Origin of the sequence: Clostridium tertium (assembly GCF_902652255.1) — a bacterium.
GTDB lineage: Bacteria > Bacillota > Clostridia > Clostridiales > Clostridiaceae > Clostridium > Clostridium tertium_A.
In genome coordinates this window covers 1-57,671 of record NZ_CACRTO010000037.1, presented here as the reverse complement: position 1 = coordinate 57,671, position 57,671 = coordinate 1, and the positions used below count along the sequence as shown (strand labels likewise).

Annotated in this window: 54 protein-coding genes and 1 riboswitch (1 of these 55 running past the window's edge); of the genes, 9 read left to right on the top strand and 45 right to left on the bottom strand. The window is 27.8% G+C overall.

What is annotated here, in order from left to right; all coding sequences use genetic code 11:
• The 8 genes from GPX08_RS12425 to GPX08_RS12390 form a co-directional block, all read right to left on the bottom strand.
• Positions 1-581 carry the beginning of an AAA family ATPase gene (locus GPX08_RS12425; protein WP_156627125.1) on the bottom strand. 2,551 nt of this gene lie to the left of the window's left edge, so only the first 581 of its 3,132 coding nucleotides appear in the window; its start codon is at positions 579-581; its stop codon lies beyond the left edge, outside the window.
• A 1-nt stretch (position 582) separates the two neighbouring features.
• Entirely contained in the window at positions 583-1,752 is a 1,170-nt protein-coding gene (gene sbcD / locus GPX08_RS12420; RefSeq protein ID WP_156627124.1) for an exonuclease subunit SbcD, read from the bottom strand.
• Positions 1,753-1,922: 170 nt separating this feature from the next.
• A complete protein-coding gene (locus tag GPX08_RS12415) occupies positions 1,923-2,774 on the bottom strand; it encodes a patatin family protein (RefSeq protein ID WP_156627123.1) in 852 nt (283 codons plus the stop codon).
• A gap of 248 nt (positions 2,775-3,022) precedes the next feature.
• The gene (gene glpK / locus GPX08_RS12410) at positions 3,023-4,522 is read right to left on the bottom strand and encodes a glycerol kinase GlpK (protein WP_156627122.1); all 1,500 of its coding nucleotides are present in this window, start codon (positions 4,520-4,522) and stop codon (positions 3,023-3,025) included.
• Between the two features lie 21 nt (positions 4,523-4,543).
• Positions 4,544-5,101 carry a glycerol-3-phosphate responsive antiterminator gene (locus tag GPX08_RS12405; protein ID WP_156627121.1) on the bottom strand — a complete coding sequence of 186 codons (558 nt, stop codon included), beginning with the start codon at positions 5,099-5,101 and terminating at the stop codon, positions 4,544-4,546.
• A 323-nt stretch (positions 5,102-5,424) separates the two neighbouring features.
• Positions 5,425-5,946, bottom strand: coding sequence for an ECF transporter S component (locus tag GPX08_RS12400; protein ID WP_156627120.1), 522 nt, complete (start codon positions 5,944-5,946; stop codon positions 5,425-5,427).
• Positions 5,947-6,028: 82 nt separating this feature from the next.
• Positions 6,029-7,042, bottom strand: coding sequence for an acyltransferase family protein (locus GPX08_RS12395; RefSeq protein WP_156627119.1), 1,014 nt, complete (start codon positions 7,040-7,042; stop codon positions 6,029-6,031).
• The gene (locus tag GPX08_RS12390; RefSeq protein ID WP_156627118.1) at positions 7,030-7,842 is read right to left on the bottom strand and encodes an alpha/beta hydrolase fold domain-containing protein; all 813 of its coding nucleotides are present in this window, start codon (positions 7,840-7,842) and stop codon (positions 7,030-7,032) included. The genes GPX08_RS12395 and GPX08_RS12390 overlap by 13 nt, the downstream gene beginning before the upstream one ends.
• Before the next feature lie 130 nt (positions 7,843-7,972).
• Here GPX08_RS12390 and zupT point away from each other — a divergent pair, with 130 nt between their 5' ends.
• Entirely contained in the window at positions 7,973-8,749 is a 777-nt protein-coding gene (zupT, locus tag GPX08_RS12385) for a zinc transporter ZupT (protein WP_156627117.1), read from the top strand.
• Between the two features lie 197 nt (positions 8,750-8,946).
• On the opposite strand, the gene GPX08_RS12380 is transcribed toward zupT, so the two are convergent.
• Together GPX08_RS12380 and GPX08_RS12375 are read right to left on the bottom strand one after the other, a co-directional pair.
• The gene (locus GPX08_RS12380) at positions 8,947-9,564 is read right to left on the bottom strand and encodes a DUF4397 domain-containing protein (RefSeq protein ID WP_156627116.1); all 618 of its coding nucleotides are present in this window, start codon (positions 9,562-9,564) and stop codon (positions 8,947-8,949) included.
• Between the two features lie 2 nt (positions 9,565-9,566).
• A complete protein-coding gene (locus GPX08_RS12375; protein ID WP_156627115.1) occupies positions 9,567-10,865 on the bottom strand; it encodes a hypothetical protein in 1,299 nt (432 codons plus the stop codon).
• 137 nt (positions 10,866-11,002) lie between these two features.
• Here GPX08_RS12375 and GPX08_RS12370 point away from each other — a divergent pair, with 137 nt between their 5' ends.
• Positions 11,003-12,289 carry an aminotransferase class V-fold PLP-dependent enzyme gene (locus GPX08_RS12370; protein ID WP_156627114.1) on the top strand — a complete coding sequence of 429 codons (1,287 nt, stop codon included), beginning with the start codon at positions 11,003-11,005 and terminating at the stop codon, positions 12,287-12,289.
• A gap of 99 nt (positions 12,290-12,388) precedes the next feature.
• Here GPX08_RS12370 and trmB read toward each other — a convergent pair whose 3' ends face one another.
• The 3 genes from trmB to GPX08_RS12355 all read right to left on the bottom strand — a co-directional run bounded on the left by trmB (position 12,389) and on the right by GPX08_RS12355 (position 14,593).
• On the bottom strand, positions 12,389-13,042 hold the full coding sequence (trmB, locus tag GPX08_RS12365) for a tRNA (guanosine(46)-N7)-methyltransferase TrmB (protein WP_156627113.1): 654 nt from the start codon (positions 13,040-13,042) through the stop codon (positions 12,389-12,391).
• Positions 13,043-13,167: 125 nt separating this feature from the next.
• The gene (locus GPX08_RS12360; protein ID WP_156627112.1) at positions 13,168-13,815 is read right to left on the bottom strand and encodes a hypothetical protein; all 648 of its coding nucleotides are present in this window, start codon (positions 13,813-13,815) and stop codon (positions 13,168-13,170) included.
• Positions 13,816-13,906: 91 nt separating this feature from the next.
• A complete protein-coding gene (locus GPX08_RS12355; RefSeq protein WP_156627111.1) occupies positions 13,907-14,593 on the bottom strand; it encodes a cyclic nucleotide-binding domain-containing protein in 687 nt (228 codons plus the stop codon).
• A gap of 116 nt (positions 14,594-14,709) precedes the next feature.
• Here GPX08_RS12355 and GPX08_RS12350 point away from each other — a divergent pair, with 116 nt between their 5' ends.
• Both GPX08_RS12350 and GPX08_RS12345 read left to right on the top strand, forming a co-directional pair.
• Positions 14,710-15,132, top strand: coding sequence for an EamA-like transporter family protein (locus GPX08_RS12350; RefSeq protein WP_156627110.1), 423 nt, complete (start codon positions 14,710-14,712; stop codon positions 15,130-15,132).
• A gap of 11 nt (positions 15,133-15,143) precedes the next feature.
• Positions 15,144-15,617, top strand: a complete 474-nt coding sequence (locus tag GPX08_RS12345; RefSeq protein ID WP_156627109.1) for an EamA-like transporter family protein — start codon at positions 15,144-15,146, stop codon at positions 15,615-15,617.
• A gap of 65 nt (positions 15,618-15,682) precedes the next feature.
• On the opposite strand, the gene GPX08_RS12340 is transcribed toward GPX08_RS12345, so the two are convergent.
• The 17 genes from GPX08_RS12340 to GPX08_RS12260 form a co-directional block, all read right to left on the bottom strand.
• Positions 15,683-16,231 (bottom strand): NADH peroxidase, encoded by a 549-nt coding sequence (locus tag GPX08_RS12340; protein WP_156627108.1) that lies wholly within the window; start codon positions 16,229-16,231, stop codon positions 15,683-15,685.
• A gap of 209 nt (positions 16,232-16,440) precedes the next feature.
• Positions 16,441-17,148: a phosphatase PAP2 family protein gene (locus GPX08_RS12335; RefSeq protein ID WP_156627107.1), complete on the bottom strand. Its 708-nt coding sequence runs from the start codon at positions 17,146-17,148 to the stop codon at positions 16,441-16,443.
• A 114-nt stretch (positions 17,149-17,262) separates the two neighbouring features.
• Positions 17,263-18,756, bottom strand: coding sequence for a cobyric acid synthase (locus GPX08_RS12330; protein ID WP_156627106.1), 1,494 nt, complete (start codon positions 18,754-18,756; stop codon positions 17,263-17,265).
• Positions 18,749-19,414: a diphthine--ammonia ligase gene (locus GPX08_RS12325; RefSeq protein WP_156627105.1), complete on the bottom strand. Its 666-nt coding sequence runs from the start codon at positions 19,412-19,414 to the stop codon at positions 18,749-18,751. The genes GPX08_RS12330 and GPX08_RS12325 overlap by 8 nt, the downstream gene beginning before the upstream one ends.
• 15 nt (positions 19,415-19,429) lie before the next feature.
• Positions 19,430-20,185 (bottom strand): ATP-binding cassette domain-containing protein, encoded by a 756-nt coding sequence (locus GPX08_RS12320; RefSeq protein WP_156627104.1) that lies wholly within the window; start codon positions 20,183-20,185, stop codon positions 19,430-19,432.
• A gap of 8 nt (positions 20,186-20,193) precedes the next feature.
• Positions 20,194-21,228, bottom strand: coding sequence for an iron chelate uptake ABC transporter family permease subunit (locus GPX08_RS12315; protein WP_156627103.1), 1,035 nt, complete (start codon positions 21,226-21,228; stop codon positions 20,194-20,196).
• Complete coding sequence (locus GPX08_RS12310) at positions 21,215-22,132, bottom strand: ABC transporter substrate-binding protein (protein ID WP_156627102.1); 918 nt, start codon at positions 22,130-22,132, stop codon at positions 21,215-21,217. Before GPX08_RS12310 ends, GPX08_RS12315 begins: the two co-directional genes overlap by 14 nt.
• A 176-nt stretch (positions 22,133-22,308) precedes the next feature.
• Positions 22,309-22,485: riboswitch (cobalamin riboswitch) on the bottom strand.
• Positions 22,486-22,535: 50 nt separating this feature from the next.
• Positions 22,536-23,612, bottom strand: a complete 1,077-nt coding sequence (locus tag GPX08_RS12305; RefSeq protein WP_156627101.1) for a threonine-phosphate decarboxylase — start codon at positions 23,610-23,612, stop codon at positions 22,536-22,538.
• Positions 23,612-24,556 carry a cobalamin biosynthesis protein gene (locus GPX08_RS12300; protein WP_156627100.1) on the bottom strand — a complete coding sequence of 315 codons (945 nt, stop codon included), beginning with the start codon at positions 24,554-24,556 and terminating at the stop codon, positions 23,612-23,614. Before GPX08_RS12300 ends, GPX08_RS12305 begins: the two co-directional genes overlap by 1 nt.
• A gap of 50 nt (positions 24,557-24,606) precedes the next feature.
• Positions 24,607-25,203, bottom strand: a complete 597-nt coding sequence (locus GPX08_RS12295) for a histidine phosphatase family protein (RefSeq protein WP_156627099.1) — start codon at positions 25,201-25,203, stop codon at positions 24,607-24,609.
• Positions 25,200-25,589: a cobalamin biosynthesis protein CobU gene (locus GPX08_RS12290; protein WP_156627098.1), complete on the bottom strand. Its 390-nt coding sequence runs from the start codon at positions 25,587-25,589 to the stop codon at positions 25,200-25,202. Before GPX08_RS12290 ends, GPX08_RS12295 begins: the two co-directional genes overlap by 4 nt.
• A 15-nt stretch (positions 25,590-25,604) precedes the next feature.
• The gene (locus tag GPX08_RS12285; RefSeq protein ID WP_156627097.1) at positions 25,605-26,360 is read right to left on the bottom strand and encodes an adenosylcobinamide-GDP ribazoletransferase; all 756 of its coding nucleotides are present in this window, start codon (positions 26,358-26,360) and stop codon (positions 25,605-25,607) included.
• On the bottom strand, positions 26,344-26,907 hold the full coding sequence (locus tag GPX08_RS12280) for an adenosylcobinamide kinase/adenosylcobinamide-phosphate guanylyltransferase (RefSeq protein ID WP_156627096.1): 564 nt from the start codon (positions 26,905-26,907) through the stop codon (positions 26,344-26,346). The genes GPX08_RS12285 and GPX08_RS12280 overlap by 17 nt, the downstream gene beginning before the upstream one ends.
• A gap of 10 nt (positions 26,908-26,917) precedes the next feature.
• Entirely contained in the window at positions 26,918-28,030 is a 1,113-nt protein-coding gene (gene cobT / locus GPX08_RS12275) for a nicotinate-nucleotide--dimethylbenzimidazole phosphoribosyltransferase (RefSeq protein ID WP_156627095.1), read from the bottom strand.
• Between the two features lie 116 nt (positions 28,031-28,146).
• The gene (locus GPX08_RS12270; protein ID WP_156627094.1) at positions 28,147-28,575 is read right to left on the bottom strand and encodes a hypothetical protein; all 429 of its coding nucleotides are present in this window, start codon (positions 28,573-28,575) and stop codon (positions 28,147-28,149) included.
• 341 nt (positions 28,576-28,916) lie between these two features.
• Positions 28,917-29,702, bottom strand: a complete 786-nt coding sequence (locus tag GPX08_RS12265; protein ID WP_156627093.1) for a Cof-type HAD-IIB family hydrolase — start codon at positions 29,700-29,702, stop codon at positions 28,917-28,919.
• 183 nt (positions 29,703-29,885) lie between these two features.
• Entirely contained in the window at positions 29,886-30,767 is an 882-nt protein-coding gene (locus GPX08_RS12260) for a CPBP family intramembrane metalloprotease (protein WP_156627092.1), read from the bottom strand.
• Positions 30,768-31,017: 250 nt separating this feature from the next.
• Between GPX08_RS12260 and GPX08_RS12255 the strand changes: the two genes are divergently transcribed.
• Together GPX08_RS12255 and GPX08_RS12250 are read left to right on the top strand one after the other, a co-directional pair.
• Positions 31,018-32,682: a glutamine--tRNA ligase/YqeY domain fusion protein gene (locus tag GPX08_RS12255; protein WP_156627091.1), complete on the top strand. Its 1,665-nt coding sequence runs from the start codon at positions 31,018-31,020 to the stop codon at positions 32,680-32,682.
• 307 nt (positions 32,683-32,989) lie between these two features.
• Complete coding sequence (locus GPX08_RS12250; RefSeq protein ID WP_156627090.1) at positions 32,990-33,592, top strand: DUF445 family protein; 603 nt, start codon at positions 32,990-32,992, stop codon at positions 33,590-33,592.
• A gap of 112 nt (positions 33,593-33,704) precedes the next feature.
• Here the strand turns inward: GPX08_RS12250 and GPX08_RS12245 are convergent, their stop codons facing one another.
• The 5 genes from GPX08_RS12245 to GPX08_RS12225 all read right to left on the bottom strand — a co-directional run bounded on the left by GPX08_RS12245 (position 33,705) and on the right by GPX08_RS12225 (position 37,891).
• A complete protein-coding gene (locus GPX08_RS12245) occupies positions 33,705-35,156 on the bottom strand; it encodes a DUF4179 domain-containing protein (protein WP_156627089.1) in 1,452 nt (483 codons plus the stop codon).
• A 2-nt stretch (positions 35,157-35,158) separates the two neighbouring features.
• Complete coding sequence (locus GPX08_RS12240) at positions 35,159-35,719, bottom strand: sigma-70 family RNA polymerase sigma factor (RefSeq protein ID WP_156627088.1); 561 nt, start codon at positions 35,717-35,719, stop codon at positions 35,159-35,161.
• Positions 35,720-35,861: 142 nt separating this feature from the next.
• On the bottom strand, positions 35,862-36,320 hold the full coding sequence (locus GPX08_RS12235; RefSeq protein ID WP_156627087.1) for a GNAT family N-acetyltransferase: 459 nt from the start codon (positions 36,318-36,320) through the stop codon (positions 35,862-35,864).
• 1 nt (position 36,321) lies between these two features.
• The gene (gene rsgA, locus GPX08_RS12230; RefSeq protein WP_156627086.1) at positions 36,322-37,356 is read right to left on the bottom strand and encodes a ribosome small subunit-dependent GTPase A; all 1,035 of its coding nucleotides are present in this window, start codon (positions 37,354-37,356) and stop codon (positions 36,322-36,324) included.
• A 352-nt stretch (positions 37,357-37,708) separates the two neighbouring features.
• Entirely contained in the window at positions 37,709-37,891 is a 183-nt protein-coding gene (locus tag GPX08_RS12225; RefSeq protein ID WP_136006385.1) for a MarR family transcriptional regulator, read from the bottom strand.
• A 247-nt stretch (positions 37,892-38,138) separates the two neighbouring features.
• On the opposite strand from GPX08_RS12225, the gene GPX08_RS12220 reads away from it, so the two are divergent.
• Positions 38,139-38,471 (top strand): DUF3784 domain-containing protein, encoded by a 333-nt coding sequence (locus GPX08_RS12220; RefSeq protein WP_156627085.1) that lies wholly within the window; start codon positions 38,139-38,141, stop codon positions 38,469-38,471.
• A gap of 281 nt (positions 38,472-38,752) precedes the next feature.
• Here the strand turns inward: GPX08_RS12220 and GPX08_RS12215 are convergent, their stop codons facing one another.
• On the bottom strand, positions 38,753-40,414 hold the full coding sequence (locus tag GPX08_RS12215; RefSeq protein ID WP_156627084.1) for a glutamate--tRNA ligase: 1,662 nt from the start codon (positions 40,412-40,414) through the stop codon (positions 38,753-38,755).
• 838 nt (positions 40,415-41,252) lie between these two features.
• Positions 41,253-44,879, bottom strand: coding sequence for a DUF5011 domain-containing protein (locus GPX08_RS12210; RefSeq protein WP_156627083.1), 3,627 nt, complete (start codon positions 44,877-44,879; stop codon positions 41,253-41,255).
• A 369-nt stretch (positions 44,880-45,248) separates the two neighbouring features.
• Here GPX08_RS12210 and GPX08_RS12205 point away from each other — a divergent pair, with 369 nt between their 5' ends.
• Positions 45,249-46,439 carry a beta-hexosaminidase gene (locus GPX08_RS12205; RefSeq protein WP_156627082.1) on the top strand — a complete coding sequence of 397 codons (1,191 nt, stop codon included), beginning with the start codon at positions 45,249-45,251 and terminating at the stop codon, positions 46,437-46,439.
• 224 nt (positions 46,440-46,663) lie between these two features.
• On the opposite strand, the gene GPX08_RS12200 is transcribed toward GPX08_RS12205, so the two are convergent.
• The 7 genes from GPX08_RS12200 to GPX08_RS12170 form a co-directional block, all read right to left on the bottom strand.
• The gene (locus GPX08_RS12200) at positions 46,664-48,514 is read right to left on the bottom strand and encodes a DUF4173 domain-containing protein (protein WP_156627081.1); all 1,851 of its coding nucleotides are present in this window, start codon (positions 48,512-48,514) and stop codon (positions 46,664-46,666) included.
• A gap of 12 nt (positions 48,515-48,526) precedes the next feature.
• Positions 48,527-48,733, bottom strand: coding sequence for a helix-turn-helix domain-containing protein (locus GPX08_RS12195; RefSeq protein WP_156627080.1), 207 nt, complete (start codon positions 48,731-48,733; stop codon positions 48,527-48,529).
• A gap of 13 nt (positions 48,734-48,746) precedes the next feature.
• Complete coding sequence (locus tag GPX08_RS12190; protein WP_156627079.1) at positions 48,747-49,241, bottom strand: DUF2975 domain-containing protein; 495 nt, start codon at positions 49,239-49,241, stop codon at positions 48,747-48,749.
• 213 nt (positions 49,242-49,454) lie between these two features.
• Entirely contained in the window at positions 49,455-50,231 is a 777-nt protein-coding gene (locus GPX08_RS12185) for an ATP-binding cassette domain-containing protein (RefSeq protein ID WP_156627078.1), read from the bottom strand.
• A 9-nt stretch (positions 50,232-50,240) separates the two neighbouring features.
• Positions 50,241-51,779, bottom strand: coding sequence for an ABC transporter permease subunit (locus tag GPX08_RS12180; RefSeq protein WP_156627077.1), 1,539 nt, complete (start codon positions 51,777-51,779; stop codon positions 50,241-50,243).
• A 627-nt stretch (positions 51,780-52,406) separates the two neighbouring features.
• Positions 52,407-53,591, bottom strand: a complete 1,185-nt coding sequence (locus tag GPX08_RS12175) for a pentapeptide repeat-containing protein (protein WP_156627076.1) — start codon at positions 53,589-53,591, stop codon at positions 52,407-52,409.
• Between the two features lie 51 nt (positions 53,592-53,642).
• Complete coding sequence (locus GPX08_RS12170) at positions 53,643-55,037, bottom strand: aminotransferase class I/II-fold pyridoxal phosphate-dependent enzyme (RefSeq protein ID WP_156627075.1); 1,395 nt, start codon at positions 55,035-55,037, stop codon at positions 53,643-53,645.
• 120 nt (positions 55,038-55,157) lie between these two features.
• Here GPX08_RS12170 and alr point away from each other — a divergent pair, with 120 nt between their 5' ends.
• Positions 55,158-56,315, top strand: coding sequence for an alanine racemase (alr, locus tag GPX08_RS12165; protein ID WP_156627074.1), 1,158 nt, complete (start codon positions 55,158-55,160; stop codon positions 56,313-56,315).
• Positions 56,316-56,485: 170 nt separating this feature from the next.
• Here the strand turns inward: alr and GPX08_RS12160 are convergent, their stop codons facing one another.
• A complete protein-coding gene (locus tag GPX08_RS12160; protein WP_156627073.1) occupies positions 56,486-57,349 on the bottom strand; it encodes a hypothetical protein in 864 nt (287 codons plus the stop codon).
• Between the last annotated feature and the right edge of the window lie 322 nt (positions 57,350-57,671).

The following is a 57,671-nucleotide window of genomic DNA, read 5'->3' as shown; positions in this document are numbered from 1 at the left end:
TTATTAGCTTCAATTTTTATATTCTGTTGGATATCAGAAAAAATCTTAGTTCCAAAAATCTTTCTAAATATTTCTTCCTTCTTATCACTATCTGCATTTAGAAGTTTCTTAAACTCACCTTGTGGAATCATAACTAGCTGTTTGAATTGGTCACAAGTTATTCCAAGTATATCTTCAACTAACCTTGTAACTTCTTTAGCCCCTGTTATGGTTTTATCCTCAAATTTAATCTCCGCTCCTGCCTTTTGTTCAGTAAATCCCTCACCTCTTTGTTTTGCCCTAGAATAATTTGGATTTCTTTTTATATAATATTCTTTTCCCTTTAAAGAAAACCAAAGTTCTACTTCAGTATCAGTTGCTTTATCTGCAAAGTCACTTCTAAAAGCCTTACCATCTCTATCACTACCACTTGCTTCTCCATATAATGCAAAATTAATTGCATCAAAAATAGTAGTCTTGCCAGCGCCAGTATTACCTGTAATAACAAACATATTTTTGTTATTCAAATTTTCATCAAAATCTAAATCAACCTCTTTAGCGTAAGGCCCAAAAGCACAAAATTTTAATCTTCTTATCTTCACCTTACTCACCTACCTTTTCAGCAGCTTCAATTATTGATTCCATAATCATTATTTCTTCTTCAGAACACTCATCTTCCAATATATCCTCATAGAAGTTTTTAAATAAAATTATCTTTGATTTTTCTTTAACATTTAAAGCAACATTCCTATTATTATTTCTCAATGCCTTTTCTTCTCTAATTAATTCCATAACATTAGGATATAAAGCTCTAAGCTTAGCCATTGGATCTAATATCTCACCCTTATCCTTTAATGTTACTTTTATATAATCTTCATTATCTAAAGCATCTTTATCAAAAGCTTTAATTATTTCACTTAGTTCTCCTTTTATTTCCCTAAAATCTCTTTTAGGCTTTAAAGGATAAAAATCTACTTTTACTCCACCTTTTTCATCAATATCAACTATAGTAATTCCCTTCTTCTGCTTTACTTCAGAAAAAGAGTATTTCATTAAAGATCCTGAATATCTTATTTTGTCACTACCTACTTTTTGTGGTCCATGTAAATGCCCTAAGGCTGTATAATTAAATATATCAAAATGCTTAGAACTTATATATTCTGTTCCTCCTATAGATAGAGGTTTTTCTGAATCACTAACCTCTAATTCTTCATAGCTATCTTCACTAACCTTAGTTACATATCCATGTGCAATAGCAATATTTCTTTCTTCCTTGTTTATTTCCTTGGAAATATTAGAAACTACTCTTTCCATTGCAATATCATAATTTTTTATTTCTTCATCTTCAAATAAATCTCTTACATATGGCACATCAGCATAAGGTATAGGATAGAAATTCACTTTTCCAAACTCATCTTCTAAAGTTATTTTTTCAATCTTCTCTTTAAGATTTCCACTTATGTAAAGTCCAGAGGAAGATAAAAGAGAACTAGCAAATTCTATTCTCTCATTACTATCATGATTTCCAGCTATGGCAATAACTTTAGTATTTAAATCCTTAACTATCTTCATAAGTGCATTATTTAAAAGCTCTACTGCTGGCACTGGAGGTATTGATCTATCATATAGATCACCAGCAATTATTAATACATCTGGCTCTTTTTCTTCAATTGCCCTATATAATTGATTTATAATATATTCTTGATCTTCTGTCATATAAAATCCATTTACAAGCTTCCCGATATGCCAGTCACCCATATGAAATATCCTCATTTTTTAAAAACACCTCTTTTTGAATTAAAAATTAATAATGAAAAATGAAGAATTGTTGATGTAATTCTTTCGGAATTACTAAAATAAAAATTCTTATTTCAAAAACTCCTTTGGAGTTTTGTCCTTCATTCTACATTCTTCATTATACATTCTAAATATGTTTAACACATTTATTTTTCTAAAAACTTAACTAACTCTTCTGCTTTTTCTTTTGCGTCTTTATAGCCTTGATTATAAATAGCATCTAACTTTTCTCTATCCTTTTCAAATCTACTTACTTCTAAAGGACTACTTGGTCTTATTACAAAGCATTTTCCTTCTGCTTCTAATTCATCTAATAAATCTAAAGTTTCATTATAAACCTTATATCTATTCTCCATTGCATTTATTAAACCTTGATGCTCCTTATAAGCTCTTTTTATTAAAGGCATCATTTTAGTCTTACTTTTTCTATATCCCTTATGTTGAGTTAAAATAACTACATGTTTTTCTATTCCATCATCAATAGCCTTTTTAATTGGAATAGGTGCAGCTATCCCCCCATCTAAAAGGTTTTTATTATCATAATTAATAACTTTTGCAACTAATGGTAAGGATATTGAAGCCTTAAGAGCATCATATCCATCAGTATTAAAATCTTTTATATTATAAAATTCAGGTAATCCAGTCTCACAATTTGTAGTTCCTACATAAAATTTTGTATCTGATTCTATAAATGCTTTATGATCAAAAGGCTCTAATTCATTTGGTATTAGATTAAACAACATATCCATCCCAAAAGCAGAACCTGTTTTAATTAAATTACTAAAACTTAAATATCTTTTATCTTTAATATAATTAGTGTTAACTCTATAATTTCTCTTTTTTTGCTTAGAAATATACGAAACACAGTTACATGCACCTGCAGATACACCAACACAATATTTTATATCAATATTCTTATCTAATAATAAATCTAAAACTCCTGCTGAATATACTCCTCTCATTCCTCCGCCTTCTAAAATCAGTGATGTATTTTCCATATCTCTCCTCCAAACTTACTTTCACATTATAATTTTTTCCATTAATAAGAAATTATATCACTTTCTATTGAAAATAACTAGTTTCACCCCTTCTCATATCCTATATAAAATTGTTATAAAATAAACTCTTTACAGATATAAGTTCAAGATCTAATCTTAATAATTAAGTTCAAACTATAACTTTAAAAATAAAAAACTCAGCCATAGCTGAGTTTTTACCTTAATCCTTCATTATTCATTTTTCATTCTTAATTATTTTCCCATCCCTTTACTCTCTCAACAGCCTTTTTCCATCCCTTGTATAGCTTATCTCTTTCTTCTGCATTAATTCTAGGCTCATATTCTTCACTTATATAAAAACTACTTTCAATTTCCTCTTTATTTTTCCAAAAACCAACTGCAAGTCCTGCTAAAAATGCAGCTCCTAAAGCTGTAGTTTCTGTAATAATAGGTCTTATTACATTAGCTCCTATTATATCTGATTGAAATTGCATAAGTAATCCATTCCTACTTGCCCCACCATCTACTTTTAAAGCTTTTATCTTACATCTAGCCTCTTCTTCCATAACATCTAAAACATCTTTAGATTGATAAGCTATAGCTTCTAATGCAGCTCTAATTATATGATTTCTATTTGAACCTCTAGTTAAACCAAAGATAGCTCCTCTTGCATACATATCCCAATAAGGTGCTCCAAGACCAGTAAAAGCAGGTACTATATAAACTCCACCATTATCATTAACTTTCTTTGCGAAGTATTCTGTATCCTGAGCATCATTAATCAATCTTAGTTCATCTCTAATCCATTGAATAATTGCTCCACCCATAAATACTGATCCTTCAAGAGCATACTGAACCTTATTATCTATCCCTATAGCAATAGTTGTAATTAATCCATTATTACTCTTAACTCTTTCTTCACCTGTATTCATAAGTAAAAAGCAACCTGTTCCATAGGTATTCTTAGAGTCTCCCTTATTAAAGCATCCTTGTCCGAATAAAGCAGCTTGTTGATCTCCTGCTATTCCTGCTATAGGAACCAATTCTCCATTCTTACCACCTATATCAGCATATCCATATACCTCTGAAGAATTTTTAACTTCAGGTAAAATACTAACTGGAATCTTTAACTTCTCTAAAATCTTAGTATCCCATTTTAATTCTTTTATATTGTAAAGCATTGTTCTAGAAGCATTTGTATAATCTGTAACATGTACTTTTCCTTCTGTTAACCTCCAAAGAAGCCAAGTATCAACAGTACCAAATAGTATTTCTCCTCTATCAGCCTTATCTCTTGCCCCTTCTACATTATCTAATATCCATTTTATCTTTGTTGCTGAAAAATATGCATCCATAACAAGTCCAGTATTTTCTCTTACATATTCAACAAAATCATTATCTTCTTTAAGTTTCTCACATATCTCTGCTGTTCTTCTACATTGCCATACTATTGCATTATAAATAGGCTCACCAGTAACCTTATCCCAAAGAATAGTCGTTTCTCTTTGATTAGTTATACCAATAGCTGATATTTCAGAAACTTTTATATTAGCCTTTGCTATAGCTTCTTGCAAAACTCCATATTGAGAAGCCCATATTTCCATAGGATTATGCTCAACCCACCCCTTTTTCGGATAGATCTGATTTATTTCCTTTTGACTAACTCCTAATATGTTTTGCTCCTTATCAAATATAATAGCACGAGAACTTGTTGTCCCTTGATCTAAGGCAACTATATATTTAGACATAAAAACACCCCTTTATTTATATTAAACTTCCCATATTTCTCTCTTTGTAGTAGATACGCAAGTAGCTCCTGAATTAAGGGCCACTATAACTTCTTCCTTAGTTTCAATTAAACCACCAACAATTATTTCTTTATTTAAAGAACCTTTAATTTTTCTAACAACCTTAGGTATAACTCCAGGTAAGATTTCAACTGCATCACATTCTTTAACCAAATGATTGTTTATATTATTTAAAGATAATGTATCAAAGACAAACATCCTTTGAATAGCTATTAATCCCAAGGACTTTGCCCCTCTTATTATCTGTGGCTTAGTCGATATAATTCCTTTGAAAGAAGTTCTTTCTTTTAAATATTTAATTGATATATCTCTTGATGCAAGTCCATCTATTAAATCTATATGTACTATACAAAGCTTATTAGTATTACTAATTTTCTCTTCAATATCTTTCATGCTAATTAAGTCACCAAATAAAATAAAAACAATTCCTACACTGCTTTCTAATGCAATATCAAGCTCTTCAATGTTTTTAACTGCTGCTATAACTGGATTATCACAAAGCATTTCTTTAATATCCATAACTCCCCCATGTAATCATTTACTTTATTGTTATTATATCATATAAAAAAATATCCTTACACCAGCAAGTAAAAATCACTATTGCAACTATTATCTATAAAGAAGTAGATAATATTTATAAATACTACTAATTAATACTCCATTCCCCAAACATTAATTTTCCTAATCTTATAAAGTTATTTGCATATTTGAACCTAAGATATCGTCATAAATAAAAAAACTCAGTCTAAGCTGAGTTTCCTACTTAATTCAAGTAATTTCGAAGAAATTACCTCCTTAATTCTTCATTATACATTTTTCATTCTTAATTGTGCGCTAGCACTCTAAGCTGCTTCATTAGAGAAAACTTCATAAACTTCAGTTTTTCTAGCTTTTGCTAAAGATGTAGCTAAAGCATAGGAAATAGTTCCATCTACAAAATGATGTAAAATAGTGCCTAAAGCAACAACTATAATAATTTGATAAAATGAAAATCCAAAAGGAATAACTATAAGTCCTTCTAAGATTCCATGAATAGGTGCTGTTATTAATGTTGCTTTTTTAAAGTTCTTATCTTTAACAATTATTTTTGCCCCAACATAACCTACCACTATATGCATTGCCGCTCTTGCTGCTACTACTGCTGGAGTTGTAAGGAAAAATCCAAAAGCTGATCCTACTCCTACAATAACTGCTACAGATGGTGATATTAACATTGCTAAAAACATTGGTACATGTGATGCTATTGTTGCAGTAAATGGTCCAATTGTTACCTTTAAAAATCCAAATTGTACAGGTATTATTATTGCTATTGCTGTTAATACTGCTGCAAATACCATCTTTCTAATTCTTTCTCTACTTTCCATTATTAATCCCCCTTAATATTATACTGCTGTATATACACCAGTATAATATTAAGGTTGATATTTGTAAAGTATTTCTTTTTGATTATTTTTTTCTAAACCATTTATAGGATCTTTTCCCTGTATCTATTCCTTTATTTACAGGGTAGAAAATACCTTCATAAACCTTATTCACTCTTTTCCTAGATAAAATATAAATAATTAAAAATGGACTAATTAATATTAGAATATTTTGAATAATACTCATGTTCCATTTAGGTATAAAGAAATAAACTAGCATCACTAAATAAATATGGAAAACATAAACATTCATAGTTGCCTTACCTATATTGCTATATCCTTGTTTAACATTTGGAAGTAACCTTATTACGCAAGCACCAAATACAATTGATGAAATATATAAAATACTTCTAAATAATAATCCTTTAAATAATCCAACATCTAAATCACTAAAGGAATAAGAGTTATATAAAAATTTATAATCAACTAAATTATAATGAACTACAATAATAGCTATAAACAAGAATATTATTATTCCTATAAATGCATATATCTTATTGATATTTCTTATCTTTTCAAAATGCTCTTCTTTAGTGTAATATCCTAAAAGGAAAAATGGTAAAAATACTATAGTCCTTGATATAGATAAATATCCATTTACTAGAGGAATACCTCCTACTATAACACCTATAATAAAGCTTATAATTAATATATGTTTTATTTTAACTACATATTTTAAAATAATTCTCCAGAAGAAGAGACTTAATAAATACCATAAAGTCCAACCTGGATAAAGCACTGTAAACATAGCTCTTTTAGTCCCTATATAAACAGCTGTGTACCATATCATATTAAAAATAATATAAGGAATTAGAAGATTTTTAACAGCCTTTCTTTTCATCTTATAAAAATTCTTAGAAAGGTATCCAGAAATAAAAATAAATAATGGCATATGAAAGATATAAATAAAAATATATGTTGTCATTAATATTTTTGAATCCTTAATGTAATATTCTATTACATGTCCAAAGACCACTAAAAATATTAAAAAAACTTTTAAATTGTCTAATAAATAATTTCTTTCTTTTAATTTTTGCATATATTTTCTATAAAATCTAAAACTATCTTAGATTCCTTTTCTCCTTTATTAATAAATAAAGACATAATATCAGAGTGATGTCTTCCTTTTATAGTTAAAAGCTTAGCATTATCCCCATATTCATTAACCTTTTTTACGAATGCAATAGAATTATCTATATCTATTAATGGATCTTTAGTTCCATGAATACACATAACCTTTGCATTAACTTCAGAATTAACTAAATCTATTGGATTAGAATAATTCTTATTATCCCCAATGTAGTTTTCTATTAATGTTCTTGACCTCTTAGTTATACACTTAGTAAAATCAAGAACTCCTGCAAAGGTAATTAATCCTTTAAATAAATCCTTATTAATCCCATACTCTAATTGCTTTTTTAGATTAAATACTAAATTACAAGCAAGTTCCCCTCCCGCTGAAAATCCAATAACAACAATATCCCTTGTGCCATTTTCATTATTCAGAAAAAGCTTTAAAGCTTCAAAAACATCATTTATTTGAGTTGGATATTTATATAAAGGGACAAGTCTATATCCTATAATTAGAACGTTATATCCAAGCTTATTAAAAAAACTTCCTATATAACTTGAGGTTTTTGGACTTCCATGCCACCAACCCCCACCATGTACAAAAACTATCGTAGCTTTATTCTCTTCTCCCTTAAAAAATCTATAATACTGTTTTATACTATCTCCATATTTTACAGTATCAAAATTTTTATTCTTAGAATTAATCATCGTTCCCTTTATAATTAAAGGAATCATATTATACTTTTCTTCTATTTTGTAACTCAGCATATTACTCCCCCATCTAATATAAATTCTTCTTCTAATAATATTAAATTTCCTCTTTTTTGCATAGTATTTTTTGAAAACAATATATTTATTAATAGTTAAAATAAATTAAAGAGAGGAAAAAACGCTAGTTATGAGATCATTAATACCATTAACTTTATCATTTCTTGCTGGATTATCTACAGTAATAGGTGCTTTTATCTTATTCCTATCTAAAGAAAAAAATAATAGATTAATAACTTTTTCGCTTGCTTATTCTGCTGGAGTTATGATTACAGTATCTTTTACTGATTTATTTATATCGGCTGAAGAAGTATTAACTAAAGCTACAGGAAATTTAAAAGGAATTATTTTATCTTGCTTATTTTTATTAATTGGAAGCTTCATTGCTTATTTAATAGATGAATTTATTCCTGATGATCCTAGAGGTTCAATTAATAACTATACAAATTCTAAAGAAAAGCTTTATCGAGTTGGTTTTGTATCAATGATAGCCTTAATAATACATAACTTTCCTGAAGGAGTAGCCACTTTTATATCTGGATATCAAAATACTTCACTAGGCATCTATGTAACATTAGCAATAGCTCTTCATAATATTCCTGAAGGTATATCAATTGCTATGCCTATATATTATTCAACAAAAAGTAAGAAGAAAGCTTTTAAATATACTCTATACTCCGGTCTTGCAGAACCAATAGGAGCATTAATAGCATTTCTATTTTTAAGACCTTACATTAACGAAGTAATTTTAGCAATCACCTTTGCATTAGTAGCTGGAATAATGCTCTATATAGCCTTTGCAGAACTAATTCCAACTGCAAGGATATATAAACATAACAAAGTTTATCTATTTTCAATTTTTTTAGGAATTTTGACAATAGCAATTAGCCATATGTATTCTCATTAACTAAAAAAAATATAAACTTTATAAATTAGGACTCTCTACTAGGCATATTTTGTTAAATATTTAGTTAATCTAACAAAATAAAGCTTCCAATAATATAAGTTCACTTGGTATAATTCTTCACCAAGTACATTAACTTATATTATTGAAAGCTATTAAAATCCACAATCTTCTATTTTTCTTAGGAACACATATTTTTTCTAGGTTCGTCCATCTTCTACCAATAAATATCCAACAGTTGGCGTACTATTTAATAAGCCAATTATATATATTGTATAAAACTTTCCATTTTCTAACTTCTTATCACTTATATATTTAAATAATCCACTTGCAGAAGAAAAGAGTACCTTAAAATTATATATGGCTGGTGATAAAGGATAGTATCCTGTTGTCTCTAAATACTCTACATTTCCAAATAGAGTTACATCATTTGGTAAAGCTAAAGATATAAGAGGGGAATTAGGAGACAAATGAATAAACCTTAAGAAACAGCTTAATAGATTTCCTTGTACGTTTGCATCATTTAGTACAAATATATCCATTTTCCCACTTAACGAAACTATATTTACTGTAGAATTTGTATTAGGCAATATATTAATTTGTTGTGTAAACAAAGGGTTATCATATGTTCCAGAGTTATATATTTGAAGCTTAAAATCTCCAGTCTCTATCCCTTCATAACAACTTATATCAGCGAATCTTAAGTTCTTACCATATAATTGGCCATTTAAATATACATCTACTGCTTGCGTAATAGGAATAGCATGAAGAAATCTTATTTTACTCTGTAAATTAGGCAAGTTTTGACGAAACAGCATATTTACTCACCTCTCTTATAAGTAGTATTTTCTAGAGTTCTTTTTATTATTTTATTGATAACTAAATTATAAATTGGCTCTGGCATATTATAGGATTTGAAAATATTTATTATATCTTCATCTTTACTTATTATGCTAAAAATTTCATCCATCTCTTCAAGTAAATTATATCCTTCGCCTCTAAAGAAACTTGAATAGCTAGTCTCTTCATTAAGTTCTCTTAAAAGCTCAATATGAACTAAATCTATTTCAAACTCTTCATAGTTAATATCTAGATTGTCATCTTCTTTAATATCTAAGTTATCATTTCCTTTAATATCTAAACTATCATTCCCATAAATAATATCATTAGTATTAATTATAGATTCTTGCTTATTGTTAATTAATATATTTTCTCTTTTTGTCTCCTTACTTTTGCATCCATCAACATTATTATAAGAATGGAGTTCTTCTCCTAAAGATTCTGATGGGTATTCCAAATCAAAACTAGCATCATTACTTAATTGCTGTTGTTGTAAGTTCATCGGGTTAGTATTAGGCATATTGCTTACATTATTAGGATTCATACTTCCCGGTGTCATACTGCCTTGATTCATATTACCTTGGTTCATACTTCCTGGAGTCATTCCATTTGGATTCATACTTCCTGGACTCATACTGCTTGGGTTCATTCCATTTGGATTCATACTCCCAGGGCTCATGCTGCTTGGATTCATACCACTTGGATTCATACTTCCTGGACTCATGCTACCTGGGTTCATTCCACTTGGATTCATACTTCCTGGACTCATGCTGCCTGGGTTCATTCCACTTGGATTCATACTTCCTGGACTCATGCTACCTGGGTTCATTCCACTTGGATTCATACTTCCTGGACTCATGTTGCCTGGGTTCATTCCACTTGGATTCATACCGCCTGGGTTCATGCTGGCTGGATTCATACTATTAATATTATTGTTAGGATTATTTAAATTTTTCTTAGCATTATTCATTTGTAGCTCTAGCATTTGATTATTATTAAATTGATTATCAAGAACCTGCTTCATCGGGTTTTCTAAGTTCATTTCATTTCTTGGCAAGTAATCTAACGTTCTAAATGATCTTGCTTCTAGATTTGAATTATCTACAGGAACAGATAAGCCCATAATGAAACTATTAGATATGTTACTTAAAGTCGGCAAACTTGTATCTATTTCTGGATACCAACTAGAATCCTTATTCCTAAATGGTTCTCTTATATTTAAAGGTATAAATTTTAAATCATTATCGTCTTGTTGACCATTTGAATTTTCTAAATACATCTATTTCCTCCCAAAAATATTTCACTATAAGTATATGTTATATATTTATATATGTTCTCTTAAATCTCAATATAACTATGGTTTATTCGCTCACCATATTTATAAACCTTGAATACTATATCTAGGGAGGTTTTTTAATGGAGGATTTAAAGAATATAGATTATAAAAATTTATTTATAGGCCTTGATAAAAAGGTTCCTATTTTATGTAATAAGGATATTATTCCAATTAATTTTGACAATGCTGCTACTACTCCAGTCTTTAAAAGTGTATTAGCTGAAATAACTAAAGCCTGTGAATTATATGGCGCCATCGGACGTGGACTTGGACAGAAATCTGAATACTCAACTAAATTATATCTAGACTCAAGAAATTATATTTTAAAATTTTTCAATGGATCTTGTGAAAAATATACCGTAATTTTTGTAAGTAATACTACTGAAGGTATAAATAGGTTATCAAATATATTAATTGAAAATACTAAAGATATAGTAATAACAACTAGGATGGAGCATCACTCTAATGATTTACCTTGGAGAGAAAAATGTAATCTAAAATATATAGAAGTAGATAGCCTTGGTAGACTTAAATTAGATGAATTAGAAGACTTACTTGAAAGATATAATGGTTTAGTTAAATATGTTTCTCTTACAGCAGCTTCAAATGTAACAGGATATATTAATGATATAGATTATATATGCAATCTAGTTCATAAATATAATGCTAAATTAATTGTAGATGGTGCTCAAATAGTGGCTCATAAGAAAGTAGATTTATCTATAACTCCTATAGATTATTTAGTTTTTTCTGCTCATAAAATTTATGCTCCTTTCGGAAGTGGGGCAATAGTAGGCTTAAAAGAAGAGTTTGAAAGATTGAATTCAGATTTTAAGGGAGGGGGAACTGTAGAAGCTGTATTCGATAGCTCACAAGTATATTTATTACCTCCTGAGAAAGATGAAGCAGGAAGTCCAAATTTTTTTGGAGCTATTGCTTTAGTTCAGTCTCTTAAGGAACTAGAAAAAATCGGATTTGATACAATAGAAAAAAATGAACAAATTCTATTAAATCATGCTATAAGTGGATTAAAATCAATCAATAATATTATATCTTATGGTGATAATAATAATTTTTCTGATAGACTTGGAATTGCTGTATTTAATATAAAAGATATATATCATGCAGAAGTTGCAAGACTTCTAGCAAGCCTTAGAGCAATAGCAGTAAGGCAAGGTGCCTTTTGTGCACATCCATATGTAAAAAGACTTTTAGGTTTATCAGAAGATGAAGCAAGCCGCTATTTAGTTGATTCTACTTGCACTATGCCTGGAATGGTTAGAATTAGCTTTGGTTTATATAATTCAATTGATGAAATAGATATTTTTCTAAATACCTTAGAGCTAATATGTAAATTAAGATATTAAATTAAATATATAAATAAATCTTTATAATGAAAATTGATGATGTCTCTACTACAATAGTAGGCTATCATCATCAATCTTCATTTTTTATTTTATTTTATTTTATTTTCTTGCAATTAAGAACTTAATTTTTATTCCTTGTTCACTAAACATATTTTCATGTTCAGTTCTAACATTTCCTTTAACATCACTATTATGTAAATCATAAGTAATATATTCTATGTTAAATCCAGCTTCTTTAAAATACTCTAATGATTCTTCAAATAAATTATCATCATCTGTCTTAAAATATATTTCTCCATTTTCAACTAAGAAAGTTTTATACTTTTCTAATTGCTTAGTAAAAGTTAACCTTCTTTTTTTATGTCTTTCCTTTGGCCATGGATTACAGAAATTAATATAAATTCTGTTAACTATATCATCTTTGCTAAAAACATCTTCAATAAGTGATATTTCCTGTGCCATAAGCTTTAAGTTGTTAACTTCTCTATCTTTTTCATTATAAGCTTTTTCTATATTTCTTTTAGCTAGTACTAAGACTTCGTCTTTTATATCTATAGCTATGTAATTAATATCTTCATTTTCAGAACCATGAACAGCTATAAATGTACCCTTTCCACAGCCTAACTCTAGGTATATTGGGTTATTATTATTAAATGATTCTCTCCATTTACCTTTATTTTCACTTGGGTTTATAATAAAGAAATTACAGGCCTCTAATTCTGGTCTAGCCCATGGCTTTTTTCTTAGTCTCATATTCTTCACTCCATTTATTTAAATTCATAACAATTATACAAATTAATAATAAATATATCAAATCTTAAATTAAAAAATAAAGGAATATAGTAATTTTTTATATTTCCTACATTCCCTTTATATTACTATTTTTTAGTTACATTAATTTTGATAATTGTAGCTTCCTTATATTTAGATACCTCATCTTTATATGTATCTAAATTAATTGCTGCCTTTTCACTATCATCTTCATTGAACTTAACAAAAGCTACTAAAGCTTGATCTTCATCTAAAGAATTTCCAGATTGTGTTACTGAAGTCTTTGAATCAAAATCTATAGCCTCTTCATTAAATTTGCTTATCTTGTATGATGGATTCTTATTATCTGTAGTATTTTCTCTATCTATTTCTGCAATAGACATTATAGATTTATCTGCTTCGCCATCATTTAATTTAGCTGCATTAATTATAATATGCATTATTGAATCCTTAGCTATAGTTTCCGTAGTATATTTCGTTATTTCTTTATTCTCTACTAATTCACCCATTGAATATTTTTCTTTATATAGAGTAACCTCATATTGAGAGTCTATTGGTAAAACTACTGAAGCTACTGTACTCTTATCTCCACCATAGTTAGATGATTTTAATAATAGATCAACTGTCCCTTGTAAGTCTTGATTTACTATTTTAACATCACCCTCTGGAAGCTTTGCCGATACCCCTGTACATCCAACTAGTCCTATAGTTAAAGCCATAGCTGTAATAAGTGTTAAAATTCTCTTTTTCTTCATATGTTATACCTCACTTTTTAAAAGATATGATAATTATATCATATACTAAATTTCTATATATATAAATTATGTAAATTCTATATGAATTAAATTACCTATAGATATCGGCAGATAGTTTTTTTAATTTTTCATAATCTAAAACTATATACAAATCCTTCTCTCTAGATAATATTTTTTTATCAACTAATTTATTCAATGTCCTTAATAAATGCCTGTAGCTTGTCCCTAATAATTCAGATATAATAGTCAATGTTTCATCGAACTTAAAATATTTACTATCTTCTTTTACTCCTATAGAAATAATATAGCTTGCTACTCTATTTTCTAATGGGTATAGTAAATTAATACTTGAGTTTTTAGAAGATCTCTTCAACTTTTCTCCTAGCGAATTGCATAAAAAGTTTAGTAGATTAATATCTTTATTGTAATTATTCTTCAGGAACTTTATTGGAATCCCTATACAAACACAAGGTTCTATTGCCTCGACATTACAACTAGATATATCATTAGTCACCAATTCTAAATCACCTAATGTATCTAACTCTTTATAGAAATCTAATAAAAGTAATTTCCCATTTTTAAGTGTCATATAAACTTTTGCCTTTCCTTCAACAAAAAACATTAAATGAGTAATCTCCTCCCCCTCTTTAAATATTAATTCTCTTTTGTCAAAGAAAAGAAGTTCTATATTTTCCTTAATATATGGGCTAAATAAATTGCTTATATTATGTATTTTTATATATTTCTCAATTAATATTAAATCTTTTACTTTATTCATATTAACTCCTTATTTTAAGTATTAATTTAAATATTATATATTCATTATGACATATGTCATAATGAAATTTAATTCCTATATGCTATATTATTTTAAAAAGCTTATGGAGGAATAACATGTATAACTTTTTATCTCTTTTTACCGGAATATTAATCACTATAATGATTAGTTTGAATGGTATTCTATCAACTCATTTAGGTAATTACTCATCTACTTTAATAATTCATATTGTAGGATTTATTTTATTAACCCTAGTCTTATTATTTAAGAAATATAAAATTAGATTTAGTAGAAATATTCCTCTTATATTATATAGTGCAGGAGTAATAGGAGTTTTTACTGTTCTATTTAATAATTTAAGTTTTAGTGCTCTTGGAGCCTCTTTAACTATTTCTTTAGGCTTATTAGGCCAAACTGTTACATCACTTGTAATAGATAGCTTTGGCTTAATGAAAATGAATAAGGTTTCGTTCCAAAAGAAAAAGATATTTGGTGTATCTTTGATCATATTAGGAATAGTTGTAATGGCTATTTATTAAAAGGAGGAATTATGTTTTATTTTTATATTTTATTAGCTATATTAGCAGGGGTTTCAATAGTAATTTCAAGGATTTTCAATTCTAGAATAGCTGAGGAAATAGGAACTCTTCAAGGTACATATATTAATTACTTAACTGGACTAGTTACAGCCTTTATATTCTTTATAATAAGCAAAGAATATATGAATATAGAGATGATTAACTATTTAAATATACCTATTTATTCATATTTAGGGGGAGCCATAGGAATATTAGTTGTTTTACTATCAAATTATACTACTCCAAAGGTATCATCCTTTTCTTTATCATTATTAGTTTTTATAGGACAACTTTCTATTGGTATTTTTATAGATTACTATTCTTATAGTACAGTTTCCATAGGAAAAATAATTGGTGGACTATTAATCTTATCAGGATTATCCTACAACATATTAATAGATAAAAATGTTAATTCAACAGATACGTTAATAGAAGAAAAAAATTAGAATAATGCTTTTAAATAAAAAAGGTTTAGTACAGCTTGTACTAAACCTTTTTACTTATATAAATACTAGTTTTGTCCGAAATATCTATCTAATAATCCCTTGAATGCTTGTCCATGTCTAGCTTCATCTTTACACATTTCATGAACTGTGTCATGGATTGCATCTAAGTTTAATTCCTTAGCTAATGTAGCTAAATCCTTCTTACCTTGGCAAGCTCCGTGTTCTGCATTAACTCTAGCTGTTAAGTTAGCCTTAGTATCAGCAACAACAACTTCTCCGATTAATTCTGCAAACTTAGCAGCATGTTCTGCTTCTTCGAATGCTATTCTCTTGTATGCTTCAGCAACTTCTGGGAATCCTTCTCTATCAGCTTGTCTTGACATTGCTAAGTACATTCCAACTTCTGTACATTCTCCAATAAAGTTAGCTTGTAATCCTTCCATAACTCTTGGATCTACATCCTTAGCAACTCCTACTCTATGTTCATCAGCCCATGCTAAATCAGCTGATTGCTCAACAAACTTATCTGCTCCAACCTTACATACTGGGCATTGTGCTGGTGGCATATCTCCTTCATGAACATATCCACATACTGTACAAACAAATTTCTTCATTATTAAACTCCTCCTATAATATCCACATATTATATAAATTTATTTCTTTCGATGGATTTATTATATAATAATTATTATTAGTTGTAAATAGTTTTTAAGAAAAATTTATTTGTTTTTTGTTAAGAAAATGTAAAAATGAGAGTGAACTATACATTCTCCCAAAATCACTTTCTTGTATAATATTATTTACAGTAATAACTGTTCACATTTTAACTAATAGTAAAATCTCTGCTTTTCTTTACCTTATCCACTAATTTATACGGTAAATCTAATATCTTTTTAATGTACTTACCTTCTATTTTACTTACAATAAATACTACTGCTTCACCTAATACTATTGCAATCACTCCATCTAATATAAAATGTTGCTTAATAAATAAAGTTGATAATATTATCAATACTCCAATTATATTTGTATACAGGAACCATGACTTATTATCCTTTAATTTAGTGAAACGCATAATTATATAGGTATTTAATACATGGATAGAAGGAAAACAATTAAATGGCCTATCATTTTCATATATTATATTAACTAACTTATTCGGAATAGTATTATTGGCAATTACTGGCCTTGCTATTTCTACAGGGTAAAAATAATAAAATAAGTAACAAATACACATTCCAATATATATTGCTAATAAAGTTTTAGCATACCTTTCTCTATTCCTAGATAAAATAAATACTAGTCCTATTAAAATAAAAAAATACCAATATATATAAGGGAAAATAAATATAGATAGAAAAGGTATTTCATTATCTAACTTTAACGCAAGGCTAGTCCCATTTTCAGCAATAGATCCAGCTAATAAATAATTTATATTTATTATAGGCATTACTAATAACCAGGTCAAGTCTAACCATTTTACATTTTGTAAATTGTATTTCAAAATAAAACTCTTAATAATATTACTCAATATAAATCCCTCCAGCTATTCTGGTAAATTTAACTCTATATATTATTATTTTACTTCATAAAAAAATATTTGCTATTACATTAGGTAATTATTAAGGTTTTTATAAGAGAATCTTTAGTTATTTATTATTTCTTCCACCTTTTTCATATCTATATTTGAACTAAGAATATTAGAAAGCTTATCTAGTTCCCCTTTTTTATATTCCTTATATGATGTTATTTCTTCTTTAACATCATTGATATTTATTTTAAGTAATAAGTGTTTTATAAGTTCCTTTAGAAAATCCTCATTATCAAAAATTCCATGAAGATATGTTCCTATTACATTTTGTTTATCATTTATAATGCCTGCAATCTCTCCAGTATCTAAAGTTATGAAAGGATTTATATTTCCTTCAATAGTTGTTACACCATTATGAATTTCATATCCTTCTACCTCTACCCCTTCACTATTAATTACTTTATTTTTAGATATAATCCCCTTAACTTGCTTAGTCCTTTTATCTTTACTAAAAGAAGTTCTAGTATTTAAAAATTTAAATCCTTCTTCATATTTATTATTGCCTTCAACAGATAACGGATCTTCTATTAATTTTCCAAGCATTTGATATCCACCACAAATTCCTATAATTATAGTACCCCTATTTTCTAACTCTAATATTTTATTAAAAATATCTTTTTCTTTAATTATCTTTAAATCTTTAATAGTATTTTTGCTTCCTGGTATTATTATCAAGTCTGGTGATCCTATTTCATTTGCCTCTTCTACATATCTTAAATTCACACTTTTCAGCCTGCCTAATGCATTAAAATCTGTAAAGTTAGACATTGAGGCAAGCTTAATAATCGCTATATCAATACAAGCATCCTTATTATCCTTTCCTTTAAATCTGTCTGTAACGCTATCTTCATCCTCGATATCAATATCAACGTAAGGCATAACTCCTAAAACAGGTATATTGATTATATCCTCTAATTGTTTCATAGCTGGCTTAAAACTTTCAACATTACCTCTAAATTTATTTATAATTACACCTTTTACTCTACTTCTTTCCTTCTCATCTAATAGCATTATAGTTCCAACTATAGAAGCAAACACTCCGCCTCTATCTATATCTGCCACTAATATAACTGGAGAGTCACTTTCTTCTGCCATAGACATATTTGCAATATCATTTTCTCTTAAATTAATTTCAGCACAGCTACCAGAACCTTCTAGTACTATTAAATCGAAATTTTCACTTTCCTTATCATATATATCCTTAACTACTTCTTTTAACTCCCTATTTAAATCCTTATACTTATATGCATCCATATTACATTTTACTTTTCCATTTACAATAACTTGAGTTTTGTTATTTCCACTAGGTTTAAGTAATATAGGATTCATCCATGACTCTGGCTCTATTTCACAAGCTTCTGCTTGAACTACTTGAGCCCTTCCCATCTCAAGACCTTCTTTAGTTACATAGGAATTTAAAGAAATATTTAAAGCCTTAAAAGGTGCTACTTTTAGGCCTTTGTTTTTAAAATACCTACAAAAAGCTGTAGCTATTGTACTTTTCCCAACAGATGAAGCTGTTCCAAGTAGCATTATACTTTTACTCATTAATAACACCTACAATATCTAAGAATCCGTATTTATCATTTGTTATTATTCCATTTTGCTTAAATTTAACTGGAAAATTAAAAAGTGGACCATCAAAAGCAAAAGTGTGATACTCACCATTTTCTCCACATGGATCTGAACCTGCTTTAACTAAATCCCTTACTACTTCTCTAGTTAATTCTTTTCCAAGAAAATCTGTTGATAAAACATCTAATCTTACATTTTTTATTACTGTTTTGAAACCTGTATCAATAAATTCATAAGTTAAACCTTCTCTTGATTCCTGCCATAGTGGGAATATAGCTTCAATCTCAGCATAATCACATCTTTCAGTACACCAAGATCTATGTGCTTCTAAATCTATATCGCCAAATACACAGGCTTCAGCTCCAAGTTCATCACGAGCTTTTAATAATGCTTTATGAAAGGCATCCTTATATTCTTCTCCTTCACACTTTACTAATAACAAAGGAATATTTAATGATTTTGAAACCATGTTTAATAAATCTTCAGGCACCCCATGGAACCATGATCTTAAGACTTTTTTATCAACAGTTATAAGTAATGCTACTGGCTTATGACCTTTCTGTATCATCCTATATAATGCTAATGTACTATCTTTTCCGCAGCTATATGACATTACGAATTTCTTACTCATCTCCATACCTCCTCTTTATTTCCACTTCTCTAAAGTCGTTACCATAAACTTCTTAATATCTATCCCATATACTTCTTCTAGATCTCCTCCATTTAATACTTCTTTTGTAATTCCTGAATTGATTAATCTACCGTCTTTTAGCAATAATGCCCTTTCTCCAAAACTTTGAACTAAATTTAAATCATGAAGTACTGCAACTACTATTTTATTATTATCCTTTGCCCACATTTTCAAATAATTTAGTATTTCAATTTGATATCTTAAATCTAAATGATTAGTAGGCTCATCTAAAAGTATTACTTCTGGTGATTGTGCAAATGCTCTTGCAAGAAATACTCTCTGAAGCTGGCCTCCAGAAAGCTCACTTATAAGTTTATCCTTAATATCAAGTAATCCAACCATCTCTAAACTTTTATATATTATTTCTTCATCTTCTTTATTAAGCTTTGAGAAAACGCCTGTTAAATGTGCATATCTCCCTAAGGCTACAGTATCATAAATACTATATGGAAATAATATATTTGTACTTTGTGTCATTAAGGCAACCTTAGTAGCAAGATCTCTTCTTTTTAAATCCTTTATATTTTTCCCATCTAAAATAATATCTCCTTTATAAGAAATTAAATTAGATATAGCTTTTAATAATGTGCTTTTACCGCATCCATTAGGTCCAACTATACAAATATTTTCTCCTCTTTTTACATCAAAGCTTATATCTTTAACTACATCCACATTATTGTATCCACAAAAAACATTTTTCAGTTCTAACATCTAATCACCTACTTTGATCTTTTAAAGTATAAATATGCAAAAAACGGTGCACCTATCATTGCAGTTACTGCTCCAACTGGTAACTCTGAAGGAACTATAATAGTTCTAGATATAAGGTCAGTTATTACCATTAGACATCCACCAAAAACTACAGACATAGGTATAACATAACTATGCTTAGAGCCAAATATTTTTCTTACTACATGGGGTGCAATTAAATCTACAAATCCTATCGTCCCACTAATTGCCACTGCCGCACCAGTTAAAATTGCAACAAAAAGAAATAAGTATTTCTTTACTCTTTCAGCATCAACACCTATTGCCTTTGCTTGTTCTTCTCCAAAAGTTAAAACATCCATCTCACGTACAAAAGCCATAATACCAATTATTCCAATTAGGAAAAAAGGAATCCCAGCTTTTAAATAGCTCCAACCCTTCATAGAAAAGGAACCCATTTGCCACATAGTAATGGCTTCAATATTCTTAGTAAATAATGCAGTTAAGGTAGTTAATGCAGCATTAAAGAATAATGAAAAAACCATACCTGTTAGGATAATAGTTGTATTTGAAAGTTCTTTGTCAACCTTACTTGAAAATGCTATTACTATTACCATAGTTAATAAACTGCAAGTAAACCCTACTAAAGGCAGTGAAAAATTACCAAGGAACGGGATAGAAATTCCTGATACTATTAATAAACCAACCCCTAGTGATGCTCCTGATGATACTCCTAGTGTATAAGGTGAAGCTAAAGGATTCTTCAATATGGATTGAACTACTGCTCCACTTGCTGCAAGAGCTCCCCCCACAGTAAATGCTAATAATACTCTAGGTAATCTTATATTCCATATAATAGAAACATCTTTTGCTTCAATTCCTTGTAATAAATTAGTATTAAACATCTTATGAGATATTATTGAAATAATATCCATAATGCTAATATTGGAACTTCCTATGGAAGTTCCAATACATATTACTAGAAATACTACAACAAATGAAAGTATCATCAGTGTTTTATTTTTTTTATCTTTATTTATATTCATTTGGGTAAACAGCCCTAGCCATTTCCTTTAAAGCTTTTACTACCTCTTGAGAAGGTCTTGCAGAAGCATTCTTATCTACTCCATAAACATTTCCTTCTTTTATAGCAGTAACACTATCCCATCCATCACGGCTCTTAATTTCATCAACAGCCTTTACTCCATTTATATCTGGAACATTTGTTAATATTACATCTGGATTTGCACTTATTACTGATTCTGGTGTCGGTGAAATCCATGCATTTTCATTACCAAATATATTTTCTGCTCCAATTATTTGAATCATTTCATTTAAAAATGTTTCATTACCAAAGCTATATAATGTTGGGCCAGAACCTATTTCAAAGTAAACTTTTTTCTTATCAGTTATTTTATCTCCAATAGCTCTGATTGCCTCAACTTCTTCTTTCATATTATCAACAATTTCTTTACCTTTTTTCTCAGTCTTAGTTACTTCAGCCATAAATTCAATATCACCATATATTCCATCTATGCTATTACTACTTGGAATATATACTACTGGAATACCAGCTTCTTTAATTAATTGGAAAGGATCGTTTTCTCCAACCTTATTGTGACCAGAAGCTATTACGATATCTGGCTCTAGACCAATTATAGTTTCTGCATCTGGATTTCTAAAGTCTATTTGTGGTATCTCAGTATTAACTCCTTCAACATCTGAAGAATACTTGTCTATAGCCACTAACTTATCTGAAAGCCCAAGTGCCACTAATACCTCAGTATTAGATGGTGCAGTCGATATAATTCTTTCTATTTTTTTAGGTAAAGTAAATTCATTACCCTCCCTGTCTGTCATAGTTTTTGTAGTTTCTGTGCATCCAACAAATAATGCAATTGCAAATACCATGGATAGAACTACAGCAAGAATTTTACTTCTTTTTTTCATGAATAAGTCCTCCTAATTATTTTATTAGGGTAATTTTGCAGATAAATTTGCAAAATAAAAAGGCATACTAAGAGTATGCCCAAAATACTTATCAAATAATTTCAAATTATAACTTATAAATAATTCATTATAACTCAAAACTATAACAGTATTCCCATCATCCCACCCTCAGAGGATAACAGTCTTCCATAAAAGGTAGGTCTCCCGGCTTTACTTCATCCTACTTTCTAACCTTCCCGCACTCTGCAGTGGTGTATTAATAGATTTCGTCCATATTACGGTTACTGGGGTAGCTTAGGCTTTTACCTAATTCCCTATTAAGCTTATAAAGCACCTTTAATAGTTATATAGTTTTAATATCAAATAGAATTATATTATTTATAAGATACCTTGTCAATTAATATTATACAGATAATATGCAATTTAATTCATTAATAAGAATTTTATTTTCTTCTCTTTTTCTAACAGCTATTCTATAATAGCTCTTATCTAGGCCAATATAATTACTGCAACTTCTAATAACTATATTCCTCTTAAGTAATTCCTCTTTTAAATCTATATCTGATAAATTTTTAAACATAATATAGTTTACAGATGGCTTAAATACCTTCAATTTATTAAAAGAGGTTAATTCATTATATAAAAAATCCTTTTCTTCTTCTATGTATTCAATAGTTTTAGAAATGTATTCTTTTTCTTCTAATGCTACAATCGCTGCTTTTTCTGCAAATATATTAATGTTCCAAGGTGATGTTACTTTATTAATTTCTTCTATTATTTTGCGATTTTCAGTTAAAGTATATCCTATTCTTATCCCTGGAATTGCAAACATCTTTGTTAAAGACTTTATTATAAATAAATTATCATATGTAGAAAGAAACTCCATGGCAGAATACTTTTTATATTCCTTTATAAAGTCTAAAAATGATTCATCTAAGACTACTAAAACATTATTTAGTTTCGCTTTTTCTAACACCTTACGTATTATATCTTTCTCAGTTAATTTACCTGTAGGGTTATTAGGATTACAAATAAAAATAATATCAATATCTTTATTAATATAATCTAAAATATCTTCATCTATATTAAAATCCCTATCTTCATTAAGTAAATAGTGTTTAACTTCTCCACCAACGCTTAGTATTGCTTCCCCATACTCACTAAAAGTTGGAGCTGGAATTAATGCTTTTTTGGGTTTAACAGCTCTAACTAAGTTGAATATTGATTCAGCAGCACCATTACCTAAAGTTATATTTTCAAAACTTACTTCTTCAAACTTACTAATTGCCTTTTTTAAATTATGGTATTTTATATCAGGATATACTTCCGCTTCTTTTATAGCATTTATTAATGATTCTAAAACATTATTACTTATTCCTAAAGGATTTATATTAGCAGAAAAATCGATAAGCTTAGATTTTTCAATATTATGTATCCTAGATAACTCTTCTATATTTCCTCCATGAACTGCTTTACTCATTAAAATAAACTCCCTACATAATTAAATATTATTGCTATACCAAAGCTTAAAAATGACACTAAGTACAAGATTCTATTTGTTATGTAAACATCCCTAACTTCTATCTTTTTTAATTCATCACCTATAGTAGGTTTTTCTACTAATTTTCCAAAATAATAATTAGCTCCCCCTAATTTAAGACCTAATGCACCAGCTGTTGCTGCTTCAGGATGAGCACTATTTGGGCTACTATGGTTATATCTATCTCTCTTATATATTTTATATGAATTTTTATAATCTAGCCTTAAAACGAAAGAAGAAATTATTATTAGATATCCAGTAATTCTTGCAGGTATATAATTAAATATATCATCTAACTTAGCAGGAAAATATCCAAAATCATAATACTTATCATTTTTATATCCAAACATTGAATCCATAGTATTTACTGCCTTATATGCTAAAGCAAAAGGTGCTCCAAATAGGCCTGCATAAAAAATTGGAGCCACTACTCCATCAGAAATATTCTCAGCTATGGTCTCAACTACAGCTCTTAAAATTTCCTCTTTGTTTAAGTTTTTGGTATCTCTTCCTACAATATAGGATAATCTATGTCTCGCTTCCTCTATATCATTGTCTTTTAAGGCTTTAACTACATTTAAAGCTTCTACTTTTAATGACTTTGTTGCAATACAAAAGTATATCATAACTCCACTTACTATAATTCCAAATATATAATTTAAATTATAGCTAAGTCTTACTATCAGGTTACTAAATATAAAAACAATTAAAATAACAGATATCCATGTTGATAACCCTGCCATCTTAAGTGACTTACTTAGTTCTCTTCTAAAATAATTTTCTACCTTTTTACATAAGTTTCCTATTAGCCTTATGGGATGAAATGGGTTTTGAGGATCTCCTATTAGTAGATCTAATAAATACCCTATAGTTAACTCCTTCATAAGTTTATCTCTCCTACTTTCTTTAACAAAAATCTATCTATATAAATATTTTATATTTCAGTAATCTTTAATATCTTAAATTCTGACTTTAATATTTCTAAATCTAACTTATATCCTCTTCCATAACTCGGTTGCCACTCATAAAAGCTCTTACTTTTATCATAGAATTCTTCTAGAATAGTACCTATAGTCCCTCCATGAGATATTAACAGTACTGAATTCTCCTCTTTAACCCTTTCAATAAAATTAATAAATTCATCCTTTATTCTATTTCTATACTCAGCCTTACTTTCTCCACCTGGACACTTAAAATTTGAAGACTCATCCGTTATCCAACTAATATATTCTTTATTACTCTTTAACTCCTCATAAGATTTCATTTCAAAATCTCCGAAATTATATTCAAAGAATCCTTTTACCTCTTCAAAATCTTTATCTCCATAAAGAATATTCATTGTTTCATTTGCTCTTAATGCTCCACTAGTAAAGTACTTGTCAGCCTTTGGATAATTTATTTTCTCTTTTAATATAAGCAACTCTTCTTTACCTAAATTACTTAAAGGAATATTAGTAAATCCACAATATAACTTATTTTCATTAGCCATTGTTTTTCCATGCCTTAATAAATACAAAACTAATCTTTTCATTTCTTAATCACCATAGGGATTCCACAAAATAATCTATAAACCTCATTAGCTTCCTTACTTATTTCCTGCAAAAGCTTCCCTGTAGTCTCTCTCCAAACTCTATCTTCTTTTTTTAAAGGAACTATTCCTTCTGAAATATCATCACAGATAATTATTTTATCTTTAAATAAACTAATATTTTCTCTAAAATATTTTACAATATCCTTATTATCTAAAGCATATTTATAAGTTAAATTATGTAGCTTGTATATTACTTTCTTAGAAGCATTAATTTCTAAGTTGTCCACTTCTTCATTTATAGTAATTATATCTTTTTTATTTAAATTATATTTTTCTAGTACAAAATTTAATTTTCCACTATAAGCTCCACCAAAAACTAAAATCAAAAGATTCACCTCTCCTTAAATTACGGCTAAAATAAATAATCCAACTGCTTCAGATATAACTAGTCCATATCCAGCAATATCTCCAGACATTCCTCCAAGTTCCTTAATACTTTTATTTACTGATATTATTGCTGAAAGAATTATACATCCCCCTAGAATAATACCACTTATTCCAAATAAAAATATTAAAGCTATTAAAGCTAATAATAGTAAAAAATTAAGAACTACTATATCTATTTTCCCTGTACCAGTTTTAAAATAACTTCCAAGTGAACTTTCTTTCATAGTATCCTTTTTTAAAAGCATATATCCCATTAAAGCTCTAGATATAATAGGTATAATAATTATTCCAATAATATTTTCATTACCTTCTATTATAGAATATACGGATGAAAAATTTATTATAAATAATATTCCTAATGAAATAACTGAAAAAGCCCCTGTATTCGGATCTTTTAATATTCTTATTTTCTCCTTCTTATCTCGTCTAGATAAAAGTGCATCACAAACATCCATAAATCCATCTAAATGCAACATTCCTGTAATAATAAAAGGTGCTATCATAGTTAATGCTGAAATAATAATTAAAGGCAGATTAAAGTAATTTGCTATTATGTAAACTAAATAATTTACCGATCCAACTATTAGACCTATTATAGGATATAATTTCATCATATGGCATACCGCATTATCTTCCCAAACCTTATACGGCATAGGTAAAATAGTAAACATTGTAATATCCATAATAAAACCCTTAATCAAATTTTTCATTTAAAAAACCTACCTTTTCTTTCCCTTTATGAACTATTATATTGCTGAAGGATGACTCAATAACTACATCTGAAAACTTAGCTATAGATATATTTATATTTCCAAGCTCTCTTCTAAATTTTTCAGTATAGTCATCATATTTAATTGAATCACTAAATAAATAATCTGATACAATCACCATATTCTTAGGGATATCCTTAATCCTCATTAATCCTTCAATAATTTTATCATGAACTTTATCTACAAAGTTTCCATCCTTAAACATTTCGTTAGTAACTAGTGCTGTAATACTATCTAACATAACTGTATCCATACTCTTAAAATTCTTTTCTAATTCTTCAATATTTATGCTTTTCTCTGTTGTAATAAAGCCAAATCCTTCTCTTTCTTTGATATGATTATCAATTCTACTCATATCTTCGTTATCATAAGGCTTCATAGTTGCTATATAAAATAAATTTCCACCAGCTTCTTCTAAATACTTAGATATCCTTTGAGAAAGCATGGATTTTCCACTTTTAGAACCGCCTACAACCAATATTATCATATAAAATCACCTACTTATCTAAAGTGCTAACTATATAACTTTTCTTATCCCTTATTTCCTCTAAATAACTAGGATCAATTTCTGCTTCTTCAAATGTAGCCATATTATTCATCATCGCACAGGCAGAACTTATTATTGAAAAAGCAATAGGACATCCACTACCTTCACCTAATCTCATATCTAGATTTAGCATTGGCTCTAATCCTAATTCTTTAATAGCTAAATTATATCCTATTTCCTTAGACAAATGAGATGGTATAAGGTAATCAATTACTTCCGGAGACAACCTTACAGCCAACAAAGCAGCTACTACAGATATAAACCCATCTATCACTACTGGTATTCTATAATATGAGGCCCCTAAAAATACCCCCACCATACCTGCTATATCAAAGCCACCAACTTTAGCTACAATATCTATTGGATCTTCTGAATTAGGATTATTTATTTCTATAGCCTTTCTTACTACTTCTTTCTTCTTTTCAAACGCTTCTTCTGTTAATCCCGCTCCTTTACCTACAACTTCATCAATTCTACACCCAATTAATGACTTTAAAACGGCACTACTAGTAGTAGTATTTCCTATCCCCATTTCTCCTACACCTATAATGTCATAGTCCTTTTCCTTAGCTAACTTAACAGTTTCTATTCCTATATAAATTGCTTTTAGACATTCTTCTTTTGACATAGCAGGTTCATTAACTATATTGCTTGTACCTTTTCTAATTTTTCTATTGATTGCCCCTGGAACTTCTATATCAGAATTAATCCCTATATCAACTACTATTAAATCAGTATTATTTGCTTTAGCTAAAGCCGCTACCCCTGTCTTTCCCCTAGAAAAGTTAATGCTTTGAGCTAATGTTACATACTGAGGTGCTGATGCAACGCCCTCTTCCACCACTCCATTGTCTGAAGATAATATAATTACACATTTTTTATTAATTTCATTATTAATCTTACCTGTTATCCCAGCTAACTTTATTGCTATATCTTCAAGCTTTCCTAAGCTACCAAGCGGTTTAGCTAATGAATCTACCCTCTTCTTAGCACTTAAAATAGAATCTTCATCCCTACCTTTAATATTATTAATAATATTTAAAACTTCTTCATTATAATTCATTATATCCCTCTTTTATAATTCCTTTTTTGTTATGATATATTAACTTTAGAATAAAAATCAACAAATGACAATAACAAAAAAATCCACAGAACTCTATTGAAAACTGTGAATTTTTCTTAACAATTTGATTTTCCTATTAAAATTTCATTTATTCCTGGATATATATTTTTTTTGCTAGTAATTCTTATTTTTATATTGTCCAACTCTATATTCTCTAAATTAATTTCTAAGTGATCTTTTTCTATAAAAGTATTTTTTGCTTTAGTTATTATATTTTCCTTATCATTAAGTGAATCTATAACATTAAAAATTTCATAACTCATTATATCACCTTTTGTTACCGGCAATTTTATTCTATTTATTGTAAAGGTATTCGTAAATTTATATAAAAACTCTTTTCCACTGAGTTTCTCTTCATTATCATAAGCAGTATTTAATAAAGCATCAATACTAGATTTGGAGAGTTTTAAGAATCCACTATAGTTACAAAAACCATCATGTAATAATGTAGTTGATAGAATCTCATCCAATTCAATAAAATTCATATTAAGCCTCCTTTAATCTAACAACTTAGCTTTTATACCTAATATTATATAAAATTGTCCTATAATTATATTTTTATCCTATTTAGAATAATTTGAAAGTCCTATTTTCCTTAAAAATAGTCATAAAATAACAGGACTATAGTCCTAAAAGCATTTTTATTGAGCTTTTTTGTCAAAATATCGCTTTTTTACATGAACTTTTTACAAATTAATTTTTAATAGACTATGCTATTCCTAAATTAATAAACTATAATATAAAAAAAATTCCTTAGTAAACTTGACATGGTCAAGTTTACTAAGGAGTTCTAATTAACTTTCAGTTTTCTGATTAAATTCAGCATTTAAATTTTTAAAATATCTTTAATCGCTTCTACAACGCCATTTTCATCGTTGCTTTTTGCAATAAACCTAGAAGCCTTTTTTAAATCATCATGAGCATTTTCCATAGCATAGCTATAATATCCTTCATTCATCATTTCTAAATCATTTAAGTAATCACCAAATACCATAGTTTCTTCATAAGCTATTCCAAGGTCACTCTTTATCTTATCTAAAGCAATTCCTTTATTGGCACCTTTTTTAGTTATATCTAGCCATATCTCACCTGAAACTGTAACTTGAAGCTTATCTTTGTAGTCATTATAATAGTTATTACTGTTAAATTCAGAACCTGAGAAATCACAAATAGTAATCTTTAAAACTTCATCATCTACCTTCGTAAGGTCTTCTACTATTTCATATCTTTCATAGTACTTTTCAGTTTCTCTTACTATTCTTTCATCGCTACTTTCTATATAAGCTGAGTTCTTACCACAATAAACTACATAAGCATTATCTATCTTTCTACCTATTTCTATAAGCTCAATAGCTATATCTCTATCTAATGAATTAACAAATAACTCTTTACCCTTATATAATACATAAGTTCCATTTTCTGCTATAAACATCATTTTATCTTTTACTTCATTAAACTTCTTTAATAAATTATAATATTGTCTTCCGCTAGCCGCAGCAAAAATTACATCTTTTTCAATTATTTTCGGAAAAATTCCAAAAAATTCTTCACTTATTTCACCCTTAGAGTTTAATAAAGTTCCATCCATATCTGTTGCAATTAATTTTATCATTAGCAGTCACCTCGTTCTTCATTTCTTTTGTATATGAACTTATTTTAAAATATTAATTAACAAATAATTAGCTACCATAAAGGTAGCTAAATTAAAAACATCATAATTAAAAAAACTTCCCTAGGAGTTTTCTCCTTCATTATACATTATCAATTGTTATTCTATCTTATTTGTTTTTATAATTCAATATTGAATATCCCCTGGAATCTCCTCATCTAATTTATAATTTTTCTTATATATTAAGAATAACACTCCTATAATTCCTACAGCAGCTATTATACCTTGTATTATATAAGTTGTAGTGCTTGGTACATAATCAACTAAAATTGCATTAAGAATAAATGACATTGAATTATTTACTATATGCATTATAATAGCAGGCCATATAGATCTAGTTTTATAAGTCACATAACCAAAAATCACTCCTAAAAGTGTAGCATAAGTTCCTTGTATTAAATTCATATGGTATATGCCAAAAAAAACTCCCTGTAATCCAATAGTCCAAGCTGGAGAAAATCTCTTTCTTAATGTATTAAATACAACTCCTCTAAATAGAAACTCTTCCGCAATAGGTGCAATTATTCCAATTGTTATAATTGAAACTACAATTGAGCCAGCTGTTAATGGTGAAAGTATATTCTCCATATTAATAAACTGTTCTTCTAATAATCCTGCATTGCTGATTAAAGTTAATAATGATGAATTAAATAGCCAACAAAGGCCTCCTAATAAAACTGCAGATAAATAATTGACTATATTAGTATTTTTAAACTGTAACTCTTCCATAACTTTTCTTTTCTTAATTTTGTAAATTAAAATCAGTGCAAGGACAGTTATTATAGATGAAAATAATAGTATCCAACTAGTTGCCCCTACTACATAATTCATCATAGAATCCATATTTGACATTACTGCATCTGTATTACCTTCTAAGATATCAGCATTAGAAATTGCATAAAATACAGCTAGGCCTATCATTCCTACTATAGTAACTACAATCTGAATTCCGAAACCCAATAATAAATATCCCAAAGATGCAAAAATACTTTTTGCTTTACTACCCATAAACTACCATCCTTTATAAAAATAATATTAGTAATTAGATTATACATTAATTATACCCTTATTACTACAAATATAACAATTTATTCAAAATATACTGTTATACAAATTAGAATATTTTAGCTTCAAAGCTTTATTTTTTCTTACTCATAGTTTAAAATTAAATATACAGTTTATTAATAATTGATTTAAAAGTAAAAAATAGTATATAACTATATATAAGAATAAAAAGTTTTATAGGAGAGGTACTAATATGTCAAATGAAAATATATCATCTAACTTTATAAGAAATATAGTAATTGAAGACTTAGATAGTAAAAAGCATGATGAAATAATCACTCGTTTCCCACCTGAACCAAATGGATATTTACATATAGGTCATGCTAAATCAATAGTATTAAACTCAGGTCTTGCTGAAGAATTTAAAGGAAAGTTCAATTTAAGATTTGATGATACAAACCCAATTAAAGAAGATACAGAATATGTTGAGTCAATAAAAGAAGATGTTAAGTGGCTTGGTGGAAACTGGGATAATCTTTATTTTGCTTCTGATTATTTCGATATCATGTATGATAAAGCAAAATTACTAATCAAAAAGGGCTTAGCTTATGTTTGTGATTTAAATGCTGAGGAAATAAAAGAATATAGAGGAACTTTAACTGAACCTGGAAAGGAAAGTCCTTACAGAAATAGATCAGTTGAAGAAAACCTTGATTTATTAGAAAGAATGAAAAATGGTGAATTTAAAGATGGAGAAAAAGTGCTAAGAGCAAAAATAGATATGTCTTCTCCAAATATAAATATGAGAGATCCAATTGTTTATAGAATTGCTCATGCTACTCACCACAATACAGGAGACAAGTGGTGCATATATCCTATGTATGACTTTGCACACCCTCTTGAAGATGCAATTGAAGGTATAACTCATTCAATATGTACTTTAGAATTTGAAGATCATAGACCTCTTTATGATTGGTTTGTAAAAGAATGTGAAATGGAAAGTACTCCAAGACAAATAGAATTTGCAAGACTTAATATGACTAATACTGTTATGAGTAAGAGAAAGCTTAAACAATTAGTTGATGAGAAAGTAGTAGATGGATGGGACGATCCAAGAATGCCTACTGTATCTGGATTAAGAAGAAGAGGATATACTCCTGAAGCTATTAGAAACTTCTGCACAGCAATAGGGGTATCAAAAGCTAATTCTCTTGTAGATTCACAAATGCTTGAATACTTTATAAGAGAAGATTTACAACTTAAAGCAAATACAGCTATGGCTATTATGAGACCTTTAAAGGTTGTTATAACTAATTATCCAGAAGGTCAAACAGAAATGCTAACTGTTTCAAACAATGCTAAAAATGAAGAAGCAGGAACTAGAGAAGTTCCATTCTCAAGAGAGATATATGTAGAGCAAGAAGACTTTATGGAAGAACCAGTTAAAAAGTACTTTAGATTATTCCCTGGTAATGAAGTAAGATTAATTGGAGCTTACTTTATTAAATGTAATGATGTAATTAAAGATGAAAATGGTAATGTAGTTGAATTACATTGTACTTATGATCCTGAAACTAAGAGTGGTTCTGGCTTCACTGGAAGAAAAGTTAAAGGAACTATTCACTGGGTAGATGCAAAAACTGCAAAACCAGCTGAATTTAGACTATATGAACCTTTAATATTAGATGATGCTGAAGAAAATGAAGGTAAGCATTTCTTAGAACAAATAAATCCTAACTCACTAGAAGTGTTAGAAGGATATATAGAAGAAACTACTGCTAAGATTGCAAAACCACAGGATAAATTCCAATTAGTTAGAAATGGATTCTTCAATGTAGATCCTAAATATACTACTGATGATAAATTAGTATTTAATAGAATAGTATCACTAAAAAGCTCATTCAAGATTAATAAGTAATAAAATGCTAGCATTTTATTAATGAAAGAATGAAAAAATTAAAGAATGAAAGGCTCTTAAATAGAAATCTTTACAGATTTTATTTAAGATTATCTTTAGAATAAAGGAGGTTTTGCATTGCAAAACCTCCTTTATTCATTCCTTTCACTTTTTCATCACTAAATTCTTAACTACATATTACAAAAGAAAATACAACTTCATCTTTGTACTAATTAGTCAATTTTTCTATTGAAATAATTCTCTTTTGATTATAAAATAATCTATGAGTTTTATAAGGTAATTATAATTGCTTATGTAGGAGGAACTTATGGATAAACTTATAACTATTTTAATATTAACTGTTGTTGGTGGACTTATTGGTTGGATAACTAATATATTAGCTATAAAACTTTTATTTAGACCAATTACACCTATTAGAATTCCAATTTTAAATTTTGAAATACTAGGATTAATTCCTAAGAGAAAAAAAGAAATTGCTGCAAATATTGGTGAAGTAATTTCTAATGAACTTCTTTCAATGGATGATATATTAGAGCAAGCATTAAATAATTCAAATGGTGAAAATTTCAATTCTTACATAATAGAAAAAATTAAAGCTATTATAAATGAAAAGCTAAATATTATTCCTATGCCCTTTAGAATGATGGCTTCTCCTTATATTGATGAAATATTAAATAAGGAAGTTCCTAGTGCACTTAGTGAAATTACTGCTGATTTATTAATTAAGGCTAAAGAAAATGTTAATATTCAAGCAATTGTTGAAGAAAAGATAAATGAATTAGATTTGGAGAAACTTGAAGATATAATAATTAAAGTTGCTAAAAAAGAACTAAAACATATTGAAATCCTAGGTCTTGTACTTGGCTCTATTATTGGAGTTCTTCAAGGAATTTTAGTAATATTTCTTTAGATAAAATATTGTTTTTTTCTAAATAGAAAGAGCTGTCACATTAGTAATTTAAAATTACTCTGTGACAGCTCTTTAAGTTTAATACTATACTTTATTCATTATTTTATAATCCTTAGTTTTTAGATAAATCAATAGTTATTCTTTCATTTTCTAAGACTTTTATATCTCTATTAGGCGCTGCTATATAATAATCCTTATTCTTATCTAATGCAGGTAATGTTAAAGTAAAATTATATCCATCGTCTAATCCATTAAATTTAGTATTCTTAATTTCTATATCAGTTGTTCCTTTATACCATTCGTATTCTTGACCTTTATTTGAATTATTATATTTATCTAATTTCTCTTCATCCCAAATTGAAATATTAATGTCTTCCAAAGTTCTTAAATACTTTTTAGCTTTTAAATTTACTACTGTTTTATCTTCTTGGAAATCAATATTATTTATAATATATTCTTCTGAGTTTGATTCTATTAATGTCTCTTTATCTTTATTTATTTTTTCTATAGTATATTTTACATTTTCAATTGTATTATTAACAATAGACATACGATTACTATTACTAATAATAGGTATAAGAGTTATTGATTTGGTCTCTTCTGATATCTCATCAAATCTAAATATACTAGTCCCTATTAATAATTTTTTCGCTTTAAAAACACTAGAAAACTCCATACCCTTATTATTTAATGGAATCCCCTTATCATCCAATGCTATAAATTCAAAGTTATACTCTTTAAGATAATCACCTTGATAATATTTATTTGCTTTACTATGCTCATTATATACATCAACATATACAACAGTATTTAACTTACTTTTTATTACCTCTTTAACTTTAAATGATTCTTCACCATATTTAATATCTTTATTTATAGTATAGACTTCTTTTCCCATATCCTTAGAATCTATAGAAAATTTAAAATCTAACTTTTTAGGATAATATCCAACCCAGTTTCCATATAAATCATTAACTATAAATTCTATTTTAGCTTTATCAGGTAACTTATCATTAGTAAATGAATAAGACGCCAATCCTACGTAAGTATTATCATCTATGAATTCTCCATTGTTTTCTTCATTATCATATTGAATCCCCTTAAATCCACTTCTTATTATAGGAAATACTATTGGTTTATCATCAAATCCACTTTCTGACTTTAGTTCATATGCTATAGCAAGCTCTACCCCATCATAGTAAATATTATTAATTGTCATAGTAGTATCTTTATATTTTTTAGTAATATCTACATCTTTAGAACCTTTTACATACTTATCTCCAATTCCTATAGCCTCATTAATTTCTTTAAATGTAGGTCCTATCACTGGTAAACTTTCTGCATAGGCTGGCATAAACATATTAAATGTTAATAAACATATAATTAATCCAGCCACTAAACCAGATACTTTACTTAATCTACTTTTTCTTTTAACCTTTCTATCTGGTAATTTATTTAATGTATTTAATACATTCTTTTTTAATCTCTCTGGGGCTTGTATATTTTCTTGCTTTGCTTTATGTTTCAAAATTTCATTAAATTTATCTTCATTATAATTATTCATGACTATCCCTCACTCATAATATTATATATTTTTTCTCTAGACCTACTTAACCTTGACTTAACTGTTCCCTTTGCTATCTTCAAAAGGCCACTTATCTCATCAATAGACATATCATTAAAATAAAATAACCATGTAGTTAGTCTTAAATCATCACTTAAAGAGTCAATTGCTTTAATTAGATCTAAATCCTTATATTTGTCTTCATAGTTCATATCTGTTTGTAGGTCTTCCATATATATAAACTTCTTATTTCTTCGTATTATATTATTACATTCATTTATCAAAATTCTTGTTATCCAAGTCTTAAAGTACTCCTGATTTTTTAAATATGGAATCTTTTCATAAGCCTTAACTATGGTATTTTGAAAGGCATCTTCAATATCATACTCACTATTTAATATCCCTCTAGCAACAATATATAAGGACTTCATATTTTCCTCAATTAAACTATTAAAGGCTTCTTTATCTCCATTTATAGCTAGTGTAACCTTGCTATCTTTATTCTCTATTCCCTTGTATCTCTTACTCCGCAAACCTATAGGTATTATGCTTGAAGTGTTCATTACCTCTCTCCTTCCCCATCTAACATAGCTATGTGAACTCATCTTCACTTAATTAGACGTTTATCTTAAATCAAAGGTTCCATACATTTCAAATATTTTTCGTTACTATAAAAAAGAGTTGCATAAGCAACTCTTCATAACACTATTTAATATCTTCTAATTTAAATAATAATTCTTCTTCTAAGTTTTTTCCTGTATCCTTAAATCCAAGGCTTTCATAAAGGCTTCTTGCTATATTATTCTTTGGATCAAAGGAAATATAGATATCCTTGCAATCCTCATTCTTCTTCATCTCTTCAATTATTTTTCTTAAAGAAATTCTTCCAAATCCATTGCCTTGGTATTTATGATCTATCATAAACCTACATATCTCATAAAAATCATACTCATTGCAATATCCATACATAGTAAATCCAATCATTAAGTCTTCGTTATATATTGCTTTTACAATCCAACCCTCTTGAATTTTTGATTGTGCAATAGAAAAAGCATTTGAAGCAACGAATTCTTCAAAAACATAATGTTTTCCCTCTTTGTTAGTAGTTAAGAGTGCACATTCTAATAAATTCTCTTCATTAATATCTTTTAAATATATACTCATCTTATCTCTTCCCCCTAATTATGCTCTTTACTCTTTGTTTCTCTTGCTGCATAGACTTTTTTAAATTATACTCTTCTTCTCTTTTGAGCTTCTTATATCTCTCTAATCTATCTAAGTCTAATTCTCCCTTTTCAATTGCTTCTCTTACTGCACATTTTGGTTCATTTTTATGAGTACAATCTGAAAATTTACATTGGCTTTCTAATTCTTCAATATTACTAAATGATTTATCAACATCAGCAGACATTAGCCCAAGTTCTCTCATTCCAGGGGTATCTATTATTATACCGCCCTCTTCTAATACAAATAATTCTCTATGAGTAGTTGTATGTCTTCCCTTGTCATTTTCATCTACTGAATTAGTCTTTAATATATCTTTATTTAATATCTTATTTATTAAAGTGGATTTGCCTACTCCTGATGAGCCTATAAAGGCTATGGTTATTCCACTTTTTATATATTCTTTAACTTTTTCATATCCATTTTCATTAAAACTTGAAGTTACTAATATTTCTATTCCTATAGCAACTTCCTTGACCTCTTTAAGTCTTTCATCTATATCTTCACATAAATCTGACTTAGTTAATACTATTACTGGTATTGCCATGCTATCCCATGCAACAGCTATATATCTTTCAAGTCTATTAATATTAAAATCATTATTTAAAGCTGTACATATAAATATATAATCAATATTTGCAGCAACAATTTGTCTATCATATCTACTTCCTGCAATCTTCCTTGAAAAATAACTTTTCCTAGACAATACCTTATGAATTATAGCATCTCCATTTTTATTATCTGCTCTATCTAATAATACCCAATCTCCTACTACAGGATAATCTAAAGTATTATTTGAAGAATATGATAATTTACCAGATACCCTTGCAAGTAATTCTCCCTCCTCAGTAAATACTTTATAAATATCCTTGTATTGTACTGATACTCTTCCTAAATAAAAATCATCATTATAGATACTTGCCTCTTTAATGTATCCTTCATTTAATCCTAATTCTAGTAAGTTTTTATTATTCATTTTTCCTCCCGAAACATAAGTTATTGGGAAGGATATTAAATTACTCTATACTGTAGTCACCTTCCCATAAACAACAATATAGTTTCTGTTAATTCTTACTAAACTCATCATAAAACATCACATCCTTTCAGATAATTAATGGTTAAATTTGTATAAACCACTATAATTATAATATAACAATATTAACTTTTTTCATACAATTATTTGTAAATAATTTATAAAAAAGGAGATAAATATTATATTCTGTGTGAACTTAAACTTCTTCCAAGTCACCGTAATATAATATCTATCTCCTTATACATTGAAAGTATTAAATTTTCATTTTTAATTAGAGCTGTCTAAGCAGCTCCTTCTAGTCTCTCTTTATTTGCCAATAGCATCTCTTAGGTGAATAAATCTTTTCTTCCTTTTTAAGCTTATCCATTACCTTAGATACTTCTTTTTTGTCTATGCCTGTTTTTTCTGCAACTGCAGTGGCATTCATTGGTTCATCATTCTTTTCAAAACAGTCTAATACAACGTTATAGTTCTCCATGTATTCATCTCCTTTAAATATTTTCTTAACTATTCTACATAATAAGTCTAACCAATTTCAACTATTATATAAAAATTTTTATTATATAAATTTTTATTTAATGTATTATGATTATATAAAAATAGATCTTTTAAAACTGAATAGTGTTGTATTTACAAAATATGTTATAATTGGATCATAATCATATTTTGATATTTTTATTAAGAATAAATATAACATAAGAATAATAAAATCATGGAGGTTCTATATGAGAAGTGTAGATATATATGGTCTAATTATAATTACATTACTTGTTGGAGGACTACTTACCTTCTTAGGATGGATAATTAAAAGTCAAAATGCAGGAGATATGCTAAATGGATTTGATGCAAAAAAATACGATAAAGATACAGTATCAAGGATAGTAGGGAGAGATATGTTTAATACTGGGATATTAGTTATCTTTGTAGGAGGTATTGGACTTTTTCTAACTAGTAAATTTTATAATTATATAACTTTTGCACAAATTGCTATTGTAATACTAGGAATTATTAAAAGTATGTATGATATGGATAAAAAATGTACGATAAAAAAAGATTGAAATATAAAATAATTCAAAAAACATCCCCTGTTAATCTAAAGATTATAAGGTATTTTTTAATATTAAATTTAAAATATTGTACATTAATATATTTTCGAAAGGAGGTAGTTCTATGGAAGAAGTCGCAAATTTAGTTTCTATTAAAGTATCACCTCTATTTATTGGAGTAGGATTTATAATTGTTATAGCATTAGGTATCGCTATCTATATGAAAAAAAGAAATGCAGATTACTCTTAAAATATTCAGAATTAATAAAGGTCGTTTTACAACGACCTTTATTTTATAAATTTAAAAATGCTTCAAATCTAGCTCTTACTTTATCTTCACCTAATATTTGCATAATAGTATAAAGATCAGGAGTATTGCTTCTATGAGATAGTGCAGCTCTTACAGCACCAGCAACATCAGAAATCATTCCCTTAAATGCATCTGGGTTTGCTTTATATTCTTTTCTATTTGCACAATATCCAAGTTCTGTTCCAATAGCCTTTAAATCTTCAAACCAAGCTTCTTGACTACCTGCATTAAAGTTAAATTTATCTTTATATACTTTTATTACTTCTTTTGCATTTTCTAAAGTTAAAGTCTTTGGAAGTTCAACATTTTCTGATGTTTCTTTATTAAATAATTCATCAAAGAAATAATCAACCTTTCCTCTTACTTCATCCCATTTAGCAAAGTCTTTTCTTGGCTTTGGACCTTCTTTGTCTATGTTGAAGATTTCCTTAGACATTTTTTCATTTGCAGTTACTAAGTCATACATTTCCTTATCGAATTCCTTAGCCCAAGCTGTATAGTAATCATATACTACATCAGCTTTCATCTTACAGATAACTTCTTTACTTACATCATTTAATTTAACTATATCAAATAATGCTCCTGATTTACTCATCTTATCTAAAGCTACTTGGAATTCATGATAATCTGTAGTTGGATTTTCAGCTCTCCAATCTTCAAAAGTAGAATTTATAATATTTAATAAGTATTCAATTACTGATACCATTGGATATCCAACTTCTTTATAGTATGAAACTGCGGCTTCAGCATCTTTTCTCTTTGATAATTTTCTCTTAGAACCATTATCATTCTTCATTATAGTTGGAATATGAGCATAGTTTGGTCTTTCTAAACCTAATACATCAAATAATTGAACGTGTATTGGTAATGAAGATAACCATTCTTCTCCTCTTATAACGTGAGTTGTTCTCATTAAAGCATCATCTATAGCATGAGCAAAGTGATAAGTTGGAAGTCCATCACCCTTTATTATAACTATATCTTGATTATTTTCTGGGAAGCTTATATCTCCCTTTATTAAATCATGGAATTCTACTCTATTCTCTATATTTCCTGGTGACTTAAATCTAATTATGTAGGCATCTCCATTATTTATCTTTTCCATAGCCTCTTCTGGAGTTAAATTTCTATCCTTAGCATATTCTCCATAATATCCTGGAGTTATTTTAGCTGCAGTTTGTCTTTCTCTAAGTTCTGCAAGCTCTTCTGGTGTATCAAAAGCTGGATATGCTAATCCCTTTTTAATTAAATCCTTAGCAAAGGCTCTGTATATATCAGCTCTTTCACTTTGTCTATATGGACCATATTCACCTTTAGAAGTGTCATTTCCAGTCATTCCTTCATTAAAATCCATTCCAAAGTTATGCATAGTTTGAATAGTATCTTCTATAGCACCTTGAACTTCTCTTTTTTGGTCAGTATCTTCTATTCTTAAATAGAAAACTCCATCAGTTTGACTAGCAATTCTTTCATTTATTAACGCAGCAAAAACTCCTCCTATATGTTGGAATCCTGTTGGTGATGGAGCATATCTAGATACTACAGCACCTTCTTTTAAATTTCTCTTTGGATACATTTTAATATAATCTTCTGGAGTCTTATCTACATTTGGAAATATTAAATCCGCTAATTTTTCTAAACTCATTTTTTTCTATCCTTTCTTAACTAAATATTTATCCGATGGCTACCATTGCTAATACTCCCATATTCTCAAAGTGGGAGCTAAGCATTGCTATGCGCCTGGATTAGTTCTTCTAACCTTCAGATGGATTAGGCATCCTGCACTCTTTGAAAGTGATTCACACAAAATACAAGATTTTGGTTCTCTACTTTTTAAGAAAACTCCATCTGAAGCTAAGAATCACTTTATTTGCAAAATAAAAAAGTCTTCAATCCTAAAGACCTTAGGACGAAAGACAAGTTTTCCGCGTTACCACCTAAGTTGATTAATATAAATTAATCCACTCTTTCTTTATAAGGGAAGAATCCCACGTGCCGTTAGACAATTACCGATTAATAATTAAGAATTAGCAATTATTGATGTAACCCCTTTGGAATTACTTACAAATTGTTTTAAACTTCTATGGAAGTCTTCTTCTTATTATTAATATTACATTACATGACAGCATCATAGCTCCGGAGCTTCTTTCTATAGGTTTAGCTTCCAGGATTTCACCCTCCCTAGATCTCTTTTAAACTAAATTTCTATATACTCTTCTCTTTCAATGCCTTTATTTTTATTATCAGTAACATTATAACTTTACATTTCCCCTTTGTAAATAATTTATACTTTTTATTTTATATATCATTTTTTATATAAGCATTATAAGTAAAAAACTTGTCCTATTTATAACAATATAATGTTTCTATTTAATTTTTTCTATCACTCATTATATGTATAAGAAAAAGGAGAAAAATACTATTCCCTCCTTTTTGTTATTAAATTAATTATCTAATTTAAATAACTTCTAAATATTTTTAATTTAAATAGTTAGTAATTTTTTCAACTTTTCTAATACAGAAGTATTTACTCCTCCACCAGCTTGGAATATTATATTTGTAGTTTTACTTTTTAATACTGCTTCTTGTCCTGTACTTAAACTCTTTTGTGCAAGTACAACAGGAATATTTTTCTTTGCTGCAAGTGGTCCTACTGCTAACGCATCTACTAAATCTAAATCTTTAGCTATTACAACGCCTTTTAAAGTAGTCTCTGGATAAAACTTCTTTATTACATTTGCATTAGTTTCATTCCTATTTTTACCATCAATTCTATTACCTGATACATTTTTTGAAACTATACCATTTATTTGATCTATAACTTTATTTGATATAACTCCTGTTCCACCTATAAAATATGCATCTGTTAATCTTTTGCTTTTTAAGTAATTGAAAGTATTTGAATCTACACTCTCTTTTGATGTAAGTATTATTGGTGATTTATCTCTACCAGCTACAGATGATATTGATAATGAATCAGGTTCACCATTACCAGCACCTACATATATCTTTTTTATTGGTACTATAGCATCAAGTTCCTTAGCTATATTTAAGGAAGTTTCATATCTATTTTTACCACCTATTCTTTTAACCGACATATTTTTATTTATGTTTTTTAATTCATTTATTACTGATTCATTAACAGCTCCTGTTCCTCCAATAACTATTATCTTAGAAGGATTTAATCTTTTTATCTCATCTACTGTTGTTTTTGATATACTTCTATTTCCAGATAATAATACAGGTGCATCTAGTGCAGTAGCTAATGGCGTTGCTGTAAGACCATCTACTAAATGTTCATCATATCCATTTACTAATAAAATAGTATTTGCTGAGTTCCAACCCTCTTTAGATATTTTGGTCGCTGTTTCAAACCTATCTTTTCCTATTAAATCCCTTTTAGTTATAGTATTGGCCTCAACTGTTATTACTCTTGTCTTAGTAACACTATTGTTGTTACTATCTGTTACTTTATATGTTACATTATGTTTTCCTATCGGAAGAGTACTTAAATTAGTACTTGGAAATACTATCTTCCCTGTTAAATTTCCATCTTCATGATCCTTAGCCCCTACTCCAAATCTTAGGTCTGCAGTTTGACCTTTCTTTATTGTTATATTAATTAATCCTGATATTGTTGGCAGTTGATTAGTTACTGTTATTATTCTAGTTACTTTAGTAGTATTACCATCTGTATCTTTTACTGTATAAGTTATTGTAGAATTTGTGTTTTTTCCTGGAGATGGCTTACTTATTTTTCCACTTACAGTAATCTTTAAATTTTTATCGTGATCATCTGTTACTGTTATACCTTTAAGTAAGTCAAATTTATCTACCTCTCCAATTTTTATCTTTGTGTTATTAGCTCCATTTATTTTAGGTGCATTATTAGAATCTACAGTTACTGTTATTTTCTTTGTAACTTTATTTTTGTCTTTATCTATTACTTTATAAATTACTGTATATTTACCTTCTGCTGGATTAGATACCTGTAATCCTCCCATACTTTCTACAGTGATATCAGATTTTTTATTACCATCTTCATAATCTGTAGCATTTAATCCTATTCTTGAGTCTGTTAGTAAATTTATTGATTTACCTTTTCTTATAGTTACATCATTTGCAACTATCTCTGGTAATCTATTCGTTACTGTTATATTTCTATATATTGTTGTAGTATTATTATCAGTATCAGTTACTTGATATGTTAGTGTATACTTTTCAATTTTCCCTGCTGATGGCTTACCTACATTACCAGTTACTATTATTGAATTTTTATCTATAGTATCTTTATCATCACTTACTGTTATTCCTGTTAACTTATGCTTTGAATTAAATTCATCAACTTCACTAATTTTCAGCTCTATATCTTTTGCTCCTTCTATTACTGGAGGGCTTGAATTTTGAAGTTGTCCAATTTTAACTTTTTTTGATATATCTTTCCCATCCTTATGAATAACTTTTAAAGTAATCTCTCCTGAAAAACCAGTATTATAAATATTTACTATTACACCATCTTCATATAAGTATATCTCAAAGTCAGAATCACTTTCATTATTAACAGTATCTAAAATAGTACCATCAGGTTTTGTAAGAGTTGCAGAAAATTCATTCCACTCTTCTCCAAATGGAGTATATACATCATCTTTTTCATTAATATATTTAATTGGATATAAATACTCTACGCTATAATCTGGATTTAAAATTTCATCATTTTCATTTCCAGTCCATTGAAACTTCTTAAAGATTTCTTTATTACTAATAGCAGTCCAAGTAGTACGTGATGAATTGTTATGATTTTTCTCTAGTTTATACTTAGATTGAGAATACTCTGGCTCTATTACAAAGTCACCAGTTGCATTTTCTTTTGCTTTAATATATGTATGATTATCTTTTAAAGGCTCTTTGTTAATACTATTATAACTATTTAACTTTGTAACGCCTTTAACATCACCGCTTATATCAATAACTTGATTATCACTTAAAAATATAGTTCCACCTAATACAGAGTTATTTTTTGAAGTATCTCCAACAAAATCACCTGTAACTACTAGATTATTACCAAGTTCTCTAGAATCTAATATAGCACCGCTACTTACTGTAAGATCATTTATAATTAAATCTTTAACATTATTTCTAAGAATTACTTCTGAATTTTTTTCTAAAGTTAAATTTCTTATTCCATTAAATGATGCATCTCGAATTTTTGTATTCTCTTTTACATTCACATCAACCTTACCATTATGGTTCTTAGTATCAATTACTGAACTTTTCCCCTTATTGTAGATGTTAATTACAACATCTCCATTATGTTTATTTTTTATTCCCCCAGTATAAATAGTATTCCCAATTACTTTTCCATTAATATTAAGTTCCACTGGATAGTTTCTTTCTACCCAATAATCTCCTGCATATATTTCTGCAAATTCCGTTCCTGAATTTGGGTTTATAACATTAAGAACTGCCTTATTTCCTGTCTCTCCTCCCTCAAAAAATGTTCCTCCACTAATATATGGACGATAATCTCTATGGAAAGAACTGCTACTATTTGTTGTATCTACATTATCAAGGGTTAACTTATGTCCTGCAAGGTAAATAGATCTACCACTTCTAAACTTAGTACCTTCATCTATCTCATCTTGAGGTAATCCACTATCAGGGACCCCTGGCATTAGTTCATTAGATGCCCAAAATTCCATTCTTATATTTTTAAAAGTAACATCTGCCGCTAATTGTATCGGGGCTCTTGTGATAAATGAGTTGGATTGTCCATCAAAAGTTACTTCTTTATCTATAATTATGGGACGATATAATAAATTTGGTGCTTCATCATACTTCCAATATTTAATTTGCCCTACTAACTTAATTGTGCCTCCTGCAGTAACATTTTTAAGAGCTGTTTTAATGTTTCTATACGGATTTTTTTCCGTCCCGTCACCTGCACTTTCGTTTCCTTGCCCCTCAATAAGAAATACCACACTTTTTTCTTTTATTCCATCTACATTACTTTTGTCTACTGCATATGTACTTACTGCTGTATTAAAGATAAAAATTAACACACATAAAAATGCTATTAAAGACTTTTTAGATTTCCTCATTTTTTCCTCCATACTTTAAAATTATATATGTTAAGTCACATTAATATTAGCTTGTAAAACCTTTGAAATACAATAAGTTTATTCCACGTTGTTACATACTCCAAGAAAGATTAACAAACTTATATAATATGACAAAAAGTCAGATTCTCAATATAATTTAAACTATTTTTATATAAAAAACAACATATTTTAATATTAATACGAGTATAATATAGCATAATTTTTCTTGATTTTAAATTAATATATTTATGTAGATATTTATACCTACATAAGTTTGAACTATAGTATTTATTATTCTAATACTTTTCACTATATACTGTTTACATCTTACAATAAGTGGTAATATTAAAAATAAAGATTACTTTTTATTTGGAGGTATCTATGAAAAAATTTATATTAATAATACTTTTTCTTGTTATATCACTATTTTCAGGTTATTTAATCGGAAAATTTATAAATAAAACTATCACTGAAAATAATAACAATACAAGTTCTACAGCAAATAATTTAGAGGAAAATAATGAAGAATCTAATTATGTGGATAAAGAAACCAACATAAATAAAATCTTAGAAGAAAAAGCTAATAAAATTCTAGAATCTATGTCCTTGGAAGAAAAAGTGGGACAAATGTTTCTTATTAGATGTAATAGAGATACTGCTATTGAAGATATTAATCTGTATAAGGTTAGTGGTTTTATATTATTTGATGAAAATATTAATAACGAAACTAAAGAAAGTTTATCTAATACCATTAAAACTTATCAAGAAAACTCATTAATAAATATGATTATCGCTGTTGATGAAGAAGGCGGAACTGTCAATAGACTAAGCTGGTATCCAGCATTTAGATCTGTTCCATTTTACTCACCACAAGACCTCTATAACGAAGGTGGTTTCCCATTAATTATAAGTGACACAAAAGAAAAAGCAACTCTTTTAAAGTCCCTTGGTATTAATATGAATTTAGCTCCAGTTGCTGATATTTCAACTGATCCTAATGATTATATTTATTCTAGGACCTTCGGAAAAGATGCAGAAGAAACTGCTGAATATATTAGAACCGTAATTAAAACTATGAAAGAAAATAAAATAGGTTCAACTTTAAAACATTTCCCTGGTTATGGTAATAACTTAGACACTCATTCAGATCTTTCAATAGATACTAAAAGTTATGATAGCTTTTTAACTAATGACTTTATTCCTTTTAAAGCTGGTATAGATGAAGGCGCTGATAGCATTTTAGTTTCTCATAATATTATAAATTCTATTGATGAAAATCTTCCAGCTTCTCTCTCTAAAGAAGTCCATAATGTTATTAGAGATGAATTGAATTTTGATGGGGTAATAATGACAGATGACTTACAGATGAGTGCTATTAAGAACTATTATGGAGAAGGTAATTCTGCAATTTTAGCAGTAAATTCAGGTAATGATTTAATTATCTCTTCCGATTATATCACTCAGATTCCTACTGTAATTGATGCTGTTAAAAATGGAGAAATAAAAGAAGAAGTCATAGATAAAGCAGTCTTAAGAGTATTAAAGCTAAAATTAAAGTTAGAAATACTGTAGAGAAACAGCTCTACATTAGCAGGCGTAATTAAGCTAATCATACTATTCTCTTTTATTCTATATATTAATCTGTAAATGATATTCTGTATATAAAAAAATATTCGTTACTTTATTATTGAATTATACTTTTTAAAATAGGCTACCTTTGTAGTATAATCCCTGTCAAGTAGACAGGGACAATACTAAAGGTAGCCTAATATTTTTTATATTTAAAATAAACATTTTTATTTCAATACATTATTATTAAAATAGTTATACTCATACCAACGCTCAATTGCTACTCTCTTATTTGCCCAGTAATTATAATATTCACTACTTACTAATCCTTTTTCTCTTCCTTCATCAATGGCTTCTTTAGCATCTAAGGATAAGGTTGATATATACCATAAATCAATTTCAGCTCTTGTATTAATAAGCTTTAGATTTTCCTTAGCTATAAAATTATCTATATTAATGTAATTTAAAACTAAATATATTGCCACTGCTGAAACAACAATAGGTTTAAATAAAAGTTTTTCCCTCCAAATGAAAACTAGTAGTAGTAATAAAGCTATACATAAAAATAGTGTAAATGCTTGAACTAATATTCTAAGTCTAGTGTATCCAAATTCTCCAATATAAAGATTCATCTTGTATATTGCAGCTACGCCCATATTCATAGTTAATAATGTAATAACACTATATATTATATTTAAGAAATTATTAGATTTAGAATTTTTTACATCTGTTTTAACTTTAATAGATATTATCATAATTAAATTTATCACTACTAAAAATACTAATTGAAAGAAACCCTTTCTTGCATATTCAGAGAAAGTAACTCCAAATGGTAAGGCTTTATTTAAATATAGATAAGATACTTGAATCTTAGTAAATACCAAATAAATTAATATTATTGATACTAGTATTGTACTTATTGTCGTTGAATTAAATGTTCTATTAAAAGTTTTATTATTTACATTAGCTACTTTAACTGAGGCTAAAGAGTAATATAAGCCATAAGTTAAGAACATAATCACTAAAGCTATAATTACTCTAACTATAAAGTCATAAATATTATTTATATTAATATAATCCCATATATTAGATAGATAATAACTAAATACTTCATCTGCACCTGAAAGTATCATTAATAAAACTATCACTAATGGAATTGAAATCAGAATTCCATTAATTATATGCTTCATATTCTTACTCTTTTTTTCTCCATCAGCTTTACTAAATTTTTCTTTAAACTCAAAGGAAAGCTTTGAAGTATTTTCAAAAGATTTACCTACTATAATTTCTAAAAATGCAATAATAAAAGTAACTAGTTTAAATGGTAGATTTTCATAAGTTAGTAATAAAAATCCTGAGAATAAATTAATTGGTATAACTATTAAATTTAAAAATCTAAATAACTCATTTGTAAAAATCCCATAAGTTATTGACAGTACTAAACTAGATAAAACTAAGAAGAATCCTAAATAGCTTTTATTTCTTACACCTACAACTGTAAAGAATATTGCAATCATTAATACTGTAATTATTGCTATTGATATTCCAAAGTAGTTAAATAGAAATATTGATAAAAGTACTCCTACAAATAGGGATAAAACAATTAAGTTAATAGCCTTATTGCTTTTCATTCTTCCCTTTTCTAATTCTAATAAAGGTCTCCTCACTCTATAATTGGTTCTTATATTGTAGACTTTTTCTAATAACTCAATTGCATGTGTTCTATAGTTAATTGATTTGCACTTAATAACTACAGATCTTAAGAGTTCTTCCTCAAATCTATTTATTTTACTTATATCGAAAGGTTCTAATACTAAGCCTTCATTAATGATACTCACCTCAGAATTTGAAGCATCTACAAAAACTAAATTAATATTATATCCTTCAATATTAAAAGTTTTATCATACTTTATTAATTTTGAAGTTCCTACAGAAATATTATCTTTTGTCCATCTCTCTAAACATTTTTCAGTGGTTTCATCTTCCTTCATTACTATAACTGGTATTCTATTTTTTTCTCTTTTAAGTAATAAAATTTTATCACCTTTCATTAAAACTAAAGAAACAGCATTAACCATATTACACCTCCATTATTTTTCTATATATTCTAATATATCGCCGGGTTGACAGTTTAGCTCTCTGCAAATTGCTTCTAAGGTTGAGAACCTAACAGCCTTTGCCTTGTTAGTCTTTAATATTGATAGATTAGCATTTGTAATTCCAACTAGTTCTGATAGTTCATTTAATGATATTTTTCTCTTGGCCATCATAACATCTAAGTTTACTACTATTCCCATACTTCTCTCCTTATCATATAGTTAAATCATTATCTTCTTTAAATGATACTGCTTTATCAAAGACTTTAGCCAGAATATAGATGAAAGCTGCAGCAAATAGAAATATAAATGCCTCCATATCTGTATGAATTCCCATATTATCTACATAGATAAACTTAAACTCTTTAAGATTTGAATTAAGTAATAAATTAATTAAATAGCAAATTGCTATTAATAAGGATGATAGTGATATCATTTTAAATGAATCAACATTAGATCTAACAAAGGGATCACCATTTATTAGTGTTTTTATTATTCCTTTTAATTTGAAAACTATAAAAAATAAATTGCTTATACCTACTACTAATAATATTATTACTATGCTCTTATTTATTAATATATTTTGTATCTCTCTATTTATGAAAGTATTGTAAATCATTATAATCGTAAGTAAAATTCCAAAAATAATACTGACATTAAGTATAATACTTAATATCTTTGATAAAAATTTCTCATCTTTAATTTCCATAATAATCCTCCTATCTTTTTTCTATATTACCACTATAATTAATCTTTTACAAGATATTTTTATTGAAAAACAATAAATTATTATTGAGATAATAATTTATTAAATATTAAATAAGGGGGTTGTCTCAAAGACAACTCCCTTATACTATAAATCTTCTTTAATATTTTTTATTTATTTATAAATTTCAATTGTTAGATAGTATCTTTATCTAAATCAATAAATTAATTTGGACTCTTCTTCATCAGAAAAATTATACATTTTCCTTTCTCTTGATACTAATGCCTCTACAAAATCTGTTGCTGGATTTTTCAATATTTCTTTTGGTTCTGAATATTGCTCTATTTTTCCACAATTCATAACAAGAATCTTTGTCCCAAGCTTAATAGCTTCTGAAATATCATGAGTAACAAATACTATTGTTATCCCTGTTTTATTATGAATTTTTGCAATTTCCTCTTGTAACTGCCCTCTAGTAATTTCATCTACTGCTCCAAAAGGTTCATCCATTAAAAGAATATCTGGTGATGCTGCTAAAGATCTAGCTATACCTACTCTTTGTTGCTGACCGCCTGAAAGCTCATCAGGATATCTATTAAGCATATCCACCTCTAACCCAACTATATTCATCCACTTTTTAACAGCTTCCTTAGTTTTCTCTTTATTTTTCTTATTTAATAAGTTAGGGACATAAGCTATATTTTCTTCCACTGTCATATGAGGAAATAAAACACTTCCTTGAATTGCATAACCTATATTTCTACGAAGATCTATAATATCTGCATCTTCTATATTATTATCTCTAATAAAAACCTTCCCTGCTTCAGGTTTAATTAACCCATTGATCATCTTTAATATGGTAGTTTTTCCAGAGCCAGAGCTACCTATTATCGTTAAAAACTCACCCTTATTAATTGATAGATTAAATCCTTCTACAATTATTTTCTCTCCATAACTTTTCTTTATATCATCAAATCTAATTATTTCTTCCATTTCAACCCCCTATTTTATAATTCCTTTATCTAAAATAAACTTTTCAGCAACATCTTCTGGAGATTTTCCATCTGTTTCAACTTGATAATTAAGATCAGCCATTGTTTTATCATCTAATATTCCTTCTAGACTATTTAGGACTTTATCTAATTCTGGGTAATTATCTAATATTTCTGATCTCACAACCATCACAGCCATAGCAGAAGAAAAGAATTGCTTATCATCTTCTAAAACTACAACATCAGAAACTGAAAGTTGTCCATCTGTTGTAAAAATGTTCATTACATCTACCTTTCCTTCATTTATAGCAGAATATTTTAGACCAATATCTAAATCTACTGTGCTTTTAAAGTTGAATCCGTAAGTTTCTGCAAAACTGTTATATCCATCTGGTCTTTCATAAAAATCATATTCAGCACCAAATATAAGCTTGTCAGATACTTTTGCTAGATCAGAATATGTTTTTAAATTATACTTTTTAGCTATATCTTTTTTAACTGCTAGCCCATAAGAATCATTAAACCCAAAGTTGCCTGTCCAAACAAAGTTATACTTTTCTAAATACTCTTTTTTTAATTCTTCATACATAGATTCATCATATACTCCGTCATGTTTTAAAACCATGTTCCAACCAGTTGAAGTATATTCTGGATACATATCAAATTCCTTATTTTCCATTCCAGGCATAATATTAGATGTTCCACCACCTACGCCTTGAATTATATTCACATTTAAATCAGTTTTATCCTCTATTACCAGCTTAAGCATAGCACCTATTATATACTGCTCTGTCATAGGCTTTGTAGCAATATTAATAGTTTCATTATCACCTTTTCTAGTTAGTACTTTTCCAACTAATGAAATAACTATAACAACTATTAGTCCTAATGCTATCCATTTTAATTTTTTATTTTTTCTAATATTCTTTTTAGATAATTTTGTTAATAAACTTAAAATCAAATCTACTACTATAGCTAAAATTGCAATAAGTAAGCTTCCAGCTATAGTTAATGCTGCATTATTAGTAGTTATTCCTCTATAAATAGCAACTCCAAGACCCCCTGCTCCGATAAATGAAGCAATACCTGCTAATGCAATAGTCATAGTTGCCATACTACGTAGGCCTGTCATAATAACTGGCATAGCTAAAGGAAGTTTAATTTTATATAGTATTTGAAAATTAGTACTTCCCATTCCTTTTGCAGCTTCTAATACCCTATTATCGATATTAGTTATACCTGTATGAGTATTACGTACCATTGGTAATAATGCATAAACTGTCAATGCTATAATTGCAGTAGTATTCCCTATACCAGATAGTGGAATTAGAAAACCTAATAAGGATATTGATGGAATTGTATAAACAAAGTTTATTATTCCAAGAACTAATTTAGAACTTTTCTCATACTCACTAATTAAAACTCCTATAATTAACCCAATAACCGTTGCAATAGTTATAGATATTATAGATATCTCTAGATGCTCTAATAAAAGATTTATAAAAAATTCTTTCTTATCAACTAATTGTAAAATAACATCTTTAATCATTTATAAATTTACTCCTAAACTCAACTATATCAGTAGTTGCAATTGTAATATTTCTTAGTTTCCTAAGACCATATATATTTTCTATATTCATCATCTTACCTCATTTCTTAATTTAAAATTTCTTTTAAATTTTATGCTTATAGTTATAATATAATGCTATACCTTATATCCCCATTTGTTAAGTACGCACTTTTAAGTGTCATAGTTTCATAAATGATACCAATGTAGTAAAAGCCAAGCATTTTATTAATTGAAGAATGAAAAAATTAAAAAATGAAAGAATGCCTATAAAAAATTCTTACAGATTTTTTTATAATAAAACCTTTAAAACAAAAGAGGTTTTGCAGTGCAAAACCTCTTTCTTTCATTATTTCATTTTAAATATCTAATTACTAGCAAATATCATTATTTAATGTATTTATAAAGTGAAGTAATATTTTTATTTAACATACACACTCAGCAATAATTCTTAAAATTCAGTTTACCTGAATGTCTTCCTTTAGTAGGTTGCATCCACAAGTTTAAATTATTCAAGGAAGTTTTAACATATTGTGCATAAGCCGACTTGAAGCGTATCACTGAGACCGAGCATATTATGTTAAAAACTCCTGCTCAATTTAAAACAATTTATCTTACTATTTTCTTAACTAAAGCACCTATTCCAACTCCCATCATCAATACTCCAAGTAACATCTCTATATTACTTAGCATATAAGATGCTGGTGAAGGCTGTGCCTCATTTAACCCAACTCCTGCAAACATTCCAACACTTAAATTTAAAGATTCATTATATACTGTTAAAAGTTCTCTGAAACTAATTTTATACAAATCATAAAAATTGACTATACTATCATTAAGTACTATTCCAAATAGTAGGTATAAAATTGAAAATATTAGTATAATACCTAATGAAAAATAAACTGCATATATTGGCCTTTCACCATACCCACAACTTAATAATCCAATAGTTGAAGAAATTTTAGGCATTGGTTTAAGCACATTTCTTTGAACCTTCCTACATAAAAAGTAGTACTCTCCAAAATTATTAGTCAAGTTATTTTCTTTAAATTTATCTGCAATATTCTCATATATAGTATATACACCTTCGTACTCATCTCTATCTTTTTTCTTTAATTCAATCTTATCAAAAAAGGCCTTTTCATCTAATTTACTTTTATCTTTATCCTTAAATTCTAAATCCTTTATATATGTATCTAACAATTTAAATCCTGATAAATTTGAATCAGTTATAAATATCTTATCAATATTTGAATTTATTATTATTCCACTACTAACATCACATAAATCAAATGTAGTATCTTTAATCTCACAGTTATCAAAAATAATAAACTCTAGGCTAGATAAAAAGAACCTTGCATATATCTTGCAATTAATAAAATCACAGGATAAATTATCTTCTATATTTAAGTTAGGTTTATCTTCACTTTCTTTTTTTACAAAGGAGCAATCTTCAAATAAGGCTCCACCACCTATGAAATCACAATCAATAAAAGTACATCCAACAAACTTACATCTTAAAAATTTAATATTGGAAAATATACATTTATTAAAGGAAGCACAAACTATGTCTAGATCTGCAATCTCTTCAAACTCTTCCTCCCACTTAGGATGGCCACCTCCAAAAACAATTTCATTATGCTTCTTATAGCTATACTTCTCATTAGGTGAATATAATTTCGATATTGTTTTACTAGATGAGATGCTATTAATGAGTTTTTCATTATTCTCTCGTCTTGTATATAATTGATCTATCGCTACTTCTTTTTCTTCTTTAAAATTAATATAAGCCATGAAATTACTTCCTTTATCAGTTATTCTTCTAATATTATCTCCAATTTTTTTTTATAAATTCCATGCTTTTTTTAATATTATTATTGCCTCTCCCATTTCTTCATTACTCAAACTAGCATACCCTAAAAAGACAGTACTAGTTTCCTTAGTAGCATTAATATAGGAATTTGATAAACCTAATATCCTTATTTTATTTTCTTCTGCCTTCTTAATTAATTCTTTTTCACTCATTCCGTTATTAATTTTTAGTAGTAAATGCAATCCTGAATTAGTGCCTATAATTTCAGTATTAGAAAAATATCTATTAATAAGCTGAACTAAAAACTCTCTCTTTTTCTTATATAAATTCCTCATTTTATTCAAATGCCTCTCAAAGTATCCCTCTTCAATGAATTTAAATAAAGCCTGTTGTGTAGTTCTAGAAACTGTACATGCTAAAAAGCTAAAATCTCTTCTATATATTTTCATAAGTTCTTCTGGTAATACCAAATAAGCTATTCTTATAGAAGGTGAAAAACATTTCGAAAATGTTCCTAAATAAATAACTCTCCCATTAGAGTCCAAACTTTGAAGTGCTGGAATCGGCCTTCCTTCAAATCTAAACTCACTATCATAGTCATCCTCTATAATATATCTTCTATCATCTCTATTTGCCCAAGATAATAATTGCATTCTTCTATTTATAGGCATTATTATTCCTGTAGGAAATTGATGTGATGGAGTTATATGAAGGACTTCAACCTTTGAATTATCTAAATCAGTTATACTGATTCCTTGATTATCTAAGCTTATTCCTTTTGGATAAATACCATTGATATTTAAAATTTTTCTTACTTTATAATATCCCGGTTCTTCAACCCCATAAACTTTATTTCTTCCTAATAAGTTAATCAATAACTGAATTAAATACTCACTACCTGCACCTACCACAATATTATCTGCTGTTGAATTTACTCCTCTTGAGAATCTTAAATAATTAGAAATTGTTTCCCTTAAGTTTTTATCCCCTTGAGAATGTCCAATTTGAAGTAAATTTTTATTTTCTTCACTAATTATTTCTTTATTTATTCTCTTCCATATAGCATGAGGGAAACTATCTAAATCTACTCTACTTGAGAAAAACTCATATTTATATTCCTTTTTATTCTTTTTTATAATAGATTCTTTTTCCTTTATTGATTCCGTGTTAATAACATTCTCAATCTCAGAAACAAAATACCCCTTCTTAGGTAAAGAAATAATATATCCCTCTATTATTAATTGTTCATAAGCTGCTTCAATAGTATTTTGACTTATTTCTAGATGCTTTGATAACTTTCTTTTTGAGGGTAATTTACTATTAGCTTGTAAGTTACCCACTTCAATTTCTTTCTTAAAATAATTATAAAGTTGAATATATAATGGAACATTACTATTAGTTTCAAAAGATATTGTTATAAAATCCATAAGCCCTCCAAACTGACACCATTAACTTTCTTAAAACTGACACTTATCAAAGTCTCAGTATATGTATATAATAATATCAATGGTGTTATTATAAAGTCAATTATAGTTAGGAGAATAATTATGGATTTATTACACCCAATTTGGGCTGAGATTAATTTAGATAATTTAATAAATAATATAAAAGAAATTAAGAGACAATCTAAGAACAGCGAAGTAATCGGAGTTGTAAAAGCTAATGCTTATGGTCATGGTGCTGCTCAAGTATCTAAAACTCTTTTAGAAAATGGTATTAACAAACTAGCAGTAGCTAATATTATTGAGGCTATAGAACTTAGAGACAATAACATTAAAGCTCCAATTATGCTTCTTGGAATTAGTGAAAACTATGCTATTGACTCAATAATTAATTATGAAGTTGAACCAACTATATCTTCATTAAACTTTGCAAAAGAACTTAATAATAGGGCTATAAGTTTAAATAAAATAGTTAATGTTCATATAGCCATTGATTCAGGTATGGGTAGAATTGGTTTTAGAAACACTGAAGCCGATATTAATGATATTATTGAAATTTCAAAATTAAGTAATTTAAATATAGAAAGTATTTTCTCGCACTTTTCAACTGCTGACTCAATTGATAAGTCTTATTCTGATTATCAAATTGAAGTATATAACAATATAATGTCAGCTATAGAGGAAAGAGGATTAAAAATAAATAAGAAGAACCTATCTAATAGCGCAGCAATTATTGATTTACAAAAGAGCCACTATGATTACGTTAGACCAGGTATTATTCAATATGGATATTATCCTTCAAGTGAAGTTAATATGTCTAACTTAAAAATCAAGCCTGTACTAACATGGAAAACTAGAATAGTCCATTTAAAAGAAGTAGATGCAAATGAATTTATAGGTTATGGTAAAACTTTTAAGACTACTAGAAAAACTAAAATAGCAACACTTCCAGTAGGATATGCAGATGGGTATTCAAGAGCCTTATCTAACAAAGGTAAAGTAATCATAAATGGTCAGCTTGCTCCTATCATAGGAACTGTTTGTATGGATCAATTTATGGTAGATGTAACTGATATTAAAGATGTTAAAGCCTTTGATGAAGTAATTCTTCTTGGGGAATCAGGAAAAGTAAAATTTGATGCAGAAGATATGGCAGAGATTATTGGAACAATAAGCTATGAAGTTCTATGCCTAATTGGTAGAAGAGCTCCTAGAGTTTATATAAAGGATTATAAAATAAAAGAAATTAACTACCTTATGTAGTTCTAGATAAATAATAATTATAAAATAAGCTGTCTTTTAGACAGCTTATTTCATTAACTCTTTAATAACAAGATTAGCTGTCTTTTCAATTTCATTAATAAGATCATCCTTACTTGTATACTCTTTCATTTCAGACTCCCTTTACTCTTCTCATTTCTTAATTTTTTATTTTATAAATATTTATTTCTTTTAAAATATATAATTTCAACTACTATAAGTCCTAATGTCAAAACAATAGTTAACGTAAATCCATAACTATTGTTTAATAAAGGCATACTTTGAAAGTTCATTCCAAATATTCCTGATACAATAGTTAATGGAAGCGATAGAACTGTTAATATAGTTAAAAGCTGCATTGTTTTATTCATTTTATTAGATAGTTCAGAATTATAAATATCTATACATGAAAAAATTGACGATTCAATATTTTCAACTAGACTTAAAGTATTATCTAAAACTAACAACGCCTTATTGTATGAATCTAAGTTGCTAAGTTCATCATCTAAGTATGTTATCATGGATTTATAATAAGTAGTAAATCTCTTTATAAGAGATACAGATTTTTTAATTTCTAATATTTCTTTATTATCTACTTCCCCATTATAAACTGCATCTTGAAATAACTCGTCCACTCTTTCTTCTATAGATAATAGCTCTTCATTATATACATAAGAAAAATATTGAAATATAAAAAGACTTAATATATATTTATTAATATTTTTATGTAAAGATATCTTTTCTTGTAAAAATTCAATTAACATATCATTTTCATAGTTAATAATAAATTTTTCTTTATCAATTACTCCATCGATAACTCTTTTTTCTCCATTATCTAAAATTGGTATTCTTAATAAGATCATATCTTTATTCTTAATAATTATATCCTTATGAATGTTATTAAATTGTTTTTCATTCACTATTTCAATATTATTAGTATTATATAAATAACCAACTACATCTTCTAAATTTTCATTTATAGAATCATCAGTAACTATATTCCCATTTTTTAAAATTAAAGTTGCCATTTTACTCATCCCTTATATTAATTATAATAAATAAAAAACTATATCCTATTTCTCATTTATCTAGTCAATTACATTTTATTATTTAGAAATATTATACTTTTATTTCAAATATTTATCAATTTTAATTATTATCTTACGTTTGCAACAAATAATATAAAGTTTAAATTAATTATAAAAGCTGCCATAAAGGCAGCTTTTATAATATCAGTTTGTTGATAAACCCCCTGTTAAAAAACAGAGGGTTTTCTATATTGTATGTGCGTAATATTGCATATTTAAAATATTAGTATAAATAATCATAATATAATCTAAAAATAGCAAAGATAGTCTT

Coding starts and splice junctions, on each gene's coding strand:
- GPX08_RS12220 (WP_156627085.1), top strand. CDS start 38,139: ATGAGAAGTGTAGATATATATGGTCTAATTATAATTACATTACTTGTT.
- GPX08_RS12160 (WP_156627073.1), bottom strand. CDS start 57,349: ATGAGTAAAATGGCAACTTTAATTTTAAAAAATGGGAATATAGTTACT.
- GPX08_RS12195 (WP_156627080.1), bottom strand. CDS start 48,733: ATGGGAATAGTAGTAAACTTAGATGTTATGATGGCCAAGAGAAAAATA.
- rsgA (WP_156627086.1), bottom strand. CDS start 37,356: ATGAATAATAAAAACTTACTAGAATTAGGATTAAATGAAGGATACATT.
- GPX08_RS12205 (WP_156627082.1), top strand. CDS start 45,249: ATGAAAAAATTTATATTAATAATACTTTTTCTTGTTATATCACTATTT.
- GPX08_RS12295 (WP_156627099.1), bottom strand. CDS start 25,203: ATGAAAAGATTAGTTTTGTATTTATTAAGGCATGGAAAAACAATGGCT.
- glpK (WP_156627122.1), bottom strand. CDS start 4,522: ATGTCTAAATATATAGTTGCCTTAGATCAAGGGACAACAAGTTCTCGT.
- GPX08_RS12260 (WP_156627092.1), bottom strand. CDS start 30,767: ATGGGTAGTAAAGCAAAAAGTATTTTTGCATCTTTGGGATATTTATTA.
- GPX08_RS12210 (WP_156627083.1), bottom strand. CDS start 44,879: ATGGAGGAAAAAATGAGGAAATCTAAAAAGTCTTTAATAGCATTTTTA.
- GPX08_RS12330 (WP_156627106.1), bottom strand. CDS start 18,756: ATGAGTAAAAGTATAATGCTACTTGGAACAGCTTCATCTGTTGGGAAA.
- GPX08_RS12400 (WP_156627120.1), bottom strand. CDS start 5,946: ATGGAAAGTAGAGAAAGAATTAGAAAGATGGTATTTGCAGCAGTATTA.
- GPX08_RS12340 (WP_156627108.1), bottom strand. CDS start 16,231: ATGAAGAAATTTGTTTGTACAGTATGTGGATATGTTCATGAAGGAGAT.
- GPX08_RS12235 (WP_156627087.1), bottom strand. CDS start 36,320: ATGAGTATATATTTAAAAGATATTAATGAAGAGAATTTATTAGAATGT.
- zupT (WP_156627117.1), top strand. CDS start 7,973: ATGAGATCATTAATACCATTAACTTTATCATTTCTTGCTGGATTATCT.
- GPX08_RS12185 (WP_156627078.1), bottom strand. CDS start 50,231: ATGGAAGAAATAATTAGATTTGATGATATAAAGAAAAGTTATGGAGAG.
- GPX08_RS12240 (WP_156627088.1), bottom strand. CDS start 35,719: ATGAACACTTCAAGCATAATACCTATAGGTTTGCGGAGTAAGAGATAC.
- GPX08_RS12305 (WP_156627101.1), bottom strand. CDS start 23,612: ATGAGTAAAGCAGTTCATGGAGGAAATATAGAAGAGTTATCTAGGATA.
- GPX08_RS12370 (WP_156627114.1), top strand. CDS start 11,003: ATGGAGGATTTAAAGAATATAGATTATAAAAATTTATTTATAGGCCTT.
- GPX08_RS12375 (WP_156627115.1), bottom strand. CDS start 10,865: ATGTATTTAGAAAATTCAAATGGTCAACAAGACGATAATGATTTAAAA.
- sbcD (WP_156627124.1), bottom strand. CDS start 1,752: ATGAGGATATTTCATATGGGTGACTGGCATATCGGGAAGCTTGTAAAT.
- GPX08_RS12285 (WP_156627097.1), bottom strand. CDS start 26,360: ATGAAAAATTTGATTAAGGGTTTTATTATGGATATTACAATGTTTACT.
- GPX08_RS12180 (WP_156627077.1), bottom strand. CDS start 51,779: ATGATTAAAGATGTTATTTTACAATTAGTTGATAAGAAAGAATTTTTT.
- GPX08_RS12270 (WP_156627094.1), bottom strand. CDS start 28,575: ATGAATTTTATTGAATTGGATGAGATTCTATCAACTACATTATTACAT.
- GPX08_RS12350 (WP_156627110.1), top strand. CDS start 14,710: ATGTATAACTTTTTATCTCTTTTTACCGGAATATTAATCACTATAATG.
- GPX08_RS12245 (WP_156627089.1), bottom strand. CDS start 35,156: ATGAATAATTATAATGAAGATAAATTTAATGAAATTTTGAAACATAAA.
- GPX08_RS12215 (WP_156627084.1), bottom strand. CDS start 40,414: ATGAGTTTAGAAAAATTAGCGGATTTAATATTTCCAAATGTAGATAAG.
- GPX08_RS12325 (WP_156627105.1), bottom strand. CDS start 19,414: ATGAGTAAGAAATTCGTAATGTCATATAGCTGCGGAAAAGATAGTACA.
- GPX08_RS12280 (WP_156627096.1), bottom strand. CDS start 26,907: ATGATAATATTGGTTGTAGGCGGTTCTAAAAGTGGAAAATCCATGCTT.
- GPX08_RS12265 (WP_156627093.1), bottom strand. CDS start 29,702: ATGATAAAATTAATTGCAACAGATATGGATGGAACTTTATTAAACTCT.
- GPX08_RS12395 (WP_156627119.1), bottom strand. CDS start 7,042: ATGCAAAAATTAAAAGAAAGAAATTATTTATTAGACAATTTAAAAGTT.
- GPX08_RS12250 (WP_156627090.1), top strand. CDS start 32,990: ATGGATAAACTTATAACTATTTTAATATTAACTGTTGTTGGTGGACTT.
- GPX08_RS12355 (WP_156627111.1), bottom strand. CDS start 14,593: ATGAATAAAGTAAAAGATTTAATATTAATTGAGAAATATATAAAAATA.
- GPX08_RS12225 (WP_136006385.1), bottom strand. CDS start 37,891: ATGGAGAACTATAACGTTGTATTAGACTGTTTTGAAAAGAATGATGAA.
- GPX08_RS12190 (WP_156627079.1), bottom strand. CDS start 49,241: ATGGAAATTAAAGATGAGAAATTTTTATCAAAGATATTAAGTATTATA.
- trmB (WP_156627113.1), bottom strand. CDS start 13,042: ATGAGACTAAGAAAAAAGCCATGGGCTAGACCAGAATTAGAGGCCTGT.
- GPX08_RS12405 (WP_156627121.1), bottom strand. CDS start 5,101: ATGGATATTAAAGAAATGCTTTGTGATAATCCAGTTATAGCAGCAGTT.
- GPX08_RS12390 (WP_156627118.1), bottom strand. CDS start 7,842: ATGCTGAGTTACAAAATAGAAGAAAAGTATAATATGATTCCTTTAATT.
- GPX08_RS12200 (WP_156627081.1), bottom strand. CDS start 48,514: ATGGTTAATGCTGTTTCTTTAGTTTTAATGAAAGGTGATAAAATTTTA.
- GPX08_RS12175 (WP_156627076.1), bottom strand. CDS start 53,591: ATGGCTTATATTAATTTTAAAGAAGAAAAAGAAGTAGCGATAGATCAA.
- cobT (WP_156627095.1), bottom strand. CDS start 28,030: ATGAATTATAATGAAGAAGTTTTAAATATTATTAATAATATTAAAGGT.
- GPX08_RS12315 (WP_156627103.1), bottom strand. CDS start 21,228: ATGAATATAAATAAAGATAAAAAAAATAAAACACTGATGATACTTTCA.
- alr (WP_156627074.1), top strand. CDS start 55,158: ATGGATTTATTACACCCAATTTGGGCTGAGATTAATTTAGATAATTTA.
- GPX08_RS12320 (WP_156627104.1), bottom strand. CDS start 20,185: ATGTTAGAACTGAAAAATGTTTTTTGTGGATACAATAATGTGGATGTA.
- GPX08_RS12415 (WP_156627123.1), bottom strand. CDS start 2,774: ATGGAAAATACATCACTGATTTTAGAAGGCGGAGGAATGAGAGGAGTA.
- GPX08_RS12310 (WP_156627102.1), bottom strand. CDS start 22,132: ATGAAAAAAAGAAGTAAAATTCTTGCTGTAGTTCTATCCATGGTATTT.
- GPX08_RS12255 (WP_156627091.1), top strand. CDS start 31,018: ATGTCAAATGAAAATATATCATCTAACTTTATAAGAAATATAGTAATT.
- GPX08_RS12345 (WP_156627109.1), top strand. CDS start 15,144: ATGTTTTATTTTTATATTTTATTAGCTATATTAGCAGGGGTTTCAATA.
- GPX08_RS12300 (WP_156627100.1), bottom strand. CDS start 24,556: ATGAAGGAGTTAACTATAGGGTATTTATTAGATCTACTAATAGGAGAT.
- GPX08_RS12360 (WP_156627112.1), bottom strand. CDS start 13,815: ATGAAGAAAAAGAGAATTTTAACACTTATTACAGCTATGGCTTTAACT.
- GPX08_RS12170 (WP_156627075.1), bottom strand. CDS start 55,037: ATGGATTTTATAACAATATCTTTTGAAACTAATAGTAATGTTCCATTA.
- GPX08_RS12380 (WP_156627116.1), bottom strand. CDS start 9,564: ATGCTGTTTCGTCAAAACTTGCCTAATTTACAGAGTAAAATAAGATTT.